Origin of the sequence: uncultured Caulobacter sp., from assembly GCF_937900395.1 — a bacterium.
Lineage (GTDB): Bacteria > Pseudomonadota > Alphaproteobacteria > Caulobacterales > Caulobacteraceae > Caulobacter.
Genome location: NZ_CALCDX010000194.1, coordinates 1 through 48,370 on the forward strand (window position 1 = coordinate 1; position 48,370 = coordinate 48,370).

The window sequence follows — 48,370 nt, forward strand, 5'->3', positions numbered from 1 at the left end:
CCTCGACGCCCGCGTTCAGGGCCAGGAGGTTGGTCTGGAAGGCGATCTCGTCGATCACGCCCAGGATCTGGTTCACCTGCTGCGACTGGGCCTCGATCTTGGTCATGGCCTGGGCGGCGCGGCTGACCACGTCGCCCGAGCGCTGGGCCTCGGCGCTGGCTTCTTCGACGCGCAACGTGACTTCGTGCGCGTTCTGAGCCGTCTTGCCGACGGCGGTGGTCAGCTCCTCGACCGCCGCGGCGGTCTGCTCAAGCGTCGCCGCCTGCTGCTCGGTGCGCAGAGACAGATCCTCGGCGCTGCGGGCGATCTGCTCGGCGCCCGCGAGGATGCCGCCCGCCGAGCGTTCGACTGCGTGCATCGCCTCATCCAGCGCGCTCACCGCCGTCTCGAAGTCGGCCTTCAGGCTCTGGAACTCCGGCGAGAGGTCGCCATCGACGCGCGTCGACAGATCCCCCTCCGCCAGGCGGGCCAGCGCCACGCCCAGGGCCTTGACCGCTTCGGCCTGGCGACGCTGGCCGGCTTCACGCTCGACCTCAAGCGCCCGGCGCTGCTCGTCCATGAAGGCGATGTAGCTGGAGATGGCCAGATCCATATCCAGGAAGATGGCCTTGACCATGGCCGACAGGCCGTCGGCCAGCGCCTGGTCGGACTTGCCGGCGCCGAACAGCCCCTTGGCCCGCTTGGAGATCACCGACCGGATCAGTTCCTCGGCGACCACGGCGTAACCGCCAATGTACCAGCGCGGCTCAAGCTCGACGCGGACGTGGGCGCGGCCGATCCGCTCGACGTCGCTGACATAGCTATCGCCGTAGTCGGCGCGGGCGATGCGACGCCAATGCGTCGCCTGGGCGCGCTCGGCGGCGGCGATATGGGCCTCGTCGCGGAACTTGCCGCGAGTCTCGGGGAAGGCGCGGACCTGGCCATAGAATTGACCGAGGGCCGCGCCGATCTCTGCGTCGATCAGGGGCTGGATAGCGCGCAGGGCCGAGCATGCATGCTCGTCGAAACGCATGAAGGCCATCCGCTGGTCAAGCTTCGCGTCCGCGCCCATACCGTTAGCTCCTAACTAAACGCCGTTCTGTTGGCTCGTCAGTGATCCCAATGTCTTAACCGACGTTAAATCGGAGGCCTGATTTCCGGGGGTTTTCAGCCCCTTTTTCGACTCCGCCGCGCTTGCTGACGGATCGCGTGGCAACAAGCTGCGCCTTGAGGCGTTTTGCACTTGTCAGGCCATGGCGGGGCTTGGATATATCGAGAAACCTCCAAGGACTTCATGGCCCTCCCTGCGGACTTCACCTTGAGCGAAGAGGACGGTCGGGCGACGGCTGTCCTGACGGGGGACTGGACCGCCCGCGGGCTGTTTGACGCTGGCATACGTCTGGCCGAAGCGCTGAAGAGCGCCTCGTCTCCCGCATTCGACCTGACCGGCCTCAACCGCTGCGACACCGCCGGCGCCTATGCGATCCTGCGCGCCGCGGGCGACGACCTTAAGCCCGAGAACATCAAGGCCCGCCACGGCGTCCTGCGGCTGCTGGAGCTGGTCTCGGCCGCCATCAAGGTCCAGACCGAGCCCGCGGTGCGGCCCGGCGGCTTCAAGGCCTTGCTCGAACGGATCGGACGCGGCGTCTTCGGCCTCTTCCACGACGCCTACAGCGCCACGGCCTTTCTGGGCCACTTGATCACCGCCCTGGGGCGCAGCCTGGTCAACCCCAGCCGCATTCGCTGGACGCCGATCGTCGCCCTGTGCGAACGCGCGGGCCTGGACGCCATGCCGATCGTGGCCACCACGACCTTCTTTATCGGCGCGGTTGTGGCCCTGCTGGGCGCCAACATGCTCACCGACTTCGGCGCCCAGGTCTATTCGGTCGAGCTGATCGGCATCTCGGTGATGCGGGAGTTCAACATTCTGATCACCGCCATCCTGCTGGCCGGACGATCGGCCTCCAGTTTCGCGGCCGAGATCGGCTCGATGAAGATGAACCAGGAGATCGACGCCATGCAGGTCATGGGGGTCGATCCTTACGAGGCGCTGGTGCTGCCCCGGTTCGCCGCCCTGCTGCTGACCATCCCCATCCTGACCTTTGTGGCCACCATCGCCGGGCTCGCGGGCGGCATGCTCGTTGTCTGGATCGTGCTGGACCTGTCGCCGACCTTCTTCCTGCAGCGGATCGTCGACTATGTCGGCGCCACCCACTTCTGGATCGGCATGTCCAAGGCCCCGGTCATGGCGGCCGTGATCGCCGCGATCGGTTGCCGGCAAGGCATGGAGGTCGGCCAGGACGTCGAGGCGCTGGGCCGGCGCGTCACCGCCGCTGTCGTGCACGCCATCTTCGCGATCATCCTGATCGATGCCGTGTTCGCCCTGCTTTACATGGAGCTGGACATATGACCGGCCCCGAGACCGAGGACCCCGTCGTCGATACCGCCGACAGCGAGAAATATCCGATCGAGGTGCGCGGCCTCGTCTCCCGCTTCGGCGAGCATGTCGTCCACGATGGCCTCGACCTCAAGGTCGAACGCGGCGAGGTGCTGGGCGTCGTCGGCGGCTCGGGCACCGGCAAGTCGGTGCTGCTGAACACCATCATCGGCCTCAAGGCGCCTGACGGCGGCCACGTGCGGCTGTTCGGCGGCGACATGCGCACGGCTTCGCGCCGCCGATGGTCGTCGATCGAGCGCCGTTGGGGCGTGCTGTTCCAGCAGGGTGCTCTGTTCTCGAACCTGACGGTTCGTGAGAACGTGGCCGCGCCGCTGCACGAGCACACGCGCCTGCCCCGTCGCGAAATCGATGAGATAGCCGACCTGAAGATCGCCATGGTCGGCCTTCCGGCCCACGCCGCCTTGCTGAAACCGGCCGAGCTGTCGGGCGGCATGCGCAAGCGCGCCGGCCTGGCCCGCGCCCTGGCCATGGATCCCGAGCTCCTGTTCCTGGACGAGCCGACCGCCGGGCTGGATCCGATCAGCGCCGGGGCTTTCGACGAATTGATCAACGACCTTTCGGAAAGCCTGGACCTGACGGTGTTCATGATCACCCACGATCTGGACACCCTCTACGCCATTACCGATCGCGTGGCGGTCCTGGCCGACAAGAAGGTCGTCGCCGTGGCGCCGGTTCACGAGCTCGAGCGTTCGGATCATCCCTGGATCAAGAAGTACTTCCTGGGCCCAAGAGGACGCGCCGCCGCGTCCGCCGAGGCCCTGGCCGAGGCGAGGACCGACTGATGGAAAGAAACGCCAACTACGCGGTGGTCGGCGCGATCACGCTGGCCCTTTTCATGGGGCTGATCGTCTTCGCCGTCTGGCTGGCCAAGATCAGCTTCAATCGCGACTACGACCTCTATGACGTGCTGTTCGTCGGTCCCGTCCGCGGCCTCTCGCAAGGCGGAGAAGCGCACTTCAACGGTATCAAGGTCGGCGAGGTCACGCGCATCGAGCTGGACAAGAGCGACCCCAACCGCGTCATCGCGCGCATCCGCGTCACCTCGGACGTGCCGATCAAGGTCGACAGCTACGCCACGCTGGAGCCGCAGGGCATCACCGGCGTGAACTACATCCAGATCACCGCCGGCTCGCCGAACAAGGAACTGCTGAAGGATACGGTGAAGGGCGGCCGCGTACCGGTCCTGCGCAGCCAGCGCAGCACCCTCTCCGACCTGCTGGAGGGCGGCGGCACGGTGCTGACCCGCACGATCGAGGCGCTGGACCGCGTCAACCGCGTGCTCTCCGACAAGAACATCAAGACCTTCAGCGCCGCGCTCAGCGACGTTCAGGCCGTCACGGCCGAGATGCGCGAGCGCAAGGAGGTGATCGCCGACGCTCAGAAGGCGCTGCAGAGCATCGACCAGACGGCCCAATCGATCACCCAGCTGGCCAATAGCGCCGACGGCGTCGTCAATGGCGACGCCAAGCGCACGCTGAAGGAGCTGGGCGACGCCGCCGCGGAGCTGAAGGCCGCCGCCAAGGACGCCCGCGGCATGGTCAGCAAGCTGGAAGGCCCGACCAGCGACTTCGCCAACACCGGCCTGCCCCAGCTGTCGGCGGCCATCGTCACCCTGCAATCGGCCGCCGAGTCCCTCGACCGTCTGGTCGGCGAGGTCGAACAGAACCCTCGCGGCGCGATCGGCAAGGCGCCCGCCAAGGAAGTGGAGGTCAAACCGTGAGCCCCATCCGCGCCATCGTCCGCTTCGCGGGCGTCACGGCCCTGGCCTTCAGCCTCTCGGCCTGCATCAGCGTCTTCCCCAAGACAAAGCCCGTGGGCCTCTACCGGTTCGGGGAAGCCGAGGTCAGCGCGCCCAAGGGGCCTCCCGGCGCCATGTTCGGCGTGCTGAAGGCGCCGACGGTCTTCACCCGCGCGGCCGCCGGCGACCGGATCCTGACCAGCAGCCAAGGCCAGGTCGCCTATATCGCCGACGCCCGCTGGGTGTCGGCGGCCTCCGTGTTGTTCGAGGAGGCCGTGGCCCGCGCGTTCGAGAACGACCCGGGCCGCGCCCGCCTGATCGGCCGCGGCGAGGTCGCCAAGGCCGATCTCGTCCTGCGGCTGGAAGTGCGGACCTTCGAGGCCGACTACGTCAATGGCCCCAAGGCGGCCCCCGAAGTCGTGGTGCGCGTGCGCGGCGTGCTGAACCGCAACACCGATCGCGCCCTCGTCGGCGATCAGGTCTTCGAGGCCCGCGTGAAGGCGGCCGATAACCGCGTGTCCGCGATCGTGCCGGCCTATGACAAGGCCGTCGCCCAAGTGCTGGCCCAGATCGTCGCCTGGGCCAATGCGGCCGGACCGGGGATCGCGGGCTAAAGCGCCGCTAGGGGCTCGGTCACCGCGCCGTAGCCCGCCTCGATCGGGATGCGGAGGACCTCCCCGTCCACCCAAGGCTCGACCGTGACGAGCTCGCGCGCCGCCGCGCGCCGCACGGCGTCCGCCGGGTCGGCGCTCTCCGCCAGCAGCTGCAGGTTCATGCGCGTGGGGAAGATCACCTTGCGCGCCCCTGAGGCGGCCATTTCGAGCGCCCTGCGCGGCGCGATCCATTCGGCGTCGACGGCCTCGTGGCCGTCACAGATTGCCTGCTGCGCCAGCGGCGCGTGGGCGACATAGAACCAGGTGTCGAACCGCTTGGGCATCAGCTTCGGCGTGATCCAGCGGGCGAAAACCGTCAGGGCCGAAAGGTCGAGACGCAGGCCCAGATCCGCCACCACGTCGAGAAATGGAACCTGATCCTCGGCCACGGCGGCGCGGATGTCCTTGGCCGCCTCGCCGGCATAGACGGCGTCGTCGCGGTCGCGAGCCAGCAAGACCCCGGCCTCCTCATAGGCTTCCCGCAAGGCGGCGATCCGCAAGGCCGCGTCGTCAGGGCCGATCGCCTCGAAGCCCAGCGCGTGGTCGCGCCAGCGCGGGTCGCTGTCGCCCTGATGGCTCTTGCCGCCCGGGAAGACCAGGGCGCCGGCGGCGAAGTCGATCTGATGATGCCGCTTGACCATCAGGACCTCGAAATCGGGAGCATCTCGAAGCAGCAGTATGGTCGCGGCCGGGCGAACAGCGCCCTGCGAAGAGTCGGACATGTCGACAGTCTGGCGCCGCGACGGCCTAGCCGCCAGTCTGGATTCGAACGATCGTTCGATCTTAGCCTGAGGCGGATCGCCGCTTTTCGGCGCTGCGGTCCATGCGCTCCAGCAGATAGTCGGTGTCGTCCCGCGTGGCGGCATGGGACGAGGTCAGGAAGCGCTGGATCATATGCTCCTGGAACCGCTCGCGGTCATGGTCGCCGCCGTCGAACTCCAGGCTGTGGAACGCATCCACGCCGGCGCGAAAGGCCGAGTAGAGACGCTCGGGCAGGCCGGCGTGCTCGCAGATGGCTTTCAAGCCCAGCTGGCCCGCGTCGTGGATCATGAGCCAGGCGCGGTGGTGCGGGACGCCAGCCAGTTCGGCCACGCCCCACTCGAAGAAGGTCATGTGCCCGTGGGCCAGGGCGCGCAGAAGCAGCGACGGCGAGAGACGTCCCACGCTGTTCAGGTGCGCGACGAAGGCCTTTGGGTCGGCGGTCCGGCCGGCCTGGTCCACCAGGTCGATCGTCGCCCGCTCCTTGGCGTCGACGATCAGCTCGAGCGTCAGCTCGGCCGAAAGAGCGTGGTGGGTCAAGATGTGGTCGCGCAGCTGATCGCCGACCATGTCGATCAAGCGCTCGGCCACGGCCATCGGCAGGGTGGCGCGGTAGGCGACGGCCTGCAGCACCTGCTCGGACTTGGAGAACCGGGACAGCGCCTTCTTCAGCGAGACCTCTGAGAAGCGCGCGTTGTCGTTGGCGCAGGCCGTGGCGACAGCCTCCTCCCCCGCCTCCTCGACCAGTTGGGCGGTGATCCGGCTGGAAAGTTTGGGGCGCTTGGCGACCGCCAGTTGCCGGGCGGGACCGCCGACGCGGATGATCTCGGCCAGATCCGCATCGGTGAAGACCGGCGAGAAGGCGATGATCGGCAGGCTCACCAACTCGATGTCGCGGGCCAACCGCATGGCGACGTCGTGCGGCAGGATCTTGGAGCTCTTCAGCGTCACCGCCATGGCGCGACGCACCAGCTCGGCGGCGTCGGCGGCCATCACCCGCAGGATGTCGTGGGCGACCTGGCGATCCTCTTCGCCAAGTTCGGCGCGGTCGATCTTGCGGCACAGCTTGTGCGCCGCCAGGGCGCGCTCGTCGGCGGTGGCGCCCTTCACGAGCATCCGGATGTCGGATTCGGTCAGTGCTGCGCGCGTCGTGGCCAAGGGCGTCCGTCCGGACCGAGGGTTGTGTCGAAACCTGTCGTGCGTCTGCGCAGAGCGCCCTCAAGAGCGTCGCGAGTCACGATCATCAGTTGTTAGGCTTAACGATTGTTTGCGCCACGAAGCCAGCGATTAACGATGTGACGTAACGCCGAGCAAAGGACGCCCGCCTAAGGTGCCCGGCCCATCATGAGGAACGCGCCTTTGCTCGCCGAGCGCCGCCAGACCGAAGACCCCGCGGGAAGCGCGCAGCTGGCCAAGGCTCTCGACGCCCAAGCCGCGCTGCTGCCTTACGCCCTGGGGGTTTTCGCCGTCAGCCTGCCGCTGTTCGTCTGGGTCGCGTCCTTCGCCGCCAACAGCATCTGGATGACCGCCAGCTTCGCGATCTTCGCGATCAACTGGGGAGCCTTCTATCTCGCCGTGAATTGGTTGCGCGACGACGCGTCGCGGGACCTGAGACGCCGCGCCCGCATCCATGTGGCCTGCGGGGCGCTGTGGGCGATGGCGGTCGCGCAAATCTCGGCCTTCGCGGCCGGCGCCGGTCCGGCCCGCGAGACCCTGCTGATGCTGGCGACGGCCGGGGCGGTGCTGTGCGCGTTCTTCTCCGCGCCCTACCTGCCCGCCTTGCTGATCGTCACGCCCCTGGCGGCCGCCGGCCCGCTGATCGCCCAATTCACCGGCCCCGCCCCGCGTTCGGGCCTGGAGCTGACCTGGGGCGCCACGGCGCTGGCCCTGGCGTTGGCCATGATCCACAACCGCGCCCTGCGACGGCAACACGGCCTCTCGGTCGAGCATGAGCGATTGGTCGACGAGCGCTTGCGCGTGCTCGAGACCGCCGAACGCACGGCGCGCTCGAAGTCCGACATCGTCGCGACGTTGAGCCACGAAATCCGCAACGGCCTGACGGGCGTCACGCACGTTCTGGCCGCCGCCGCCGGCCGCGGCGGGCGCGCCGCGCCGTCGCGCGAGCAGCTGAACGCCGCGCTGGACGCCGCCCAGGATCTGATCGCGGTGCTGAACGCCACGCTCGACTCCGAGACCGCGGAATCCGGCCGTCTCAGCGTCGACACGCAGCCCTTCGACCCCGTTCGCCTGATCCAGGATTTGGTGCTTCTGGAAAAGCCGCACGCCGGCGCCAAGGGCCTGGAGCTGTCGGTGCATATCGACCCGCTGCTGCTGAGCCTTGATCGCGGGGCGACCATCGCCGATCCCCTGCGCACGCGCCAGATCATGTCCAACCTGCTCAGCAACGCGGTGAAGTACACCGTGCGCGGCCGCATCGAGGTGCGCCTCGAGCTGCGGGACGACCACGTGGCCGTGGAAGTGGCCGATACGGGTCCCGGTTTGACGCCGGAGGAGCTGGCGCTGGCCTTCGAGCCGTTCCGCCGCGTGGAGCGCACCGGCGCGGGCGTCAACGGCGCGGGCCTGGGGCTCTCTCTGTCGCGCCAGCTGTCCCGACTGATGGGCGGGGCGCTGGAGGCCAGCAGCGCCATGGGCGTCGGCAGCTGCTTCACCCTGCGCCTGCCGTTCGATCCTACGGCCGAGCGCGGCGCTCATGAGGCTTCGTCGCCCGCCGATCCTCTGGGCGCGCCGCGCGCCATGCGCGTGCTGATCGCCGAGGATGACGCCCTGAACGCGGCCATGCTGCGCGCCATCCTTGAGCAGCTGGGCCATCAGGTCGTCCACGCCCAGAACGGCCGCCGCGCGGTGGACCTGGCTCGGATCGCCGAGTTCGATCTCCTGATGCTGGACGGCCGCATGCCCGTGATGGATGGCCCTGCCGCCGCCAAGGCCCTGCGCGAAACTGACGGTCCCAATCGACGCGCGCCGATCATCGCCATGATCGACGGCGACTCCGACGAAGCCCGCGAAAGCCTCGACGCCGGCGCCGACATCGTGCTGCGCAAGCCGGTCAGCGTGGCGGGCGTGGCGCGGGCCGTCGCCGACGCGGCGGCGCTGGATCGCAATCTCACGCGCTCGCAGGCGGCCTAAGGCCCGCGTCGGGTTTGACAAGCCGGGTCCTGGATGGAGAATGGCGTATGTTTTCGCGCCCGACCTTCCGGCGTTTTCGCCATCACGGCGGTAGCCTTCTCGCAGGCTCCTAGCCCCGAACCTTCCGCGCGTGCGTCGCGGGCGTTCGGGGCGAACATCATCGACAACACCCTCTGACGGCCCGCCCCCGCGCGCGCCGTCACGTCTTCATTTCCTGCCTGGAGCCTTCCATGCGCTCGCAAGCGGACGCCGTCGCGCGTCCTCCTATCATCATGGCCGAAACCGAGGTCGAACGCCTATCCACCCTGGCCCGGCAAATGGAGCTGGCCGCGCCTGTCGCGGCCGAAATGCTGCTGCGGGAGATCCAACGCGCGGACATCCGGGCCGACGATGACATACCCCGCCAAGTCGTGCGCATGCGCTCCACCGTCCGGTTCGAGGACGACGCCCACGGCGTGGCCCGCTCTGTCCTGTTGGTCTATCCGAAGGAAGCCGACATCGCCTCCGGCAAGATCTCCGTTCTTTCTCTGGTCGGAGCGGGCCTCATCGGCCTCTCGACAGGGCAGGCCATCCGCTGGCCTGACCGCGACGGCCATGAAAGATGGCTTAGAATCTTGAAGACCGAGCCTCCCGGCCGCCTTGTCTTCTAGCCCGCGACCACCTGCCCCTGGGTAAACCTTTCCAAGCTCCGACCAGGCCTGCATCCTCCCTCAAAAAAGGGAGGACGCGATGCTGGAAGGTCTGCGGGTCGTCGAACTGGCGACCTATATCGCCGCGCCGGGCGCCGCCGGGATCATGGCCGACTGGGGCGCGGACGTGATCAAGGTCGAGTCGCCGGATGGCGATCCGATGCGGCGCTTCTTCGACACCATCGGTTCGGACCAGGACGCCAATCCGGTCTTCGAGCTCGACAACCGCGGCAAGCGGGCCGTTGTGCTGGATATCCGCAGCGACCTGGGCCGAGAGGCTCTGAAGGCGCTGGTCGCCACCGCCGACGTCTTCCTGACCAATGTCCGCCCCGCCGCCCTGGCCCGCGCCGGGCTCGATCATGAGACCCTGCGGGCCGCCAATCCGCGTCTGATCTACGCCAGCCTGACGGGCTACGGCCTGACCGGTCCCGACGCCGACAAACCCGGCATGGACGTGGCCGCCTTCTGGTCGCGTGCGGGTGTTGGCGCGATCACCGCGCCGAAGGGCTCCGAACCCTTCCCGATCCGCACCGGCATGGGCGACCATGTCACGTCTCTGGCGACCGTTTCGGCGATCTTGGCAGCCATCTACGAGCGCGAGCGGACCGGCTCTGGACGCCTTGTCGAGACCTCGCTGCTGCGGACCGGCGTCTATGCGATCGGCTCGGACATGGCGATCCAGCTGCGCCTCGGAAAGCTGGCCTCCACGCGCGGCCGCCGCGAGGCGGTGCAGCCTCTGGCCAACTTCTACAAGACCGCCGACGGCCGCTGGATCTGCCTGCTGCCGCGCCAGGGCTCGGTCGATTGGCCGCGCATCGCCGCCGCCGCCGGACGACCCGAGCTGGTCGACGATCCGCGCTTTGCCTCGGCCAAGGCGCGGCGCGCGCACGGGGAAGCGTTGGTCGACATCCTGGACGCCGCCTTCGGGGCCATGACCTACGCCGAGGCGGCCGAAGCTCTGGACGCTGGCGACATCACCTGGGCGCCCTACCAGACGCCGCGCGAGCTGGCCGAGGACGCCCAGGCCGAGGCGGCGGGCTGCTTCGTTCAGACGCCGGACGGACGTGGCGGGACCTTCCGGGCCCCCGCCGCGCCGGCCCGCTTCCTGGGCGCGCTAGACGGACCGCGAGGCCCCGCGCCCGCGCTCGGCGCGGACACGGCGGCGGTGTTCCGGGAATTGGGATGGGACGAAGAGAGGGTGGAGGCTCTGACGAGCGTCAGCGCTGCTTGATCTTGTCGTTGGCGTCGGCCAGCACGCGCAGCATCTCGGCCGAGAACATTGAGCTGGCGAGGCGCTGGCCAGCGCCCATGCCGGACGAACCGCCCGCGCCGCCGAAGGGGTCGCCGACATCCTGCGAGCCGCGCAGGATCAGGTTCATCACCGCCTCCTGCTGCTGGATGTGCTCCAGGCGACGGCTGCTGGCGTACTGCATGAAGCCTTGGTCGCTATCGGCCGCGCGCGAAGGGGCCGGATCTGCGATCTGCTTGGCGCCGCCGGTCTTGGTCAGGTTGGCGTAGAGCTCGCCGACGGTGGTCGGACGGCCATCGCGATAGAAGATCGAGCGGTTGGCCTGGGCGGCCTCGGGGAACATCGCGGCGGCGCTGGCGCCGGGCGAGGCGTTCGCCGCCTGGATCAGCTTGGCCGAGCCTTGCGGCCCCAGGAAGTGAGCGGCGTAGAGCTCGCCGGCCGTGGGCGAGCGTCCCACCCGGCCGCGCAGGTACGAGGCGTGGTCCGAGGTCAGCTCGCCGGCCATCAGCGACGCGGCGTGCGGATCCATTTTCAGGCCCAACACCGCCTTGCGCGCCTCGTCGCCGTCGACACGATAACGGCCATCCGATCCCTGGCTGATCAGGTCCGCATAGCGGGCGTAGCCGTATTTGGAGCCGTGCTTCTTCAGCGTGGCCAGCCAAGTCTGGTCGACGAATTGGAACAGGCCCGAGGCCGAAGACGTCCGCGCCTTGGCGGCGGGGTTGAAACCGCTCTCGCGCTTGGCCGCGCCCATCAGGAACGAAAAATCGACTCCCGTCGCGCTGGAAGCGCGCTGGATCGCCGACTCGACGACGCTGCGAATGGAACCTACGGCGGGCATGGGCCTCAGGAGTCGGCGATCATGGTTAATTCGCAATTAACCACGTTCCGCACACTCCGTCAGAGAGACGAGATGCCGCAGGGCGATCGTACGCTTGTCAGAAAAATCGGCAGGAGATTACGATTGTCAATTTACAGGATCGCGCCCCCGTGCTGATCTCAGCCTACGAATGTAATTTTCGTTAGGGAGATCGATATGGCTCTCGCCCTGAATCCCAATGGCCCCGGCATTCCAGGCCTGGACGAGGCGCCCCGCAAACCGTCCCCGGTGCTGATCGTGGGGGTAGGCGTTTCGGCCGCCGCGCACCTGATGCTGATCGGCTACCTGGCCTATCAGAAGTGGAACCAGCCGCTGCCGACGGCCGAGCCCGAAAATCCGTTCGTGATCGAACAGGTCTACACGCCCAAGCCGCCGCCGCAACAGCCGACAACGCCAAGGCAGAATCAGATTCGCCTGCACACGCCGGTCCCGACGCCCCTGCCCACGCCGGAGCCGCTGCCGATCAAGCCGGTCGAGGTCGACACCCCGCCCGCGCCCGGTCCAGTGACCTTGCCGACGGTCCCCGCCGGCCCCACGACGCCGCCCGCGCCTCAGCCCAAGGTGATCACCCGGGCCAACTGGTTGCGCATTCCGTCCGGCGACGAGGTCGCGCGGTACTATCCCGAAAGGGCCCAGCAGCTGGGCGTGTCGGGCTCGGCGACGCTGAGCTGCACGGTCGCGGTGAACGGGACGGTGCGTGACTGCTCGGTGATCTCCGAGACGCCCGCCAGCCAGGGCTTCGGCGCGGCCGCGCTGAAGATCTCGCGCTTCTTCAGGATGAAGCCGCAGATGGAGAACGGCGAGCCGGTCGACGGCGCGACCGTCAGCATCCCCATCCGATTCAACGCGGGCTGACGGCCCTCCTCCGGCGTTGAAACGGCGGCCGGGTCGCGCCTTCCAGCGACCCGGCCATTCCCGTGCTTGTCTTTACGCGCGTCCGAGGGGCGAACCGCTCACACGTCGCCTGACGCGCTTGGCGCCTAGTAGCTCTTGGGCAGGCCGAGCACGCGCTCGGCGATGTAGTTCAGAATCATCTCGCGGCTGATCGGCGCGATGCGGGCGATCATCGCCTCGCGGAAGTAGCGCTCGACGTCGTATTCCTTGGCGTAGCCCATGCCGCCGTGGGCCAGCACCGAGGCCTCGCAGGCGCGGAAGCCCGCCTCCGCGCCCAGGTACTTGGCGGCGTTGGCCTCGGCCCCGCACTCCAGGCCCGCGTCGTAGAGGGCGGCGGCCTTGAAGGCTAAAAGGTTGGCGGCCTCCAGCTCGGCCCACGACTTGGCCAGCGGGTGGGCGACGCCCTGGTTCTGGCCGATCGGCCGGCCGAACACCACGCGCTCCTTGGCGTAGGTCGACGCCTTGGCCAGCGCCGCGCGGCCCAGGCCGATGGCTTCGGCGGCGAACAGCACGCGCTCGGGGTTCAGGCCGTGCAGCAGGTACTGGAAGCCCTTGCCCTCTTCGCCGACCAGATCCTCGGCCGGGACGAACAGGTCCTCGATGAAGAGCATGTTACACTCGACGGCCTTGCGGCCCATCTTCGGGATCGGCTTGGCCTCGATCTTCTCGCGGTCGGTGTAGAACAACGACAGGCCTTGGGTCGGCTTGGCGCACTGATCCTTGGGCGTGGTGCGGGCGATGATCAGGATCTTGTTGGCGCGCTGGGCGCCGGTGGTCCAGATCTTCCGACCGTTCAGGCGATAGCCGCCGTCGACCTTCTCGGCCCGCGTTTCGAGGCTGGAGGTGTCGAGGCCAGAGTTCGGCTCGGTCACCGCGAAGCACATCTTGTCCTCGCCCGAGATGATCCGGGGCAGCAGGCGCTCGCGCTGCTCGTCGGACCCGAACTTCACCAGCGGCATCGGGCCGAAGATGTTGAGGTGGATGGCCGAGGCGCCCGAGAAGCCCGCGCCAGACTGGGCCACGGTCTGCATCATGATCGCCGCCTCGGTCAGGCCAAGGCCGGCCCCGCCGACGCTCTCGGGCATGGCCACGCCCAGCCAGCCGCCCTCGGCGATGGCGGCGACGAATTCCTCGGGGAAGTTTCCGGTTTCGTCGGTGCGGCGCCAGTATTCGTCGTCGAAGGCCGCGCACACCTTGGCGACGCCCTCGCGAATGGCTTCCTGCTCTTCGGTCAACCAGAATCCGGACATTCGGCCCTACTCCCCTGCGCTGTGCGTCGTTCCTCTAAGCCTTCTCGAAGCGCCGCGCATCGAAGGCGGCGGCCTCGGGGCCCGGGTTATCGCCCGTCAGATAAGCCGCCACCATAGACGCCACAAGCGGCGCGAACAGCCATCCGTTACGTCGGGCGCCGACCGCCAGCATCACGCCGGGCGCGCGGCTCCAGCCGACCAGCGGCAGGCCGTCGGGCGTCGTGGCCCGGACGCCGACCTCCACGGCGGCCGCATCGAGATCCAGCGCCGGACGCAGAGCCCGAGCGGCTTGGCGTAGCGCCTGGGTCGCCGAGGCGTCGGGCGCGAGGTCGTCGCGGCCCGCCTCCATCGTCGCGCCGACGGCCAGCGCTTCTCCCGGCGCCAGATAGACCCCCTCGCCGCGCACCACCACCGCCTCGTCATCGAGGAGCGTCGCACGCAGGAGCTGGCCTTTGATCGGCGACAGGACGGCGGTCTCGGGCGCGATGCGGCCGTCACGGACTCCGGGCCCCGTCGCCAGCACCAGCACATCGAAGGCTTCGACGCGGCCATCGGCCAGGGTCAGGGCTCCAGGCTCGAAGGCCGCCACGGCGCCGGTCTCGAACGACACCCCGGCCTGTTCAGCCGCCGCGCGCAGCGCCGCCAGGGCGGGCCGCGAGTCCAGCCGCCAATCCTCCTCGATGACCTTCGTCGGCGCGACGCCCAGTTGCTCAAGCCGTTTGGCGACCTCGGCGCACCAACTGTCGGAGCCTTCGATCCGCACGCCGGCGCGAGACAGCGGGATCGCCAGGGCCTCCGCGAAATCGGGCCACAGGTCTCGCGCCCGGCGCATCAGAGCCAGGTGATCGCGCGAGATGGGGTCGAACAGCGCCTCGCTGATCGGAGCCAGCATGCCCGCCGCCACGCCGGACGCGTTGTCGCCCAGCGGAGCGGGATCCAACAGCGTGACGGATCGTCCGGCCCGCGCCAGACGTAACGCAACCGCCAAGCCGAAGGCCCCGGCGCCGGCCACCGCGATCTTTGCATCATTTGCAGAATACATTGGGGGCAAACACCTCCCCGTGCCGTCAACGTCAAGTCCGGGCGAGGCCATAATGTTGCAAAGAGACCGTTACGTGTACGCGCGGACGTGACGACTCCGCAAAGCTCGGTCTATATCGTTAATACTCGCGTTTAAGCCGCGTCGCGGCGTTGAGGGATTTTAGGCGGATGAACGATCGACCCGCGGCCGAACAAGCCCACCCTGTCGACCTGTACGTGGGCGCGCGGCTGAGAATTCGCCGAAAGATGATGGGCCTCAGCCAGACCCAGGTCGCCGACGCCCTCGGGATCACCTTCCAGCAGATCCAGAAGTACGAGCGCGGCGCCAATCGCATCAGCGCCAGCAAGCTGTATGACGCCGCCAAGCTGCTGCAGGCGCCGGTGTCGTACTTCTACGAAGGGCTGGAAGAGACCGACGGCGGCATGGACGATGGTTTCGCCCAGCGCATGACCGAATTCGTCTCGACGCCAGAAGGTCTCGAACTGGCTGGGCTGTTCCCACGCCTGGAAGACCGCCGCCTGCGCCGCCGGGTCGTGGACCTGGTCCGCGCGATGGTCGACGACGAAGCCCCTTAAGCGCGCGAGCTCGTAAACCAACGACCGGAACCCGCCGCTCTCGCGCCCCGTTGATCCGCCAACGGACCCGCGACGAGGGCTGGCGGCATGCCACGCGACACGATCGAGCTTCTGCCGGCTTCCACCGGCCTCTCCTACGTCAATGACGACGATCCTGGCATACGCCGCGTCGCCGCCGGCGAGGGCCTCGCGTATCGCGACCCGGACGGTCGCGCGGTCAGGGACGCCGAGACCCTCGACCGCATCCGAGCCCTGGCGATCCCGCCGGCCTGGACCGAGGTCTGGATCTGCCCCTCGCCGCGCGGCCACATCCAGGCCACCGGCCGCGACCAGAAGGGCCGCAAACAGTACCGCTATCACGACGATTGGCGACGCGACCGCGACGGTCTGAAGTTCAGCCGCATGATCGCCTTTGGCCGCGCCCTCCCCCGCCTGCGGGCGCGGGTCGAAGCGGACATGGCCAGGCGCGGCATCCCGCGCGAGAAGGTGATCGCCGCCGTCATCCGCCTCATGGAGCTGACCCTGATTAGGGTGGGCAACGAGGAATACGCCCAGGCCAACAAGAGCTTTGGCCTCACCACCCTGCGCGACCGACACGCCAAGCTGTCCAGCATGGGCGGCGTCTTCGAGTTTCGCGGCAAGAGCGGCAAGGTCCACAAGACGGGCTTCCGCGACCGACGCCTCGCCCGCATCGTCAAGGCCTGCCAGGACGTACCCGGCCAGCGCCTGTTCCAGTACCTCGACGAGGAGGGACAGCGTCGGTCAGTCGAGAGCGCCGACGTCAACGCCTATATCCGCGCCGTGATCGGCGAGGACTTCTCGGCCAAGGACTTCCGCACCTGGGCCGGCACCCTAGCCGCCGCTCGCGCCCTGTGCCTGGTTCCCAAGGCCGTCAGCGCTGCGGAGGCCAAGCGCAACGTCAACACCTGCGTGAAGGCCGTCGCCGGACTGCTGGGCAACACCGCCGCCGTCTGCCGGGGCTCGTACATCCATCCGCTGGTGCTGGAGGCCTATCAGCAGGGCGTCCTGCCGCTGAAGCCCGGCCGCTCCGAGCGCGCCTTCGAGTTGGCGGTGATCCGGTTCCTGGAAGCGGCTATGGCCTCATGCCAGGCGGACTAGGGAACGGCGGGGGTCAAGGTTCGTTGAGTCGGCGCTAACGGAGAACCGCCCATGGCCGCCGGCCGTCCCACCTGGCAGGGCCACCTGCGCCTGTCGCTCGTGACCTGCCCTGTCGCGATGTACACCGCCACCGACGCGCGCGGCGACGTGCACTTCAACATGCTGCACAAGAAGACCCACAACCGGATCCGGATGATCCCGACCGACCCGGACCTGGGACCGATCGAGCGTTCGGATATCGTCAAGGGCTACGAGTACGAGAAGGGCGAGTACATCGTCGTCACCCAGGACGAGATCGACAGCGTCCGGCTGGAAAGCACCCGAACCATCGACATCGAGCGCTTCGTCCCCGCCGCCGAGATCGACCGGCTCTATTGGGACAATCCGTACTTCCTGGTTCCCGACGGCAAGCTGGCGGCCGAAGCCTATGGCGTGATCCGCGAGGCCATGACCAAGGAGGGCCAGGTGGCGCTCGGCCGCGTGGTCATGCACCAGCGCGAGCGTCTGCTGGCCATCGAACCGCGCGACAATGGCATGGTCGCCTGGTCGCTGCGCTCGCGTCGCGAGGTCCGCGACGCCGCCAGCTATTTCGACGCCATTCCCGACAAGAAGCCCGACGCGGCGATGATCCAGATCGCCCAGAAGATCATCGAGCAGAAGGAAGGCCCCTTCGATCCCGAGCAGTTCAACGACCGCTACGAGGACGCCCTGCGCGCCCTGATCAAGGAAAAGCAGAAGGGCAAGGGCCGCAAGGTCACCGCGCCGGAAGAGCCGGAGGACACCAACGTGGTCGACCTGATGGAGGCGCTCCGGGCGAGCCTGGGCAAGGCGCCGGCCGGCAAGGCCGGAGCGAAGAAGCCTGTCGCCAAGACCGCGCACAAGGCCCCGGCGCGAAAAAAGGCGGGCTAGGTTCGCGCCGGCGGTCTCAGCCGGGCTTGCCGAGCAGTTCCTTCAGGCGCGGCCCCGCCTTGGCGGCCATGGCCTCGCCCACCGCCGCCGCGGCGTTGGCGGGGCGGATCATGACTTCGAACTCGCGGATCTTGCCGGCGGCGTCGAAGGAAATGATGTCGATCCCCTTCAGCTTCTTGTCGCCAACGCGGGCGCTGAACTCCAGCACGACCGCATCTTCGCCCTCCGACCAGAACTGTCGGTGGTAGGCAAAGTCCTCGAAGATCGTGCTGACCGTGGAGAGAATGTGGACCAGCGGCTCCACACCGGGATAGGGCGAGTAGAAGGCCGGCGAGCGAAAGACCACCGTCTCGGCGGCGAGGGGCCGAAGGCGATCGAACTCGCGCTTCTCCAGCAGGTCATGCCAGGTCTCCAGCGTTCGCAGCGCCTGCTCGCGGGCCATGTCGCCTCTCCCCTCGGCTGAACACGGCGTTCAAGCGCCGCTGGCGACACCTTAAAATTCGTGACGTCGCCGTCAACTTGAACGGCCTAAGCCTTACCCAGCTTCCTGATCGCCTCCGCGAGATCCCGCTCGCTCTCGGCATAGGCGTCCCAGGCGTCCAGGCTCTTCAGCAGACTAGGCGCGGTGCGGAGGTTGAAGCGCTTCGGATCGAGGCCCTTGCGCACCTGGGTCCAGGACACCGGCCAGGAGACCGGCGCGCCGGGGCGGCCGCGCGGCGACAGCGGAGCCACCGCCGTGCTCATGCGGTCGTTGCGCAGGTAGTCGAGGAAGATCTTCCCGCCGCGCTCCTTCTTGGCCATGTTCAGCAGGTACCGTTCGGGGCTGTCGGCGGCCATCCGGGCGCACACTTCCCGCGCGAACGCCTTGGCGGTGTCCCAGTCAACCTTTGTGGGCTTCAGCGGCGTGACGACATGCAGCCCCTTGCCGCCCGTGGTCTTGCAGAAAGGCGCCAGACCCAGGGCCTCAAGCCGGTCACGGATCTCCCGCGCCCCCTCGACCACAGCGTCGAACGAGACGTCCGGCGCGGGGTCAAGGTCGAAGACCAGGCGACCGGGGATATCCTGTTCGCCCGGCCGGCAATTCCAGGGATGCAGCTCCGTCGCTCCCCATTGGGCGGCGGCCACGAGGCTCTCGACCGTGTTGAACACGAGGTAGGGCTTGCGGTCGCCGCTGACGACGACCTCGTCGATCAGGGCCGAGACGCCCTTGCCCGAATGGCGCTGGAAGAACTTCTCGCCGTCGATGCCGTCGGGCATGCGGATCACCGAACAGGGCCGACCCTTGATATGCTCCAGCATCCAGTCGCCGACCGCTTCGAAATATTCGGCGAGCTCGAGCTTTGTCCCCGGCGTTCCGTCGCCCGCGTCCGGCCACAGGGGCTTGTCGGGGTTGGAGATCGCCACGCCGCGCACCGAGGCCTTGCCACCTGTCCGCCGCTTAGGCGCGGGGACGCCCGTGGGTTGGGCCAGCTCGACGTCCTCGGCCGGCGCGGGGGTCTCGGCCTCGACCGCCTGGGCCGGCTTGTCCTCGCGCAGTCCCTTGAACGACGCCTGGCGCACCGAGCCGTCTCCCGTGAAGCCGGCGAACTCTATCTCCGCCACCAGCACGGGGTCCACCCAGTGGATGTTGGCGCCGCCGCGCGGCGCGCCCTTGCCGGTGAACGGCGAGGTCTTGCGTTCGGCCGCCTTCAGCTTTGGGAGCAGGCGCGCGACCTTGTCGCGGCCAAAGCCCGTACCGACGCGACCGACGTGAACGAGATCGCCGTCGCGATAGACCCCGACGATCAACGAGCGGAAGGCGTCTCCGGTCGTCGTCCAACCGCCGATCACCACCTCGTGGCCGGCCCGGCACTTCGCCTTGGTCCAGGTCCCCGGCTTGCCGGAGCGGTACGGCGCGTCGAGCTTCTTGGAGACCACGCCTTCCAGCGACATCCGGCAGGCCGACTGCAGCACCGCCTCGCCGCCGCTCTTGAAGTGCTCGACATAGCGGATGCGGTCGCTGTCCGCGGGCAGCAGCGCCTTGAGACGCGCCTTGCGCTCGCTCAGCGGCAACTCGGTTAGGTCCTCGCCGCCCTCGTACAGCAGGTCGAAAACGAAGAAGATCAGGTCGTCGGTCTTTTCCTCGGCCAGGGCCGCCTGCAGTCCGGCGAAGGAGGGCGAGCCGTCGGCGTCCAGGGCCACGACCTCCCCGTCGATCAAGGCGTCCGGCAAGACCGCGCCATCCTTGATCAGGCGCGGAAACTTGGCGCTCCAGTCGAGGCCCGCGCGGGTGCGCAAAGTCGCCTTGCCGCCCTCGATACGCATCTGCATCCGATAGCCGTCGAACTTGATCTCGTGCGCCCAATCGCCTCCGGTCGGCGGGCGGTCGACCAGCTTGCAGAGCTGCGGCGGCGTGAAGTCCGGCATGGCCGCCGTCTTCACGATCTTTCGCGAGGGGCTGGCCTTGGCGGAGGGTTTGACCGTCCGTCCCTTCGGCGCGCCGGTCTCCTGGGCGGCCTTCTCGGCGCTGGCCTCGGGCGAGCCCTTGCTGTTCCAGACGGCGTCCGAGGCGGTGGTCTTCTTCGTCATGAACGGCGTGGGAGACTTTCCCTTCCCAGCCGCGATCTCCTCCATCGTCCGCCCCGAGGCGATCGAGAAAGACGTGTCCTCAAGGAAGTCCGTGTCGCCCTCGATCGCGAACTCGTCGCGGTGCTTGATCAGCAGCCAGTTCTCGCGCTTGCCGCTCGATCCCGCTTTGGCGAACTTGTCGTTGTTGATCCGGACCAGGACATAGCCGCCCTTCATCCGCTCGCCGGCGAAGACCATCTTGATCTCACCTTTCTCGAGGCCCTTGGCGAGGTCAAAGCCAGGTTCGGGCGCCCACCAGCCGCGGTCCCACAGCATCACCGTGCCGCCGCCATACTGGCCCTTGGGGATGGCGCCTTCGAAGTCGCCATAGGCCAGCGGGTGGTCCTCGACATGGACCGCCAGGCGCCGATCGTGCGGATCGCGCGAGGGCCCCTTCGTCACGGCCCAAGACAGGAACACGCCGTCGTGCTCCAGGCGCAGGTCATAGTGCAGGCGCGTGGCGTCGTGCTTCTGGATGACGAAACGCGCCCGCTCTGACGCGGCGACGGCGACCTTGCCCGAGGGCTCGGCCGTCTTTTCGAAGTCGCGTTTGGCCTCGTAGGCCGCGAGCTTGCGCGCCGCCATCGCCGTCCCGCCTATTCGCCGTCGAAGACTTCGGGTCGTTCGTCGTCGACATCGCGACCATCGCCTGGATCGTCGTCCTGCTCCAGTTCGATGATCTCGTCATCGTCGAGCTCCTCGGCGATCAGGGCGTCATCGTCGTCGGCGTCGCCCTCGGCCTGGGTCACGTCCAGCACGTCGGGCAGCTCCTCGAAGGTGCGGAACTCGCCGTCGCGACCAACGACATCGTCGTCCATCGCCTCGGCGCCGTCCTGCTCGTCCCACCCATTATCGACGTCGGTCATGGCTGTTCTCCTGTGCTCGCAGGAGGAATGGCTGGCGGCGCTTGGTGTTCCGGTCTTGGCGATCCACGCCCCATCACACAGGCGCCGCAGCGCGATTCGTTCGCAGAATCACCCATGGCGCGAGCGAGCCTTCAGTCCACTTTTGGAACCAAAATTAACGCCTTTGCCCCTGATGCGGCGGTTCAGGGGGCGACGATTTCATGAAAAACCCAGCCCCACAGGCGTTTTGCCCCCATAAATCGGCTTTTTAACCTTCCCTAACGGGTGACAAACGCGATCGGGCTCGTCAGGCTCGAAATTCCCTGATTCACAGGAATGAGCTTAAGAAGATGAACGTTTCCGATCTGGTCGACGCCGCCGTGGCCGCCGACGACAAGCTGACCAAGACGCAAGCCAAGGCCATCATCGACGGCGTCTTCAAGTCGATCTCCGACGCCGCCGTGAAGGGCGAAGAAGTCTCGATCCCGGGCTTCGGCAAGTTCAAGGTCCAGGCCAAGCCGGCCCGCACCGGCCGCAACCCGGCCACGGGCGCGACCATCGAGATCGCCGCCAGCAAGAAGGTCGCCTTCACGCCGGCCAAGCAACTGAAGGACGCCGTCAACGGCTAAGCCCTTTGGCGGGAAGCGGACGCCGCGAGTGTCCGCTTCCCAACGCTTCCCTTCACGCGCGACGATCCGCTTCATGCCCTCGTCGCGCGTGAAGACTTTCCAGAACAAAGCAAGAACGATAACGTGCCGCGCATGGCCGTTCTCGATCTTCGGCGCAAGCTCGCCATCCTCTCCGACGCCGCCAAGTACGACGCCTCCTGCGCCTCGTCGGGCGCTCAGAAACGCGACTCGCTAGGCGGCAAGGGCGTCGGCTCGACCGAGGGCATGGGCATCTGCCACGCCTACGCGCCCGACGGGCGCTGCATCAGCCTGCTGAAGATTCTGCTGACCAACTTCTGCATCTACGACTGCGCCTACTGCATCAACCGCGTGTCGTCGAACACGCCCCGGGCGCGGTTCTCGGTGAAGGAGGTCGTCGACCTCACCCTGAACTTCTACAAGCGCAACTATATCGAGGGGCTGTTCCTGTCGTCGGGCGTCATCCGCACCGGCGACTACACGATGGAGGAGATGGTCCGGGTGGCGAAGTCCCTGCGGCTGGACCACGACTTCCGCGGCTACATCCACCTGAAGCTGATCCCCGAGGCCTCGCCCGAGCTGGCGGCCGAGGCGGGGCTCTATGCCGACCGGGTGTCGATCAATATCGAGCTGCCGCGCGACGACAGCCTCAAGACCCTGGCGCCGGAAAAGGACGTCACCGACATCAAGCGCGCCATGGGCCGGATGAGACTGGCGATCGAGGACAAAGCCGAGCCAGCGCGGAAAGCTGGCCGCCGAACCTTCGCCCGCAGCCAGTCGACCCAGCTGATCGTCGGCGCCGACGAAGCCAGGGACGGCGACATCCTGGCCCGCAGCGCCAACCTCTATGGGTCCTATCGGCTGAGCCGGGTCTACTACTCCGCGTTCAGCCCGATCCCCGACGCCAGCCATCGCCTGCCCCTGGCCCGACCGCCCCTGCTGCGCGAGCACCGCCTCTACCAGGCCGACTGGCTGATGCGCTTCTATGGCTTCGAGCGCCCCGAAATCGTGGAGGAAGGCGAGGACCTGGATCTCTCCGTCGATCCCAAGACCGCCTGGGCCTTGAAGAACCGCGCCAAGTTCCCGGTCCATATCCAAACCGCCGACCGGGAGACCTTGCTGCGCGTGCCTGGCTTGGGCGCCAAGGCCGTGGAGAGGGTCCTGACGGCTCGAAAGGTGACCCGCCTGACCCTCGACGACCTGAAGCGCGTCGGGGCCGTCCTGAAGCGCGCCAAGGCCTTCGTGGTCACCGCCGACTGGACGCCCGGCGCCCTGACCGACCAGGAGAGCCTGAAGGCGGCGCTGATCCAGCCCCAACAGCTGAGCCTGTTCTGATGCGCGTGGTGCGGCTGGCGTCCGAGATCGACTTCACCGGCTGGCGATCCGCCGCCCGAGCGCTGCGGGCCGAGGGCGCGCCGCCCGAGGCGGTGGTATGGACGGTGGAGCGGGAGCTGTTCGATCTGACGCCATCTCCGCCCACAGCCGCACCAGCCAACTTCACCGTCCCCGCGGCCTTTCTCGAACTCGCCGAGCAGGTGATCCTGCATCGCGGTCCCGACCGCCTCGCCCTGCTCTACCGCATCCTTTGGCGATTGGAGCGCGAGCCGCGCCTGATCGAGAACCCCGCCGATCCCGACATCGCGCGCGCCCGCGACATGGCCAAGGCCGTCAGCCGCGCCGCCCACAAAATGAAAGCCTTCGTCCGGTTCCGTCTGGTCGAGGGCGCGGCGACTGAAACCTATGCCGCCTGGTTCGAGCCCGCGCATCGCGTCACCGAGGCGGTCGCGCCCTTCTTCGTCCGTCGCTTCACCAGCATGGACTGGACGATCCTGACGCCCGACGCCTGCGTGGCCTGGGACGGCGAGCGGCTGCTGGTGTCCGAAGGCGCCGATCCGGCAGACGCCCCCTCCGAGGACGCCCAGGAGGAGCTCTGGCGCACCTATTACGCCTCGATCTTCAATCCGGCGCGGCTGAACCCCAAGCAGATGCGGCAGGAGATGCCCAAACGCTATTGGCGGAACCTGCCGGAGGCGGCGCTCATTCCGGAACTGATCGCCTCAGCCCAGGACCGCGCCGCCGCAATGGTCGCCGCCCCGCCTCGCCCACCGTCCGATCGCGTGCTGAAGGCCGCCCTGCGCCACAGCCGCGACGCCTCATTCGGTCAGGGCGCGCCGACGACGCTGGAGGAACTCGAGGCGGGCGTGCAGGTCTGCCGCCGCTGCGGCCTGTGGCGCGACGCCACCCAGGGCGTGCCCGGCGAAGGCGCGCATCCCGCGCCGCTGATGTTCGTGGGCGAGCAACCCGGCGACCAGGAGGACCTCGCCGGCCGTCCGTTCGTCGGACCGGCCGGCCAGATGTTCAACAGGGCGTTGGCGGAAGCGGGCGTGCCGCGCGACCGCGCCTTCGTCACCAACGCCGTGAAGCACTTCAAGCACGAGGCGCGCGGCAAGCGGCGCATCCACAATACGCCCGATCGCGGCGAGGTCACAGCCTGCCGCTGGTGGCTGGACGCCGAGCGGCGGATCGTCCGACCTCGGGTGATCGTAATGCTGGGCGCGACGGCGGCGCTGGGCGTGATCGGCAAGCCGACGCCGATCGGCGCCAATCGCGGCCAGGCGCTTCAATTGCCCGACCAGGCTCAGGGCGTGGTGACCTATCACCCGTCCTTCCTGCTGCGCGTCCCCGACGCGGAGGCCAAGGCCAAGGCCTATGCGGAGTTCGTCGAGGACCTGCGGATGGCGGGGAAGCTGGCGGGGTTAGTCTAACAAGATGCTCCCTCGCGATGCGGGGGAGCTGTCGCGGAGCGACTGAGGGGGCAAACACAGCACAAGCCCCGCTTGCCCCCTCCGGCCCTCTGGGCCACCTCCCCCGCGCGCGGGGGAGGAACATCCGCCCGACCTCAGTTCACCTTGGCGCCGCCCATCTTGGCCATCAGCTCTTCCTTGCGCGCCTTCATGCGCTCGCCGATGGCCTCGAGGTCTTCGTCGCCCTTCTTGGCCTGGGCGAAGAAGCCGCCGGGCTGCTCCTCTTCCTTGACGTGGTGCTTGATGTACTCGCCCAGCACCTTGACCTTCGCGTCGTAGAATTCCTGGCCCGGCTTCATCGCCTCGATCTCGGCGATCAGCTTCTTGGCGCCGTCGTGCTCGACATAGGCCTCGTCGATCAGGTCGTCCTCGACCTCGCCACGGCTCTCCGGATAGAGAATCTCTTCCTCGATCTGGGTGTGGACCTTCAGGGCCAGGGCGATCTGGTTGAACAGCGCCAGCTTCTCGCTGTCGCTCTCAAGCTGTTCGTACTCATCGAACATCTTCTCCACCTCGCGGTGGTCCTGCTTCAGCAGGCGAATGGCCAGCGGATCGCGGCGGCCGGTGCGACGGGTCGCCTTGCGGGGCTTGGCGGTCTTGGCTTTGGTGGACGAGCTCTTGGTGGCGGCAGCCATGGAATTCTCCCTCGATATCCCCGACCGCCAACCAACACTCAGGCGCCGTTTGTCGTTCCGAAGAGACGAGCGGACGGTGGCCTAGCCGCCCGGCGCGCGGGCGAGCACGGCGTCCAGCTCCGCGGCCAGCGCCTCGATGCGGTACGGCTTGACCAGCACCCGCCGCCCCTCCTTGCTGGCGGCGGCCGCGGCGGCGCTGTAGCCGGTCGTCAGCAGGACCGGCAGATCGGGCCGCAGCCGGGAAATGTCGCGCGCCAGATCGAGTCCGCCGATGTCGCCGGGCATGACCATGTCGCTGAAGACCAGCTGGAAGCGCGGATCGACGCGCAACGCGTCCAGGGCGCTGCTTCCATCCGCCACCCGCTTCACCTCATAGCCCAGCTCGCGGAGCATCTCCTCGACCAGGTGCGCCACGCTGTCGTCGTCCTCGACCAGGAGCACGCGTTGGCGGTCGCTGTCGGCGGGCGGCGGGCGGATCGCCAACAGCTCGGGCGTCAGCAGCGCCTTCGTCGAGCGCGGGATGCGCAGCCAGATCGTCGTGCCTTCGCCCAGCACGCTGTCCACGCCCACCTCGCCGCCCGAGGCGCGGGCGAAGCCGTAGACCTGTGACAGGCCCAGCCCCGTACCCTTGCCGACCGCCTTGGTGGTGAAGAAGGGCTCGAACAGACGGCTGATCATGTCTGGCGCGACGCCGACGCCGGTGTCGCGGATCGACAGGCGGACCATGTCGCCCGCGCCGTCCGGACGCCCCGAAGGCTCGTTGCGGGCCTCGATGGTGATCGTGCCCCCGTCGGGCATGGCGTCGCGCGCGTTGATGGCGATGTTCAGCACCGCCACCTCCATCTGCGAGGCGTCGACCTCAACCCGCCACAGGTCTGGCGGCAGCTGCATCCGCACCGTGACGTCCTCGCGCAGCGAGCGGTCCAGGATCGCCAGCATGCCGGAGAGCCGTTGGCCGATGTCGATGACCTCGGGCTTCAAAGGCGAGCGACGCGAGAAGGCCAACAACTGCTGGGTCAGGCTGGCCCCGCGATCGATCGCCTGGCGAATGCCGTCGCGCAGCCGCTCCCGGCGCGCCGGATCGGACGTCCGCTCCAGCAGATCCAGACCGCTGGAGGCGACCATCAAAAGATTGTTGAAGTCATGCGCCACGCCGCCGGTCAGCTGGCCCATGGCCTCCATCTTCTGCGACTGGCGCAGCGCGTCCTCGGCTTTCTCGCGCTCGCGGATCTCGGCCTTGAGCTTGCGATAGGCCTCGGCCTCGCGAGCACCGGCGGCGCCCAGGACGGCGACCAGCAGCGCGGCCATGATGATCAGCAGGGCGAAGCCGGCGTAGCGCATCAGCCGGCGCGTGGGCGATTCCAGCACCGTGCGCAGGTAGACCGATCCCAGCACGGTGTCGCCCTCGGTCACCGGCGCCGTCAGCACAAGCCTCGCCCCCTCGATCCGCGGCGCCCCCAGCACGTTGCGCGCCGGCGGCGGCGCGCCGGCGCGTGTGTAACCGGCCGCGAGCGCGCCTTGCATGTCATAGGCGCCCACGGCCTCGACGTCGGGATTGGAACTCTGGGCGCCGACATATTCGCGGGCGGCCGAGCGATCGTCGAAGGCCAAGGGCGCGGCCATGCTGCCGGCCAGAATGCGCAGCTGCACCTCGGCCTGGCGGAGCTTCTCCTGTTGGCCCAAGCGCTCATTGTAGACGGCCATGGCGAAGGCGGCGACGACGATGGCCACGGCCAGGGTCACCGCCATCCACACGGTCAGCGCCGGCCGCCATCGCCGGCGCGGAGCGTTCGCTTCCTCGCTCATCGCTCGCCGATCCCGCGCGTGACGGACAGAGAGAGCAGTTTGGAGCTCACCACCAGCCCTTCCGTCTGGGCGGCCTCGCCACGAATCTCAAAGCGCACCCGGCTCTCCAGCGTGACGAACTGGATCATAGCGCCCGGCGCGTCGATGCCTTCGTCGGCGACGGTCAGCACGGGGCGCCCAGTCACGGCCGCGATCATCTCACGAGGCGTCTGGCCTCGTGATGGCGACACGAACAGCACATGGCAGTCCGCGCCCTTGGCCACCGAGGGCAGACGCGTCACCGTCATTTCGTGGTCGCCCACGCGCGCATTGTGGGCGAAGCGGTCGATAAGCGGGCCAAACGGATCCACGCCCCCGATACATAGCCGAAAGGGACTGGAGGGCGTCTCGAACGCCGAATCGGGCCAAGCCACGAAGGCCGGAAACTTCACCAGGTGACTGGCTTTCACCATATAGCCGCCACGATGAGGCGCGTGGCGCCAGCCATGCGCCTCGCGCGGGACCTCCTGAGCCAGCGCCACGCCCCCCTGCAGGCAAAGGAGAAGCGCCGCCGCGGCGAAGAGCCGGCGCGGCTTCGAAGCCCCTCCCCGCATCGCCTGCGGGCCTCTGGGCGGAACGCCCAAAACCATGCGCCAGTCCCCTCCGCGCTTCGCCGATCGACTTGATAGCCCGAAGCCTGAACGGCTTCACCGTCGATCCCGTTCGGGCCGAGCCAAGACCGACCGCGAATGATCGGCCTGAACCTGCCAAGCTCCAAGCCTAGCTGTTCGATCTCATTCCCGTGACATTTTGGAGGCCAAGCCGCGCCATGGGCCGAAAAAGCAAAAAGCCCGGGCGAACCCGGGCTTTTCAAAGGCTTGCGATGGTACCAGCTCTCGGGCTCGAACCGAGGACCTCTAGATCCACAATCTAGCGCTCTAACCAACTGAGCTAAGCCGGCTCATCGCGAGGCGTCGTCTTTAGTCGGATCGGCCCCGGGGATCAAGCGCCGATCCGGCCAATTTTAACAGGAAAACGCCCCGGAGTGGAAACTCCGGGGCGTTTCTTGGTCGTCGTCTGGATCCAGGCCCTATTGCGGGACTTGGAACACCAGCGGGACGGTCACCTGACCACCATCGACGGGCGCGCCGTCGAGGGTCTTCGGCTTCATCCGGAACAGGCGCGACAGACGCAGAGCCGCGTCGCCGAAGCCCATGTCCGCCGGGGTCTCTGAGACCACCGAGCAGCCTTCCAGCGTGCCCTTCGCCGTGACGGTGCACGAGATTGTCGCCTTACCGCTGACTTCCATCCGCTGAGCGCGGTCCGGGAAGTAGCGGGCCATGTCGTCCGCGCTGGGCTTACGGGCCCAATCCGGACGGGTCACGACCGAGGCGCGAGCCGGCGGGTTCGTCGGAACCGGCGGAGCCTGCGAGATGACCGGCGGAGCGGTCGTCTCGACCCGCTTTTCAACGGGCGGGATCGGCAGCGGCGGCGGCGGCGTCACGTCCGGGGGCGGAGCCACCGGGGGACGCGGCTGGACCACGGCCGGAGGCGGCGGCGGTTCGTTGGTCGGCGGCGGCGGCGGCGGAGGCGGCGGAGGCGGCGGCGGAGGCGGAGGCAGCTCCACAACCGTCGCGTCGTCCGAATACTCCTGGAACACCGCTTCGAACTTCTGCTTCGCGAGGTACGCGAAGAGCAGTCCGTGCAGACCGAGCACCACAATCAGGGCGACGCCGAACGGCCCCATACCCTTCTTGCGACGCGGACCTTCCGAGGTGAGCGGATCGTAGTGGCGATGCTCGGGCGTTTGTTGTTCAGCCATGCAGCACCCCTACTGGCTATCATCCCGTCCAACGAGCGCCACGCTGTAGAAGCCATTATCCTGGAGGGTGTTCATCACCTCCATGAAAGCCCCGTAGCGAACCTTTTCGTCGGCCCGGATGAAGATGCGCTCCTTGGTCGGATCGCGACGGCCCATGCTCTTGGTGATGTCGAAGCCCAGCTCATCGATGCTGGTCTCGTTATCGCCAAGGTAGAGCTGACCCGACTCCTTGATCGTGACGTAAACCGGCTTGGATGGAGGCGGCGACGACTTCGCCACCGCCGACGGCAGGTTCACCTCGATCGACACGGAGGCTAGCGGAGCAGCCACCATGAAGATGATCAGAAGGACCAGCATAACGTCCACGAAGGGCGTAACGTTGATCTCACTGTTCTGTTCGACGTTGAACCTGTCGCCCCCACCGCCTGAAAGTTTGGCGGCCATGGGTGTTACGCCCCCTTGTCGAGCTGACGCGAGATGGCGTTCATCAGTTCAGCAACGAAACCTTCCGAGCGGGTGCCGTAACCCGAGATGCGGGTCTGGAAGTAGTTGTAGAAGATAACGGCCGGGATAGCGGCGAAGAGGCCGATACCGGTGGCGAGCAGGGCTTCAGCGATACCCGGCGCCACGACGGCGAGGTTGGTCGTGTTGGTGTTCGCGATGCCGATGAACGACGTCATGATGCCGTAAACCGTACCGAACAGACCGATGAACGGACCGGCCGAACCGACCGAGGCCAGGAACACCATGCCGCCCGACAGACGCTTGGCCAGCGAGGACTGGACGGCGTTGATGGCGTAGGTGGCGCGGGCCAGCGTCGAGTCACGGTGCTCGCCGGCGACTTGCAGGCCAGCTTGACGCGACAGTTCGACTTCCTGCGAGGCGGCGGCGGCCATGTCGGCCATCGGGTTGCCTTCGAATTCTTCCGACGAGCTGATGCGCGCGATGTCGGCGATCGAGCGAGCGCCGCGGAAGGCTTCCAGGAACTTGTCCGATTGCTTGTTCAGACCGGCGAACTCGAAAATCTTGGTGAGCAGCAGCACCCACGAGAAGACCGAGGCCAGCAGCAGGCCGATCATGACGACCTTAACGACGGCGCCGGCGGCGAGGAACATGCCGACGGGCGTCAGCGAGTGCGCCTTCTTTTCGCCTTCCGCGGCGGCTTCCGGAGCCGGAGCAGCTTCCGGAGCCGGAGCAGCGGCGGCGTCGGCCGGAGCAGCGGCGGCGTCGGCCGGAGCCGAGGCGGCGGCCGGATCGGCGGGCTTGGCGTCTTGAGCGAACGCCGGGGCGCTCGCCATCAGCGCAACGGCGCCGACGAGAGCGATGAGGGGGGTCTTCCGTTTAATGTCGAGCATCTGTCGCCAGTTCCTGATTGGTCTAGCACGTTTGGACCGAGGGTCGTCGCGCGAGAGCGTCTCCACCCTAACTCTGAATAGCCCGTTCCTAGGGTTGATTTCTCTCCCCTCGGGACGGACCCGCTTCGCTGCGCTCGACCCGTTACGCCCCCCACGAGGACCAGGCCTCCAGAAGGATCGTTTCGAAGCGCGTGCGACCGAGGCCCTGTGAAGGGGCTCCGGTCTTACCGCAATGTTAGAATTGCGGCTGTGGTCCTTTGGCAACCCCTTTTCGCACCGTCAAGGGGCTCATTTGGGCACAAAATCGTCGTAGAGGCCGGCGCGCCCCGCCATTTACCGCGACGCACAAAGGGCTTTTCGGGAAAACGGGGCGTTTTTCCCCTGGCAAGAAGATTGGCGATGCTGCACCGCAGCAAGGCAACAAAACAATGATCGATGAAGAAAGGCGCCTGCCGACTTGGCAAATGAAGGCTCGCGCCCCGGAGCCCACGCCCCGTTATGAAGGAAAAGTGACGCTTAGCACAGGCGCGAGAGCGACCTGGCGGCGGATCATGCTGGAATGAAGGGGAGTGGTGCCTGGGGCCGGAATCGAACCAGCGACACGCGGATTTTCAATCCGCTGCTCTACCAACTGAGCTACCCAGGCATCGGACCTTGGCGGGTCGAAACCGCTTCGGCGACCTCGCCGCGAAGCGAGGAGCCGGGTCTATAGAGAAGGCGCGCGGCGAAGTCCAGCGCCCTTTTGTCATTCCCTGTTGATGACTTCCGAGGACGGATTTTCGTCAGAGTCCTCGCCGCCGGGAACGACGTATCGATCGCTCAGCCAACGCTGCAGGTCGACGTCCGCGCAGCGCTTGGAGCAAAAGGGACGGAAAGCCTTTTCGACAGGCTTGCCGCAAATCGGGCATCCCGTGCTCATGTGGCGAACACCTCCATGCGGTCGTCGGGCCAACTGGTTCTGGATTCGACGGTGAAACGCCGCCCCAGACGTTCGGCGACTCCGGCGTCGAGCTCGGCTTGGAAGGCTTCGGCGACGGCGGGGGAACAATGAGCCGCCAGGCGAGCGCCGCCCTGCGCCCTGCCCTCGCGCTCCAGGGCGCGCGCCAGACGGCGGGCCTGGTGGCGGGGACTGGATGCGCCGGCCGCCGTGAGCAGGCGATCCAGGACCGGCGGCGCGCGGCGCGGCACGATCATTTCCAACGTGCCGAACTTGCTGATCGCCCCGACGCCGACTCCGGGATTGTCCGCCGCGAAGGCGTTGCGCGCCGCCGTGGTCAGGGCCTGGCCGTCGTGGCCGCGACCGACGAGGTCGAAGACGATGATTCCGCCCAGCCCCTTCAGACGCAGAACCCGCGCCGCCACGCTGAGAGCGGCCATGTTAGCCTGCCGCGCCGCTCGCTTCGAATCGGAGGCCTCGCGGGCGCCGAGATCCACGTCCACGGCGGTCAGGGCTCGAGTCGGCTCGACGGCGATGTCGCCGCCGCCCGGAAGGGCGAAGACCGTCGCCAAGGCGTCGGTCTCGGCCTCCTCGACGGCTTGCAGGGCCTTGTCGCCCGTCGTTGGCGATCCAGCCTTCACATAGTGCCTGAGACGCTCCTCGACGGACGGGGCGGCGGCCAGCACGCGCGGCTCGCCCTGCCCTTCCGCCACGAAGCGGGCCACGGCCGCCTTGCCTTGGCGCGAAGCCGTCTTGATCTCGATCTCAACCAGGCCGCCCTCGACCAGCTTGGGCATGTCGGGCCGCAGCGGCAGAATCACGTCCTGGCCGCCCGGCAGGGCGACGAAGGCCGAAGCGAAGGTCTTCTCGATCGTCTTGACCCGGGCGACGCCGCGCACGCCCTCGGCGTCCAGCGGATCATCGGTGGGCCAAGAGACGAACAGGCGCTCGGGACGACCGTCCAGGGTGACGACCCCGACCGTTTCGCCGACGCCCTTGTAAAGATAAGCCCGGCGCTCACTCATGGACGGTAGCCCAGACCGGAAAGCAGGTTCAGCGTCTCGTACAGCGGCAAGCCGACGACGCTGGGATAGGAGCCTTGCAGGTCGGTGATGAAGCCGCCGGCCAGGCCTTGGACGCCATAGCCGCCCGCCTTGCCCTTCCATTGGCCGCTGGCGACGTAGCCGTCGCGCTCGGCGTCGGACAGGCGCTTGAAACCGACCTTGGTCTCGACCAGACGCGAGGCCTGCCGTCCGTCCGGCGCGACCAGGGCCACGCCGGTGAACACCTTGTGGTTTCGTCCCGACAGCAGCTTCAGGCAGTAGAGCACGTCCGCCTCGGTCTCGGCCTTGGGCAGGATGCGGCGCCCCACGGCCACGACCGTATCGGCGGCCAGGACAAAGTCGTCCGGCGCGCGGGCGGCGACGGCGCGCGCCTTCTCGATCGCCAGGCGCAGAGCGTGGCGGCGCGGGGTCTCGTCGCGCAGCGGGGTCTCGTCGATGTCGGCGGGATCGACCCGGTCGGGCGTGACGCCGACCTGGGCCAGCAGGTCGAGGCGCCGGGGGCTCGCGCTGGCCAGCACCAGCGCCGGCCCGGCGGCCGCTTGGGCTGCCGTCGTCGGAGCCATCGGCGTCTTACTTGAAGCGGTAGGTGATACGGCCCTTGGTCAGGTCGTAGGGGGTCATCTCGACCAGGACCTTGTCGCCGGCCAGGACGCGGATGCGGTTCTTGCGCATCTTGCCGGCGGTGTGGGCGATGATCTCGTGATCGTTTTCCAGCTTCACGCGGAACGTGGCGTTGGGCAGCAATTCGCTGACCGTGCCGGGAAACTCGAGCAGTTCTTCCTTAGCCATCAGGCCTCTCAAAGGGACGAATCGGATTGCCGCGAAGACGAGGGTCCTCGCGGCGAGGCGCCTCTATAACGCAATTACCCCCCAAACGTCGATGGCGCCCCGAAACGTTGCTTGATGGCGTCGGCGAGCGCGTCGCGAACCTCGCGATAGGCCTCCAGCCGCGCCTCTCGCGAGCCGTCCACAAGGGTGGGATCGTGGGTCGGCCAGTATTCGATATCCACGGCGCGGTCGCGCGACAGCTCCACCGCCCGGTGCTGCGCCTCGGGCGTCAGCGAGACCACGACGTCGAAGCTGCCATCCTCCAGCTCGGCGAAGGTCTTGGGCTTGTGATCCGAAACATCGAGGCCCAGTTCGTCCATGACCGCCACGACGAACGGGTCGATCCCCTCGCCGGTCGGATCGCCCTTCAGCCCGCAAGAATCGACGAAAGCCCGCTTGCCATAGAACCGCTTGAACAGCCCCTCGGCCATCGGCGAGCGCACGCGGTTATAGTTGCAGGCGAACAGCACCGCGTCGGGGAGCGAACCTGGCACCCGCCCTACCCCCGCCAGTGCAGGGCGCAGATCAGGGTGAAAAGCCGCCGGGCGGTGTCGAGGTCGGTCTTGACCTTGCCGTCCAGACGCTCGCGAAGAAGGTTCGAGCCTTCGTTGTGCAGGCCGCGCCGGCCCATGTCCAAGGCCTCGATCTGCTGTGGCGTCGAATTGCGGATCGCGGCGTAATAGCTGTCGCAGATCAGGAAGTAGTCCTTGATCACGCCCCGGAACGGCGACAGCGACAGCAGGTGCCGGCGCGCGTAGCCGGGACCCGCGATGTCGAACGCCAGGCGATTCTCGACCAGCGAAAGCTTGACATCGTAGGGACCGCCAGCCGCGTCGGCGGGCTCGAAATAGTTGCCGTCCAGAAGATCGAAGATCGCGACCTGGCGCTCCTGCTCCTGGTCGCGCGAGCCAGCCGCGAGGCTCTGCTCGTCGATCTCGATCGACTGGATCCGTTGGCGGGCGTGGTCGTCTTCGGTGCTCATCTGACGCGGGAGGTTCGCGCGTCGGCCGGCCGAAGGCAACCTCTCCTAAAGGCGGATTTCCGCGGACAAGGCGTGGGCGGGCAGTCCTTCGGCCTTGGCGAGAGCCACGGTGTGCGGCCCCAGGATCCCAAACGAAGCGGCGTCGCACTTCACGATCGAGGTGCGCTTGATGAAATCGTAGATCGACAGACCCGACTGGAAGCGCGCCGCGCGGCTGGTGGGCAGCACGTGGTTGGAGCCCGCCACGTAGTCGCCGATCGCCTCCGGCGTCACCCGGCCCAGGAAGATCGCGCCGGCGTGGCGGACGCGGTCGGAAAGGCGCTCCGGGTTGTCCAGCGCGAACTCGACGTGCTCGGGGGCGATGGCGTCGACCAGGGCCGGGCTCTCGTCCAGCGGCGCGATGATGACCGCGCCGTGGTCGCGCCACGAGGCGGCGGCGTCCTCGCCGGTGGCCAAGGTCTTGAGACGCTCGGCGACCGCCTGCTCCACGGCGGCGGCGAAGGCCTCGTCGTCGGTGATCAGGATCGACTGGGCGGCCGGGTCGTGCTCGGCCTGGCTCAGCAGGTCGGCGGCGATCCAGTCGGGATTGTTCTTGTTGTCGGCGACCACGACGATCTCCGACGGGCCCGCCAGGGCGTCGATGCCGACGACCCCGTACAGGCGGCGCTTGGCGGCGGTGACGAAGGCGTTGCCCGGGCCGACGATCTTGTCGACTGGCTGGATCGGACCCGCGCCATAGGCCAGGGCGGCGACGGCCTGGGCCCCGCCGACGCGCCAGATCTCGGTGACGCCGGCTTCCTTGGCGGCGGCCAGCACGGCCGGCTGCAGCTTGCCGGGCGGCGTGACCATGGCGATGCGGTCGACGCCGGCCACCTGGGCCGGCACGGCGTTCATCAGCACGGTGGAAGGATAGGCCGCGCGGCCGCCGGGCACATAGACGCCCACGGCCTCCAGCGGCGTCCAGCGCCAGCCGAGCTCGACGCCAGCCTCGTCGGTCCAAGCCTGGTCGGCCGGGCGCTGGCGGCTGTGATAGGCGCGAATGCGGGCGGCGGCGAAGGCGATGGCCTCGCGCACCTCGGCGGGCGTGTCGGCCCAGCCCTGCTCGATCTCATCGGCCGTGACGCGGATCGTCTCGGCGGTCAGCTCGACCTTGTCGAACTTCCGGCTGAACTCGAGGACGGCCTCGATCCCATGCGCCTTGACCGCCTCCAGTACGTCACGCGCGGCGGCGTCGACATCGGCCGGCGAACCGCGGCGTTCATCGAGGAAGGCCTTGAAGGCGGCCTGGAAATCGGGAGCGGAGAAAGAGAAGCGGCGCATGCGCTGCTAGATGCGGCTTTTGCGCCCGTATGCAAGTCGGAATTCGCCGTATGGGGTCGCGACGGACTAGTCGGCGTGCCCCGGCGTCCGCGGCGTGGTCCAGGGATCCGAGACGTCCGCGAGCGCCACGTCCAGGCAGTCGACAACCACCCGCATGTCGCCGCCCCCGGCGAAGGTCAGGGTGACGACACCCGCCGGCGCCTCCTCGGCCGCCTCGAAGGCGATGGACAGCAGCTCGACCACCGCGCCCTTGGCGTCGCGGCGCAGGTTGCGCGCCTGGACGCCGGCGACGTCGCCGAACTGCAGGGCCGAGCGCACCCGCTCGCCCGCTTTGGCGCGCTTGCCCAGCGTCTCCCAACGAAAGCGGTTGCAGGCGATCGTCAGGGTGCGGCCCTGGGCGTCCCAGCGGATGTCGCCGATCTTGGCGACGGCGTCCTGCAGAGTGGCCGACAGGACAGACAGATCCTCGGCGTCTTGGGCGAGAAGGCGAAGCGGCTTGGCGTTGTCGGCCATCGGCTAGAGCTCCGGCTCGCCGTCGCCCTTGATACGACGGACCTGCGCCCCGCAGGCGCCCAGCTTCTCCTCGAGGCGCTCGAAGCCGCGATCGAGGTGGTAGATGCGCGACACGGTCGTCTCGCCGCGGGCCACCAGGCCGGCGATCACCAGGCTGACCGAAGCACGCAGGTCGGTGGCCATCACCTCGGCGCCTTCCAGACGCTCGACGCCGCGCACGCGAGCCTCGCCGCCCGACACCGAGATGTCGGCGCCCAGACGCATCAGCTCGGGAGCGTGCATGAAGCGGTTCTCGAAGATCGTCTCGCGGATCCGGCTCTCGCCCTTGGCCGTGGTCATCAGCGCCATGAACTGGGCTTGCAGGTCGGTCGCGAAGCCCGGGAACGGCGCGGTCTCGATATCGACCGAGTCCAGGCGATGACCATTGCGACGGATGATCACGCCGTCGGCGGTGGGCTCGACGCCGGCGCCGGCTTCCTTAAGCTTGTCCAGCAGGGCGTCGATCAAGCCCGGACGGGCGTTGGTCAGTCGGACTTCCCCGCCCGCCATGGCGGCGGCGACGGCGTAGGTGCCCATTTCGATGCGGTCGGGGATCACCGCGTGGGTCGCGCCCTTCAGGCGGGCGACGCCGGTGATCGTGATGGTCGGCGTGCCGGCGCCCTCGACTTTGGCGCCCATGGCGTTCAGGCAGTCCTGCAGGTCGCCCAGTTCCGGCTCGCAGGCGGCGTTGTGGATCACGGTGACGCCATCGGCCAGGACGGCCGCCAGCATCGCGTGCTCGGTCGCGCCGACCGAGACGATCGGGAAGGTGATCTCGGCCCCCTTCAGGCCGCGCGGGGCCTGGGCGTAGACGTAGCCTTCGTGCAGGTCGATCTTGGCGCCCAGGGCTTCCAGCGCCTGTAGGTGCAGATCGACGGGACGCGCGCCGATGGTGCAGCCGCCCGGCAGCGAGACCTTCGCCTGGCCCGAGCGGGCGACCAGCGGGCCCAGCACGTTGAACGAGGCGCGCATCTGGCGGACCAGATCGTAGGGCGCGAAGCCGCTGGTGATCTCCGGCGCATGCAGAAGGGTCTGCTGGCCGTCAGGACCGTCGCTCTCGGTGACCTGGACGCCCAGGCGCGTCAGCAGCTTGCCCAGGAAGCGCGTGTCCGCCAGGCGCGGCATGTTGGTCAGGCGCAGCGGCTCGTCGGTGAGCAGGCTGGCCGCCATCAGCTTGATGGCGGAATTCTTGGCGCCGCTGACCGGGATCGTCCCGTGCAGCTGCGCGCCGCCGGTGATGGCGATGCGATCCATTAGGTCCCTCGAACGCGCCAAAGCGGGGGTGGCCCGGCGCGGCTCACATGTGAGGGGCGGGTTCTATCCGTTGCAAGAGGGGTTGCAAGGGCTCCCCGGCTAAATTTGAACCCCTAGATCGGCGCGGAGAGGTCGTAGGGGCGCTCGTCTTCGATCCAGCGCAGGTCGTGGGTGACGCTGGCGAGGTCCAGCGCGACCTGGGCAAGGTCGATCGCCTTGCGGGTCGCCGCCAGGCCGTCGCGACCGAACGCGGCCTTGCCAAAGTCGGTGTCGAACTGGCCGCCGTCGCCCGTCAGCCGCACCGCCACGGCCCATCCCTCCCCGTCCGGATTCGGGAAGGGCGCTGAAAGCTCGACGACCAGCTCGACGCGGGAGCCGTCGCGGTGATTTATCCCCAGCAACTTCCGAACGGCGTTATACGGCTGCGGCGCGGCGCGCGCGGCTTCGATCGCGGGATCGAAATCGCCGGAAACCCCGCGCGACGCGGCTTTTCGCTTGCGCAGATTGGTCCGGAGCGCTTCGGCGAGCTTGGCCTCGCGGGTCGTCTTGTCGTCGCTGATCGGCATATCGTCGGGGTGCGGCGACAAAGTTGTTCGGTCAAGACGATTTTGGGCTTGGCGTTCGCGATTCTCCTCGCTATACGCCCCCTCCTCGTCGCCGCCGTAGCTCAGTGGTAGAGCGCATCCTTGGTAAGGCTGAGGTCGGCAGTTCAATCCTGCCCGGCGGCACCATGGGGACCCAAGTGACGAACTTGGGTCCCCGCCACTTCCCAGACAGTCTTGATATTGCAGCGCCTTAGGCGCGAACGCGCGTCTTCCCGTGCGGATGCTGTCCAGCGGGTCGATCGGCCATGAGGGCGCTTCCGGCGACCGCAGGATGGCGGCCGCCGGCGCATAGGCGTTTGTCAGTGGTTCTCGTGCGTCGGAACGTCCTCGGGCGCGGCCAGGCGTAGCTGATCGAGCGCCACACGGCCCGTCCGGGCGACCACCTGGACCGTGTGCGGACCCGGCGAAAGTTCGCCCCCCACCGAAGCCTTCAGCAGGTTGTCGAGGACGCCCTGCGCCCAGGCCGGCGAGCCCACGGCGCGGGGCCAGGACACGCGCTGGACCGGGCCGCCGTCGATGCTGACATCCAACGCGATGTCGCCGCCCTGCCCGTCGGGAAAGATCGGCAGCACGCCCAGCTGAAGGCTGAGGCCTGAGGCGGGAACGTCGACCTTGAACGACAGCGAGGCGCCCGCTGCGTCGGCGATCATGACCCCCTTCCCCCGCCCGACGCCTTCGATCAGACGCCAGCCGGTGTTGGCGGCGAAGGCCTCGGCCTCGGTCGTCAGGGCGCCGACCGGACCGGCGTTGTCGACGACGCTCAGGAACTTGCCCGGATCCGCTGTCAGCCCCGCGCCCGGCAGCGGGATCGAGCGGGCGCGATAGATGCGCCACTGGCTGTCGGCCGGCTCTTCCGGCATCAGCCAGCGCCACTTGCCGCCGGCGATCTGGTTGTTGAAGCGATCCGTCAGGGCGGTGATCTCGGCCTGGGCCTCAACCGCCGCGCCGCCCGCCGAACGCGCCATGGCCTGTTGGCCGTCGACCAGCTCGTTATACCGCTCGGCCGCGAAGAACCGCATGTTGGCGGCCGCCGAGACGCGGATCGGGAACTCCACCAGCTCGAACCAGGCGTCGCCCAGTTCGGGCGGGACCTGTTGGCCGGTCGTCTTGGTCTCCTCGACCAGGACGCGGAAGGCCTTCAGGCGGGCGTTGACCTCTTCGGGCGTATAGCTCGACAGGTGACGGCTCTCCGCCTTGGGCTGCCATTCCAGATGCTCGGGACGGCGCTCGAAGTTCAGGCGGTAGTAGCGGTCCATCAGGTCGGCGGTCTTGGCCGCGAGGTTCGGGCCCAGGTTGCGGGCCGTCCAGTCCTGCAGGAACTGCTTCTGGCTCTTGCCGCGCCAGCGGTCGATGTCCCAGGCCATCTCCAGGAAGTGGCTAGTCCCGATCTCGGCCGGCTTGATGTCGCCGACATTGGCGATCCAGACGTTGCGCGCGCCCTTGTCCCAGGCGTGGATCATCTCTTCCTGCACCAGGGCCGGCGGCGTCGTGGAGAGCCACAGATAGGCCAGCGGATAGCCGAGGTACGAGAGGTGATAATAGACCCCCGCCCCGCCCTTGCGCGCGGCCTCCTCGGGGCTGGCGAACTGGCGGATGTAGCCGAAGTTGTCGTCCGGCCAGACGATGGTCACGTCATCGGGGACCTTCAGGCCCGCGCGGTAGATCCCCAGCACTTCCTTATAGGGTACGAAGATCTGCGGGATCTTCGCCACGTCCGCATTGACGTTCTTGGAGAGGATTTCGCGCTGGTCGGCGATGATCTTGTCCAGCAGGGCTACCTTTTCCTCGATGGTCTTGGGACCGACCATGCCGGTGTCGTGGATGCCGCGCATGCCGACGGTCCACAGGCTCTCGAAGCCCGCATTGGCCTTGGCGCGCTCTTCCCAATAGGCCTTCACACCGTCGGGATTGGTCGCGTAGTTGAACTTGGCCGGGTCGTTCTTCCACTCGCCGACATTATTGCGCAGCATCGCCTCGGCGTGGGACGAGCCCATGACGATGCCGTACTCCTCGGCCAGCTTGGCGTTGGCGGGGTCGGAATTGAACGGCGCGGTGGTGTGGTGCATCGCTGGCCACAGGGTGTTGGCCTTCAGGCGCAACAGCAGGGTGAAGACCTTGCGATAGGTCTTGGGCCCGATGTCGGCGCGCTCGGGATCGAAGGTCTTCAACGCCCACGGATAGAGGCCCCAGTCCTCGTCATTGACGAACACCCCGCGATAGCGGACCGAGGGCGGACCAAAGCGATGGACGCCGGCGCGCACGTACAAGGCCTCGCGACGCTTGGGCGTGACATCGGCCCACCAGGCCCAGGGCGAGACGCCCATGGCCTGGGCCACTTCATAGACGCCGAACGCGGTCCCCCGCCGGTCGCTGCCGATCACGACCAGGGCCTTGTCGACGCCGGGGGCCGGACGGTCGACGGTCGCGATGACGAAGCTCTCCCAGGCGCCCTTGAGCCGCGAGACGTCGACGCGCTTGGCCGCGACCAGCTGGTCGATCAGCTTGCTCTGGCCCAACGTGCCGACCAGGATCGCGGTCCTGCCGGCGGGCGCGGCGGCGACCGTGGCGCGCTGGCCCGTGACGGTCAGGATGTCGTCGGAGAGGTCATCGGCGGCGTGGCGAACCACGGCGGCGTCGGCGGGATCGACCACGATGGTCGGGACTCGGCCCGCCCCCACCAACTGGAAGCCGCCACGCACGGCGGTGTCGGCGAAGATCGGCGCGGTCTCGGCGATGGCGCGGCTGGAGGCGCTGGCCGCGAGGGCTTGACGGGTTGGAACGGCCGACGAGGCCAGGGCCAGAGCGCAGACCGCCGCGACGTGCATCCACTTCATCATCGAACTCCCTACTCGCGACTCGTAGGCGCCGCCTGCGCGCCCATTCGCTGGGCGACGTTCCTTAAGCCGCCTTGGCGGTGTCTCTAGCCGTCCGCGCGCGTCGCGCTTCGCACGACCGCCTCGAAATCCTCCAGCCGGCAGTCGAAGGCCGGGGTCGCCGTGCCGCAGCCCTGGACGAAGACCGGCGCCGAAAGCGGCGGCGTCTTGGCGTCCAGCGGCGTCATGTTCCGCAGCTGCGACAGGCTCTGGCCCGTGAAGCGCACGCGCACCACCCGCACGCCGTCGTCGCGCTTCCAGCGCTCGAACACCAGCGCGGCGCCCGGCTGGATCTGGTTGGGCTGATAGCCCGGCAGGGTCCACTCCATCCGCAGCAGCCCCCCCAGCGAGGCCAGGGTGCCGTCGTGACCGGAAATGACCACCAGCTTGGCGTCGGCGGGGCCGATCGAGCCGGAACCACCCTCGACGGTGGCCAGCAGACGATCGGCCAGGTGACCGGCCAGAATCCGCGCCACATAGGGTGTGCGTAGGCGAAGATCGAATTCGGCCTGGTGCAGGAAGAACGAGCGGGTCAGGGCCTCCTCGTCCAAGCCCTTCCAGCCCAGGCCGGCGAAGTCGCGGCCGTCGGCCCAGGCCATCAGCAGGCTCTCGGTGACGCCCGACGCGAGGGCCTCGGGACCGGAGACCCCCGCCAGCTCCTCGCCGTCGACGAAGCCCGGCTTGGCGTCGAGTACGCGGCGTTTGCCCGGCGCGGCGGGACACGGGCCCTTGGCGCATTGCATCAGGAGCGCGTCGAGTTGCTCGGCCTCCTGGCGATGGCTGGCGCTCCAGGCGGTCAGGTCGCCGCCGACACGGCCGGCGACAGCCGCGCGGGCCAGGGCCGGATCGGGCTTGGCGACGCCCGCCTTCACCGGCTCGAACATCGGATCGATATTGCCTTCGCCCACCGTGTTCACGACGACCGGACAGCCGGGCGCCAGCGCGGCGGCGTAGGCCTTTCCCGTGGCGATGGTGCGCTGGGTGACGTTGGCCCAGGCGTAGACCGCCGAGCAGTCGCCGGCCTTCAACAGACCCTGGGCGCTGTAATACTGGCGATAGTAGTCGCCCATGCGCGCGACCAGGGTCTCGCCCCGCGCGGTCAGGTGGCCGGCCGGAACCTCGAAGCGCGGCCAGGGACGCGCCGAGGCCTCTTCCAGCTTCTCTGGCGACGACATCGCCGCCCGCACGCCATGGCGGCTAAGGATCACCACCTTCTCGAGCGTGTCGGCCGACGCGGAGGTCGCCGAGGCCATGGCGATGGCGACGGCGGCGATACGAAGGGACAGGCGCATGACGGCTCCTACAGCTTCACGACGATGCCGCGACGATCCATGACATAGCCCAGCAGCCAGCAGACCAGCATGTAGGCCATGGCGCACAGCAGCGAGCCGAACGCGCCCGGGACCATGGCCTGGAAGATGTTGACGCCGATCCACTTGTAGACCCCGACGCCCGGCGCGACCTCGATCATGCCCAGCACGGTCACGAAGATCTCCGAGAACAGGTAGATCACCAGCGGGTTGAGGCCGAAGACCTGAAAGAAGTAGGTCGCGCGGTTGGGCGCCTTGCCCTCGAGCAGCTTGGTCAGGGCGGCCAGCAGCACGAGGTCGATGCCGACGGTCAGCAGCACGAAGCTGCCGGTCCAGAGCTTCTTGGCGATCGGGAACAGCGGGCTCCAGGCCAGGCCCGCCAGAATCAGGACGGCGCCCGCGACGGCCATCCGCGTCAGGGCCGAGCTCAAGCCCGGGTTCTCCTTCAGGAACCGCGCGGCGAGATAGCCGGCCAGCGCGTTGACGGTCGAAGGCAGCGTACCCAGCAGGCCTTCGGGGTCGAAGCCGCCGTCCTTGCGGTAGAGGTGGTTCTGGCCGATCAGGAAGAGATCGAGATGCGTGCCGGCGTTGCCGAGCTTCGACAGCGGCGCGGCCGGATCGCCGAGCGTCATCAGGATCGCCCAATAGCCCAGCAGCAGCACGGCCGACAGCGCCACGATCAGGCGCGGCGACAGCCAGCGCACGGCCAGGGCCGCCAGCAGATAGGCCAGGCCGATCCGCTGAAGCACACCCATGATCCGCGTGTCGGAGAACGGGATCAGCGCCCAGTGCCCGTCGACCTTCTTCACGAACGGGAACCAGTACATCAGGAAGCCGAGCAGGAAGATCAGCGCCGCGCGCCGCAGCACCTTGGCCATGAACGCCTGGGTCGGGATCGGTCGCGAAAAGGCGAAGGCCATCGAACAGCCGACCGCGAACAGGAACGACGGGAACACCGCGTCCGCCGCCGTGAAGCCGAACCAAGGCGCATGCACCAGCTGGGTGTAGGCCTTGGCGCCGGGACCCGCGGTGTTGACGACGATCATCAGGCAGACCGTCAGGCCCCGGAACACGTCCAGGGACAGGAAACGGGCGGCGGGCTTGCTCATGCGGTCTTCTCCCCGCCCTGGCCGATCCGTGCGACCAGGGTCCTTATCTCGCCGATCGGATCGGCGGGTTTTTCGCGGCGATAGGCGACCTCGGCGTTCACCCAGGCGCGCTCCCAGGCGATGCTGGCGCGCACGGCGGCGGGCTCGTCGAAGGTCCCCGTCCCGGCGGCCTTCAGCGCGTCGAGGAACATCGACCAGCGCGGCAGGTAGAAGCCGCGATAAAGGCCTTGCCACGCCTTCGAAGCGTAGTCGTTGAGGTTCCCCTCCCCGCCCCAGACGGTGACCTGGGCCTTGGCGTTGGCGACATAGGCGGCCGCGTCGGCAGGCGTGTCGCCATAGGCGCGGGCGTCGTCGATCCAGGTGGCGAGCGTTTCGGGCTGAACGCCCAGCAGCTTGTCGATTGACAGCGCCAGCGCCTCGATCTCGGCCCGCGCCTGATCGCCGGCGGCGCCGTCGCCCCGGCGATAGGCGTCGACGGCGGCTTGCAGCAGGTCGTCGATCTTCATCGTCGCCAGGTGCCGGGTGGCGTCGGTCAGGTCGAGCACGAACAGCGGTTCGTTGGCATAGGCCGGGGCCAGCGCCGTCAGGGCCTTCACCGCCGCCTCCAGCTTGGCGCGGTCGCCCGGATGCGGCGGGAACTCGCCGATCGTCGCCGTGGGGCGCTTGAAGAAGAGATAGGCGCCGGCCTTGCTCTTCCACCAGCGCGGCGTCCAGTAGCGCGTCGAATAGGCCGCCTCGACCAGCTGGCCCAGGGCCGCGTCGAGCTCGGGCGAGGTCTTGCCGTAGCGCGCGCGGGCATAGGTCGAGAGCCACGCCGACAGCGACGCCTGCCCCGCGTTCCAGGCCAGATCGTAGGTCGCCGCATAGACGATCGAGTTGTTGTGCAGGCCTTCGGGGAACATGCCAAAACCGGCCAGCTTGCCCGCCTCGGGATTGGCCGCGATCGCCGGAATGTCCCGCCGGTAGTAGTCGAGGTCGCCATAGACCGGATTGCTGCCGCCATAATTGTGGACGTAGCCGTAGATCCACGGCTTGCCGCCAAACGCCTTGGCGTTTTTCCAGACGGCGGGATAACGGTCGTTGCCGATGTCCAGGATCATCAGCTTGTCGTCGGGCACCAGGCTCAGATAGGCCGAGATCGCCGCCGGGTCCCAGAAGTGGCTGTCGGCGCCGAACAGCCAGCCTTGCATCACCCAGACCGCGTCGGGCCGCGCCTGGCGGATCGAGTCGTAGATGGCCTTGCCGTAGGCGGCCAGGCGCTTGGCCTTCAGCGCCGGATCGACCTCGACCTTGGTCTTGGTCGCGGCGGTGTTGGCCGTCCCGTCGCCATAGGCCGCGTCGCGGGCGTCCGCGCCGTCGGCGTTGATCGGCGGCAGCATCTCGTTGAACGAGTCCGCCAGATAGTAGGTCCCCGCCCCGTAGGTCTCCGTATAGAGCGCCAGGAACCGGCCGGCGATCTTGGCGAACAGCGGGTCGGCCGGATCCAGCCAGTAGGTCTCGTGGAAGCCCTCCCACGGCCGCATGCGATAGATGCGCGCCTTGGGGTTCTTCTGGGCGAAGGCCTTGGGCACATAGCCGCCGAAGGCCGGCAGGATCGGGGTCATGCCCATCGACCGCATGCGGGAGAGGATCTTGACCTGCAGGTCCTTCTTCTTGTCGATCCAGTTGGTGGGCAGCGGGGCGCGATAGCCCTCGATATTGCCCATGCGCTGCCAGGGCGTGAAAGCCGGGCCGGAGAAGTAATCGGCCAGTTCCGCCTCGGTCAGGCCGAACTCGCGCCACAGGGCGCGCCAGACATATTCCTGGCCCTCCATGGCCAGCGGCATGTCGACGCCATGCGCCGCCATCCAGTCGATCTCGCGGGTCCAGCGGGTCCAGCCCCACCAGGGGGTCGTGTAGCCGTAGGTGCAGGTGTTCAGATAGGCGCGGTGGCGGAACGGCGTCTCGACGCGCGCGCCGGAGGCGGCGGGCAAGGCGCCGCCCTGGGCGATCCGATCGCCCTCCCAGCTGACATGGGCTAGGCCGGCCTGGTTCAGATAGGCGTAGGCGCCGCGGACGAGCGACACGGGCGTGTCGCCGGAAATGGTGAGGTGGCCGGCCTTGCCGCTGACCGAATACCAGGAGCGCCCGGCGCTCGGCTTCAAGGCCAGGTTCACGCCGGCGAGCCTGGGGCCAAACAGTCGCTTGAGGCTCGCGCGCGCGGCGGCGGCGCCCTGGTCGGCGCGGGCCGCCAAGGCGGGTTTGGCGGAGGCGGATTGGGCGAAGGCGGCGGCGGCCGCGAGGGTCAGCGCCTGACGTCGGTTCAGAGAGGCTTTCATCGGCATCAGGATCTACGAAAAGGACGCCCGCCGCCTAGGAGAAGGAAAACGGCGGGCGCCAGGAGGAAGGCCCTATCCGGACGCGGACAGGGCCAGGAAGGACACGGCGCTCAGGGGAGGAAGAGAGCGCCGCGCCGAACGCGTTACATCTTGTACTGGAACGACAGGTAGTAGCTGGGGCCCGTCACAGCGGTCTCCTGCCAACGGCTGGCGTTGCCCAGGTAGGACTGCTCCTTCGCGTTGGTAATGTTCATCGCCGCGAAGGCGAAGCTCAGATGTTCGTTGAAGTTGTAGCCCAGGTTCAGGTCGAACTGGGTTTTCGACTTGACCGTGTGGCCCAGAGGACCGGCGAAGAAGCTCTCGACCGAGGTCTGGTCATAGGCGCTGCGGTAGTTGGCCGACACGCGGGCGCTGAAGGTCTGGTTTTCCCAGTACAGCGTGCCGTTGGCGGTGTGCTCCGACAGGTTGGCCAGACGGAAGCCGGTGACCGATTGGGCCGGATTCACGTGGGTGTAGTTGGTGATCAGGCCAAAGCCCTTGATCGGCAGCCAGGCGTCGAACGACTGTTGCCAGTTCACTTCGTAGCCGTGGATGTCGACCGTGCGGTCGTCGTTGAAGCTCTGGGTGATCGAGTAGGTGTCGCCAGCGCCCGAAACGCAGACGCCGGTGGCGTCCTTCGACAGCGTGACGCCTTCATACGACGTCGGGCAGACGACCGAGGTGTAGACGCCGTTCTTGACCTTCTTCGAGAAGTAGCCCGCCGACAGACCGTTGCCCTGACCGTAGTACCACTCCAGCGTCAGGTCGATCTGGTTGGCGGTCATCGGGTCGAGGTCGCCCTGACCGATCGAGATCGTGTTGACCTTCTTGCCCGTCGTGTCCGTGGTGGTCGTGCGGGTGGTGGCCAGCTGGTTGTTGGAGTCGATGATCGGACGCACCAGCACCTTGGCGGCGGCGAAGCGCAGCAGCAGGTTGTCGGTCAGGTCCAGGCTGAAGTTCGCCGACGGCAGGATGTTGTCGTACGACTTCTTGGTCGTGTAGGTGCCGGCCACCAGCTTCACTTCGGTGTTCAGCGGGTTGGCCGCGCCGCCGACATAGCCCTTCACCGTCTGGTCGGTGCTCTCGCTGCGAACGCCCACGTTGCCGCGGAAGGTCTTCGACAGCACTTCGCCCTTCAGGTTGGCCATGGCGTAGAACGAGGTCAGGTCACGCTCGACGCGGAAGCTGCCCGAGGGGTCGAACGCGGCGTACACCGAGACGCCCTGGGCCTTCAGCGCGTCGCGATAGGCTTGCAGGTTCGGCGACACCCAGGCGGCCGGCAGGGTGGCTTCGCCGTCCAGGAAGTTGGTGATCGACAGGCCGGTGGCGGCCATCGTCGGCGAGTAGGACGCCGGGATGGTGTTCTGGCCGTCCCGACGGATGACGTTGCGCTTCAGCACCTCGTGGCGGATCTTGGCGCCGGCCTGGATCGACTCCAAGAAGCCCCAGTCGAGGAAGCGCTTGGCGTCGAACTGGCCAGCGTCCTCATAGGAGTCGATCGAGCGGTAGGCGCCGTTCGGATAGGTGTTTCGGATCAGCGTCGCGGTGTTGTACTGAGCCGTGTCGGTCAGCGGCGTCGACGTCGTGAAGACGACGTTCTTCGGGTTGCTGATGTCGATGGTCGCGCTCGGGATGTTGATGCCGAGGATCGCGGCCTCTTCGTTATGCTTGGCGCTTCCGCGCGAGTAGTGGCCGGTCGCCTTGAAGTCCCAGTTCTCGATGCCCGTGTAGTGGATGTTGGTCGTCAGGGCGCCCGTCGACTGCGGACGGTTCTCGAACTGGTGGTTGTTCTCGAGGCGGAAATTGTTGACCTGGACCTTGGTGGCGGTGCCGTTGGTCACCGTGACCGGCACGACGTTCGAGGCCGAAGGAGTCGTCAGCAGGAACACCTGCTGGTGCAGGTCCTGCGTGGTCTTGTCCTTGGCGTAGGTCGCGATCACGTCGACCTGCAGGTCGCTGGTCGGCTTGAACTGCACGGCGCCGTTCAGCATCGAGCGCTTGGTCTCGCGGTCGATGCGGCGATAGCGCAGGCGGGCCGGCGTATAGGTGCCGTTGCTGACGGTCCAGCGGTCCATCCACAGATAGTCGCCGCGGTCCTTCAACTCCTGATAGCCGCCGCCCAGGAACACGCCCAGCTTGCCGTCCAGGAAGTGGTCGACATAGGTCAGGCCGTACTTGCCGGTCGGGTTGCCGCCGATCAGGTCCTGTTTCTGGGCCTTGCCGGCGATGATGATCTGACGGCCCTTCACGTCGAACGGATGAACCGTGTCGATGTTGACGGTGCCGGCCAGGCCGCCCGCGTCCATGTCGGCCGTCGGCGACTTATAGACCTGGATGCCCGAGGCCAGTTCCGTCTGGATGACATCGTAGCGGAAGCCGTCGGTGAAGTTCGAGCTCTTGAACGCCTGGCCGTTGACGGTGGTCAGGGCGTACTGCGGGCCCAGGCCCCGGATGCTGATCGTCGAGCCGCGGCCGTTGATGTTCGAGATCTGGACGCCCGGAATGCGCTGGATGGCTTCGGCGATGTTTTCCGACGGGAACTTGCCGATGTCTTCCGACGAGATGCCGTCCGAGACGCGGACGTCCTTGCGCTTCACTTCCAGGGCGGTGGCGAGGCTCTTGCGGAACGCGGTGACGATGACTTCGTCGACCGCTTCAGGCTCGGCGGCGGGCGCCGTCTGGGCCATGGCCATGTCGGCGAAGCAGGCGCCGCCCAGCAGGGCCAGCATGAAAGCCTTGCGGCGCGCGGCCGCGTTCTTCGATTTCGGATCGATCATTTTTGTATCCCCCGTTTGACTGCCGGCGCTGATACGGCTGCAAGACCGCGCGCCTTGATGGTTAAGCAGACCATTGAAGTACCTTTTTTGGCCCGCATGGATAGACACTAGAGCTGACGGCCAACACGCCGCAAAGTCTAAGCTGTTTATTTTACTCACTTTTGCAGGACGACCGTTCGTTGGGCGCCGCAAGAGCCTGGGCTAAAAGACATTCATCCGCGCATTTCCTCCGTTTTTCTTTTTTATCAACTACTTACTGAAACCAAGGACCTAAAGAGAACACGGTTTGGCAATACCATTATAATGCCTCTTAAAAGGCCATGTGGCAGTTGTGTTCAATCCTTGGCAGCCACAGGTCGAGAGGCCGTTCGGCCACTCCCGCCCCGCGTGCGGCCTGCTAAAGCCTCGCTCGCAGCGCCTCCCCTATGGCTTGCGCCTGGCCGCCGATGACGACGTGGAGGAGGTTGTCGGCGAGCTGGACGCATCCTCGGGCGCCGGCGTTGGCAAGGGCGGGTTGGTCGAGCTTGGCGGGGTTGTCGAGGACGAGGCGCAGGCGGCTGG

43 protein-coding genes, 3 tRNA genes and 1 pseudogene are annotated in these 48,370 nt (G+C 67.7%); 15 read left to right on the forward strand and 32 right to left on the reverse strand.

Annotated features, from left to right (window positions below):
* Window positions 1-1,051: protoglobin domain-containing protein (locus Q0379_RS16925; protein ID WP_299014110.1), on the reverse strand; the 1,051-nt coding region annotated here is incomplete at its 3' end.
* A 222-nt stretch (window positions 1,052-1,273) separates the two neighbouring features.
* Here Q0379_RS16925 and Q0379_RS16930 point away from each other — a divergent pair.
* Genes Q0379_RS16930 through Q0379_RS16945 form a run of 4 tightly spaced genes read left to right on the forward strand, consistent with a single transcriptional unit; the run spans window position 1,274 to window position 4,789 of the window.
* A complete protein-coding gene (locus Q0379_RS16930; protein ID WP_299014113.1) occupies window positions 1,274-2,389 on the forward strand; it encodes an ABC transporter permease in 1,116 nt (371 codons plus the stop codon).
* Complete coding sequence (locus Q0379_RS16935; RefSeq protein ID WP_299014115.1) at window positions 2,386-3,219, forward strand: ABC transporter ATP-binding protein; 834 nt, start codon at window positions 2,386-2,388, stop codon at window positions 3,217-3,219. Before Q0379_RS16930 ends, Q0379_RS16935 begins: the two co-directional genes overlap by 4 nt.
* Window positions 3,219-4,157 carry an MlaD family protein gene (locus Q0379_RS16940; RefSeq protein WP_299014117.1) on the forward strand — a complete coding sequence of 313 codons (939 nt, stop codon included), beginning with the start codon at window positions 3,219-3,221 and terminating at the stop codon, window positions 4,155-4,157. Before Q0379_RS16935 ends, Q0379_RS16940 begins: the two co-directional genes overlap by 1 nt.
* Window positions 4,154-4,789, forward strand: a complete 636-nt coding sequence (locus Q0379_RS16945; protein WP_299014119.1) for an ABC-type transport auxiliary lipoprotein family protein — start codon at window positions 4,154-4,156, stop codon at window positions 4,787-4,789. The genes Q0379_RS16940 and Q0379_RS16945 overlap by 4 nt, the downstream gene beginning before the upstream one ends.
* On the opposite strand, the gene Q0379_RS16950 is transcribed toward Q0379_RS16945, so the two are convergent.
* On the reverse strand, window positions 4,786-5,550 hold the full coding sequence (locus Q0379_RS16950) for an NUDIX domain-containing protein (protein WP_299014121.1): 765 nt from the start codon (window positions 5,548-5,550) through the stop codon (window positions 4,786-4,788). The two genes, Q0379_RS16945 and Q0379_RS16950, sit on opposite strands and share 4 nt — an antisense overlap.
* Window positions 5,551-5,611: 61 nt before the next feature.
* Window positions 5,612-6,745, reverse strand: a complete 1,134-nt coding sequence (gene spbR / locus Q0379_RS16955; RefSeq protein WP_299014122.1) for a pole-localized protein SpbR — start codon at window positions 6,743-6,745, stop codon at window positions 5,612-5,614.
* 186 nt (window positions 6,746-6,931) lie between these two features.
* Here spbR and Q0379_RS16960 point away from each other — a divergent pair, with 186 nt between their 5' ends.
* The 3 genes from Q0379_RS16960 (at window position 6,932) to Q0379_RS16970 (ending at window position 10,654) form a co-directional block, all read left to right on the forward strand.
* Complete coding sequence (locus Q0379_RS16960) at window positions 6,932-8,734, forward strand: ATP-binding protein (protein WP_299014124.1); 1,803 nt, start codon at window positions 6,932-6,934, stop codon at window positions 8,732-8,734.
* A 230-nt stretch (window positions 8,735-8,964) separates the two neighbouring features.
* A complete protein-coding gene (gene rnk / locus Q0379_RS16965; RefSeq protein WP_299014126.1) occupies window positions 8,965-9,384 on the forward strand; it encodes a nucleoside diphosphate kinase regulator in 420 nt (139 codons plus the stop codon).
* Window positions 9,385-9,463: 79 nt separating this feature from the next.
* Window positions 9,464-10,654 carry a CaiB/BaiF CoA-transferase family protein gene (locus Q0379_RS16970; RefSeq protein ID WP_299014128.1) on the forward strand — a complete coding sequence of 397 codons (1,191 nt, stop codon included), beginning with the start codon at window positions 9,464-9,466 and terminating at the stop codon, window positions 10,652-10,654.
* Here Q0379_RS16970 and Q0379_RS16975 read toward each other — a convergent pair.
* On the reverse strand, window positions 10,641-11,513 hold the full coding sequence (locus tag Q0379_RS16975; RefSeq protein ID WP_299014130.1) for a transglycosylase SLT domain-containing protein: 873 nt from the start codon (window positions 11,511-11,513) through the stop codon (window positions 10,641-10,643). The genes Q0379_RS16970 and Q0379_RS16975 overlap by 14 nt on opposite strands.
* Before the next feature lie 195 nt (window positions 11,514-11,708).
* Here Q0379_RS16975 and Q0379_RS16980 point away from each other — a divergent pair, with 195 nt between their 5' ends.
* Complete coding sequence (locus tag Q0379_RS16980; RefSeq protein WP_299014133.1) at window positions 11,709-12,407, forward strand: energy transducer TonB; 699 nt, start codon at window positions 11,709-11,711, stop codon at window positions 12,405-12,407.
* A gap of 125 nt (window positions 12,408-12,532) precedes the next feature.
* Here Q0379_RS16980 and Q0379_RS16985 read toward each other — a convergent pair whose 3' ends face one another.
* Window positions 12,533-13,696 (reverse strand): acyl-CoA dehydrogenase family protein, encoded by a 1,164-nt coding sequence (locus tag Q0379_RS16985; RefSeq protein ID WP_299014136.1) that lies wholly within the window; start codon window positions 13,694-13,696, stop codon window positions 12,533-12,535.
* 34 nt (window positions 13,697-13,730) lie between these two features.
* Window positions 13,731-14,738: an FAD-dependent oxidoreductase gene (locus Q0379_RS16990; RefSeq protein WP_299014139.1), complete on the reverse strand. Its 1,008-nt coding sequence runs from the start codon at window positions 14,736-14,738 to the stop codon at window positions 13,731-13,733.
* A gap of 167 nt (window positions 14,739-14,905) precedes the next feature.
* Here Q0379_RS16990 and Q0379_RS16995 point away from each other — a divergent pair, with 167 nt between their 5' ends.
* The 3 genes from Q0379_RS16995 (at window position 14,906) to Q0379_RS17005 (ending at window position 17,341) form a co-directional block, all read left to right on the forward strand.
* Window positions 14,906-15,313 carry a helix-turn-helix transcriptional regulator gene (locus Q0379_RS16995; RefSeq protein WP_299014142.1) on the forward strand — a complete coding sequence of 136 codons (408 nt, stop codon included), beginning with the start codon at window positions 14,906-14,908 and terminating at the stop codon, window positions 15,311-15,313.
* A gap of 87 nt (window positions 15,314-15,400) precedes the next feature.
* On the forward strand, window positions 15,401-16,432 hold the full coding sequence (locus tag Q0379_RS17000; protein ID WP_299014145.1) for a DNA topoisomerase IB: 1,032 nt from the start codon (window positions 15,401-15,403) through the stop codon (window positions 16,430-16,432).
* A gap of 51 nt (window positions 16,433-16,483) precedes the next feature.
* Window positions 16,484-17,341 carry a Ku protein gene (locus Q0379_RS17005; protein ID WP_299014147.1) on the forward strand — a complete coding sequence of 286 codons (858 nt, stop codon included), beginning with the start codon at window positions 16,484-16,486 and terminating at the stop codon, window positions 17,339-17,341.
* Window positions 17,342-17,357: 16 nt separating this feature from the next.
* Here the strand turns inward: Q0379_RS17005 and Q0379_RS17010 are convergent, their stop codons facing one another.
* The 3 genes from Q0379_RS17010 to Q0379_RS17020 form a co-directional block, all read right to left on the reverse strand.
* Window positions 17,358-17,783 (reverse strand): nuclear transport factor 2 family protein, encoded by a 426-nt coding sequence (locus Q0379_RS17010; protein ID WP_299014150.1) that lies wholly within the window; start codon window positions 17,781-17,783, stop codon window positions 17,358-17,360.
* Between the two features lie 86 nt (window positions 17,784-17,869).
* On the reverse strand, window positions 17,870-20,533 hold the full coding sequence (gene ligD / locus Q0379_RS17015; protein ID WP_299014153.1) for a DNA ligase D: 2,664 nt from the start codon (window positions 20,531-20,533) through the stop codon (window positions 17,870-17,872).
* An 11-nt stretch (window positions 20,534-20,544) separates the two neighbouring features.
* Entirely contained in the window at window positions 20,545-20,814 is a 270-nt protein-coding gene (locus tag Q0379_RS17020; RefSeq protein WP_299014156.1) for a hypothetical protein, read from the reverse strand.
* A gap of 329 nt (window positions 20,815-21,143) precedes the next feature.
* On the opposite strand from Q0379_RS17020, the gene Q0379_RS17025 reads away from it, so the two are divergent.
* From Q0379_RS17025 to Q0379_RS17035, 3 genes are all read left to right on the forward strand, one after another.
* Window positions 21,144-21,422 carry an HU family DNA-binding protein gene (locus Q0379_RS17025; RefSeq protein ID WP_099536235.1) on the forward strand — a complete coding sequence of 93 codons (279 nt, stop codon included), beginning with the start codon at window positions 21,144-21,146 and terminating at the stop codon, window positions 21,420-21,422.
* Window positions 21,423-21,545: 123 nt separating this feature from the next.
* Entirely contained in the window at window positions 21,546-22,775 is a 1,230-nt protein-coding gene (locus tag Q0379_RS17030) for a putative DNA modification/repair radical SAM protein (RefSeq protein ID WP_299014163.1), read from the forward strand.
* Entirely contained in the window at window positions 22,775-24,205 is a 1,431-nt protein-coding gene (locus Q0379_RS17035; RefSeq protein ID WP_299014165.1) for a UdgX family uracil-DNA binding protein, read from the forward strand. The genes Q0379_RS17030 and Q0379_RS17035 overlap by 1 nt, the downstream gene beginning before the upstream one ends.
* Before the next feature lie 134 nt (window positions 24,206-24,339).
* On the opposite strand, the gene Q0379_RS17040 is transcribed toward Q0379_RS17035, so the two are convergent.
* The 18 genes from Q0379_RS17040 to Q0379_RS17125 all read right to left on the reverse strand — a co-directional run bounded on the left by Q0379_RS17040 (window position 24,340) and on the right by Q0379_RS17125 (window position 37,344).
* Window positions 24,340-24,879 (reverse strand): hemerythrin domain-containing protein, encoded by a 540-nt coding sequence (locus Q0379_RS17040; protein ID WP_299014167.1) that lies wholly within the window; start codon window positions 24,877-24,879, stop codon window positions 24,340-24,342.
* An 81-nt stretch (window positions 24,880-24,960) separates the two neighbouring features.
* Complete coding sequence (locus tag Q0379_RS17045) at window positions 24,961-26,685, reverse strand: ATP-binding protein (RefSeq protein WP_299014170.1); 1,725 nt, start codon at window positions 26,683-26,685, stop codon at window positions 24,961-24,963.
* Window positions 26,682-27,314: a YfiR family protein gene (locus Q0379_RS17050; protein ID WP_299014173.1), complete on the reverse strand. Its 633-nt coding sequence runs from the start codon at window positions 27,312-27,314 to the stop codon at window positions 26,682-26,684. Before Q0379_RS17050 ends, Q0379_RS17045 begins: the two co-directional genes overlap by 4 nt.
* A gap of 234 nt (window positions 27,315-27,548) precedes the next feature.
* Window positions 27,549-27,625: transfer RNA gene (locus tag Q0379_RS17055), tRNA-His, on the reverse strand.
* A gap of 129 nt (window positions 27,626-27,754) precedes the next feature.
* Window positions 27,755-28,486 (reverse strand): energy transducer TonB, encoded by a 732-nt coding sequence (locus Q0379_RS17060; protein ID WP_299014176.1) that lies wholly within the window; start codon window positions 28,484-28,486, stop codon window positions 27,755-27,757.
* A 9-nt stretch (window positions 28,487-28,495) separates the two neighbouring features.
* Window positions 28,496-28,930: a biopolymer transporter ExbD gene (locus Q0379_RS17065; RefSeq protein ID WP_299014179.1), complete on the reverse strand. Its 435-nt coding sequence runs from the start codon at window positions 28,928-28,930 to the stop codon at window positions 28,496-28,498.
* A gap of 5 nt (window positions 28,931-28,935) precedes the next feature.
* Entirely contained in the window at window positions 28,936-29,841 is a 906-nt protein-coding gene (locus tag Q0379_RS17070) for a MotA/TolQ/ExbB proton channel family protein (RefSeq protein ID WP_299014182.1), read from the reverse strand.
* Between the two features lie 570 nt (window positions 29,842-30,411).
* Window positions 30,412-30,487 (reverse strand) — tRNA-Phe (locus tag Q0379_RS17075).
* A 99-nt stretch (window positions 30,488-30,586) separates the two neighbouring features.
* Window positions 30,587-30,760: a DNA gyrase inhibitor YacG gene (gene yacG, locus Q0379_RS17080; protein ID WP_299014184.1), complete on the reverse strand. Its 174-nt coding sequence runs from the start codon at window positions 30,758-30,760 to the stop codon at window positions 30,587-30,589.
* Window positions 30,757-31,803, reverse strand: coding sequence for a ribonuclease E/G (locus Q0379_RS17085; protein ID WP_299014190.1), 1,047 nt, complete (start codon window positions 31,801-31,803; stop codon window positions 30,757-30,759). Before Q0379_RS17085 ends, yacG begins: the two co-directional genes overlap by 4 nt.
* A complete protein-coding gene (locus Q0379_RS17090; RefSeq protein WP_299014192.1) occupies window positions 31,800-32,405 on the reverse strand; it encodes a Maf family nucleotide pyrophosphatase in 606 nt (201 codons plus the stop codon). The genes Q0379_RS17085 and Q0379_RS17090 overlap by 4 nt, the downstream gene beginning before the upstream one ends.
* A gap of 7 nt (window positions 32,406-32,412) precedes the next feature.
* Window positions 32,413-32,631 carry a translation initiation factor IF-1 gene (infA, locus tag Q0379_RS17095; RefSeq protein WP_004617696.1) on the reverse strand — a complete coding sequence of 73 codons (219 nt, stop codon included), beginning with the start codon at window positions 32,629-32,631 and terminating at the stop codon, window positions 32,413-32,415.
* 74 nt (window positions 32,632-32,705) lie between these two features.
* Complete coding sequence (locus Q0379_RS17100; RefSeq protein WP_299014199.1) at window positions 32,706-33,164, reverse strand: low molecular weight phosphatase family protein; 459 nt, start codon at window positions 33,162-33,164, stop codon at window positions 32,706-32,708.
* A gap of 5 nt (window positions 33,165-33,169) precedes the next feature.
* On the reverse strand, window positions 33,170-33,652 hold the full coding sequence (locus tag Q0379_RS17105; protein WP_299014202.1) for a UPF0262 family protein: 483 nt from the start codon (window positions 33,650-33,652) through the stop codon (window positions 33,170-33,172).
* A gap of 45 nt (window positions 33,653-33,697) precedes the next feature.
* Window positions 33,698-34,972: a histidinol dehydrogenase gene (gene hisD, locus Q0379_RS17110; RefSeq protein WP_299014205.1), complete on the reverse strand. Its 1,275-nt coding sequence runs from the start codon at window positions 34,970-34,972 to the stop codon at window positions 33,698-33,700.
* A gap of 66 nt (window positions 34,973-35,038) precedes the next feature.
* Complete coding sequence (locus Q0379_RS17115) at window positions 35,039-35,485, reverse strand: DUF2948 family protein (RefSeq protein WP_299014208.1); 447 nt, start codon at window positions 35,483-35,485, stop codon at window positions 35,039-35,041.
* A 3-nt stretch (window positions 35,486-35,488) separates the two neighbouring features.
* The gene (gene murA / locus Q0379_RS17120; RefSeq protein WP_299014211.1) at window positions 35,489-36,778 is read right to left on the reverse strand and encodes a UDP-N-acetylglucosamine 1-carboxyvinyltransferase; all 1,290 of its coding nucleotides are present in this window, start codon (window positions 36,776-36,778) and stop codon (window positions 35,489-35,491) included.
* 113 nt (window positions 36,779-36,891) lie between these two features.
* Complete coding sequence (locus Q0379_RS17125; RefSeq protein WP_299014222.1) at window positions 36,892-37,344, reverse strand: hypothetical protein; 453 nt, start codon at window positions 37,342-37,344, stop codon at window positions 36,892-36,894.
* A 90-nt stretch (window positions 37,345-37,434) separates the two neighbouring features.
* Here Q0379_RS17125 and Q0379_RS17130 point away from each other — a divergent pair.
* Window positions 37,435-37,509: transfer RNA gene (locus Q0379_RS17130), tRNA-Thr, on the forward strand.
* A gap of 173 nt (window positions 37,510-37,682) precedes the next feature.
* Here Q0379_RS17130 and Q0379_RS17135 read toward each other — a convergent pair.
* The 5 genes and pseudogenes from Q0379_RS17135 to Q0379_RS17155 all read right to left on the reverse strand — a co-directional run bounded on the left by Q0379_RS17135 (window position 37,683) and on the right by Q0379_RS17155 (window position 47,933).
* A complete protein-coding gene (locus Q0379_RS17135) occupies window positions 37,683-40,208 on the reverse strand; it encodes a glycosyl hydrolase 115 family protein (protein ID WP_299014224.1) in 2,526 nt (841 codons plus the stop codon).
* Between the two features lie 95 nt (window positions 40,209-40,303).
* A complete protein-coding gene (locus Q0379_RS17140) occupies window positions 40,304-41,548 on the reverse strand; it encodes a histidine-type phosphatase (RefSeq protein WP_299014214.1) in 1,245 nt (414 codons plus the stop codon).
* A gap of 8 nt (window positions 41,549-41,556) precedes the next feature.
* Window positions 41,557-42,675, reverse strand: a complete 1,119-nt coding sequence (locus Q0379_RS17145) for an acyltransferase family protein (protein ID WP_299014216.1) — start codon at window positions 42,673-42,675, stop codon at window positions 41,557-41,559.
* Window positions 42,672-44,999, reverse strand: a complete 2,328-nt coding sequence (locus Q0379_RS17150; RefSeq protein ID WP_299014219.1) for an alpha-N-acetylglucosaminidase — start codon at window positions 44,997-44,999, stop codon at window positions 42,672-42,674. Before Q0379_RS17150 ends, Q0379_RS17145 begins: the two co-directional genes overlap by 4 nt.
* Window positions 45,000-45,136: 137 nt before the next feature.
* A pseudogene (locus Q0379_RS17155) lies at window positions 45,137-47,933 on the reverse strand (TonB-dependent receptor).
* Between the last annotated feature and the right edge of the window lie 437 nt (window positions 47,934-48,370).

Coding starts and splice junctions, on each gene's coding strand:
- Q0379_RS17050 (WP_299014173.1), bottom strand. CDS start 27,314: ATGGTTTTGGGCGTTCCGCCCAGAGGCCCGCAGGCGATGCGGGGAGGG.
- Q0379_RS16995 (WP_299014142.1), top strand. CDS start 14,906: ATGAACGATCGACCCGCGGCCGAACAAGCCCACCCTGTCGACCTGTAC.
- hisD (WP_299014205.1), bottom strand. CDS start 34,972: ATGCGCCGCTTCTCTTTCTCCGCTCCCGATTTCCAGGCCGCCTTCAAG.
- Q0379_RS16975 (WP_299014130.1), bottom strand. CDS start 11,513: ATGCCCGCCGTAGGTTCCATTCGCAGCGTCGTCGAGTCGGCGATCCAG.
- yacG (WP_299014184.1), bottom strand. CDS start 30,760: ATGAGCACGGGATGCCCGATTTGCGGCAAGCCTGTCGAAAAGGCTTTC.
- Q0379_RS16985 (WP_299014136.1), bottom strand. CDS start 13,696: ATGTCCGGATTCTGGTTGACCGAAGAGCAGGAAGCCATTCGCGAGGGC.
- Q0379_RS17070 (WP_299014182.1), bottom strand. CDS start 29,841: ATGCTCGACATTAAACGGAAGACCCCCCTCATCGCTCTCGTCGGCGCC.
- Q0379_RS16950 (WP_299014121.1), bottom strand. CDS start 5,550: ATGTCCGACTCTTCGCAGGGCGCTGTTCGCCCGGCCGCGACCATACTG.
- Q0379_RS17065 (WP_299014179.1), bottom strand. CDS start 28,930: ATGGCCGCCAAACTTTCAGGCGGTGGGGGCGACAGGTTCAACGTCGAA.
- Q0379_RS17060 (WP_299014176.1), bottom strand. CDS start 28,486: ATGGCTGAACAACAAACGCCCGAGCATCGCCACTACGATCCGCTCACC.
- Q0379_RS16935 (WP_299014115.1), top strand. CDS start 2,386: ATGACCGGCCCCGAGACCGAGGACCCCGTCGTCGATACCGCCGACAGC.
- Q0379_RS17035 (WP_299014165.1), top strand. CDS start 22,775: ATGCGCGTGGTGCGGCTGGCGTCCGAGATCGACTTCACCGGCTGGCGA.
- Q0379_RS17135 (WP_299014224.1), bottom strand. CDS start 40,208: ATGCACGTCGCGGCGGTCTGCGCTCTGGCCCTGGCCTCGTCGGCCGTT.
- Q0379_RS17090 (WP_299014192.1), bottom strand. CDS start 32,405: ATGGCTCCGACGACGGCAGCCCAAGCGGCCGCCGGGCCGGCGCTGGTG.
- murA (WP_299014211.1), bottom strand. CDS start 36,778: ATGGATCGCATCGCCATCACCGGCGGCGCGCAGCTGCACGGGACGATC.
- Q0379_RS17010 (WP_299014150.1), bottom strand. CDS start 17,783: ATGGCCCGCGAGCAGGCGCTGCGAACGCTGGAGACCTGGCATGACCTG.
- Q0379_RS16970 (WP_299014128.1), top strand. CDS start 9,464: ATGCTGGAAGGTCTGCGGGTCGTCGAACTGGCGACCTATATCGCCGCG.
- Q0379_RS17000 (WP_299014145.1), top strand. CDS start 15,401: ATGCCACGCGACACGATCGAGCTTCTGCCGGCTTCCACCGGCCTCTCC.
- Q0379_RS16960 (WP_299014124.1), top strand. CDS start 6,932: ATGAGGAACGCGCCTTTGCTCGCCGAGCGCCGCCAGACCGAAGACCCC.
- Q0379_RS17005 (WP_299014147.1), top strand. CDS start 16,484: ATGGCCGCCGGCCGTCCCACCTGGCAGGGCCACCTGCGCCTGTCGCTC.
- rnk (WP_299014126.1), top strand. CDS start 8,965: ATGCGCTCGCAAGCGGACGCCGTCGCGCGTCCTCCTATCATCATGGCC.
- Q0379_RS16930 (WP_299014113.1), top strand. CDS start 1,274: ATGGCCCTCCCTGCGGACTTCACCTTGAGCGAAGAGGACGGTCGGGCG.
- Q0379_RS16940 (WP_299014117.1), top strand. CDS start 3,219: ATGGAAAGAAACGCCAACTACGCGGTGGTCGGCGCGATCACGCTGGCC.
- Q0379_RS17115 (WP_299014208.1), bottom strand. CDS start 35,485: ATGGCCGACAACGCCAAGCCGCTTCGCCTTCTCGCCCAAGACGCCGAG.
- Q0379_RS17150 (WP_299014219.1), bottom strand. CDS start 44,999: ATGCCGATGAAAGCCTCTCTGAACCGACGTCAGGCGCTGACCCTCGCG.
- Q0379_RS17045 (WP_299014170.1), bottom strand. CDS start 26,685: ATGAGCGAGGAAGCGAACGCTCCGCGCCGGCGATGGCGGCCGGCGCTG.
- Q0379_RS17105 (WP_299014202.1), bottom strand. CDS start 33,652: ATGAGCACCGAAGACGACCACGCCCGCCAACGGATCCAGTCGATCGAG.
- Q0379_RS16990 (WP_299014139.1), bottom strand. CDS start 14,738: ATGTATTCTGCAAATGATGCAAAGATCGCGGTGGCCGGCGCCGGGGCC.
- Q0379_RS16980 (WP_299014133.1), top strand. CDS start 11,709: ATGGCTCTCGCCCTGAATCCCAATGGCCCCGGCATTCCAGGCCTGGAC.
- Q0379_RS17140 (WP_299014214.1), bottom strand. CDS start 41,548: ATGCGCCTGTCCCTTCGTATCGCCGCCGTCGCCATCGCCATGGCCTCG.
- Q0379_RS17085 (WP_299014190.1), bottom strand. CDS start 31,803: ATGAGTGAGCGCCGGGCTTATCTTTACAAGGGCGTCGGCGAAACGGTC.
- ligD (WP_299014153.1), bottom strand. CDS start 20,533: ATGGCGGCGCGCAAGCTCGCGGCCTACGAGGCCAAACGCGACTTCGAA.
- Q0379_RS17145 (WP_299014216.1), bottom strand. CDS start 42,675: ATGAGCAAGCCCGCCGCCCGTTTCCTGTCCCTGGACGTGTTCCGGGGC.
- Q0379_RS17125 (WP_299014222.1), bottom strand. CDS start 37,344: ATGCCGATCAGCGACGACAAGACGACCCGCGAGGCCAAGCTCGCCGAA.
- infA (WP_004617696.1), bottom strand. CDS start 32,631: ATGGCTAAGGAAGAACTGCTCGAGTTTCCCGGCACGGTCAGCGAATTG.
- Q0379_RS17020 (WP_299014156.1), bottom strand. CDS start 20,814: ATGACCGACGTCGATAATGGGTGGGACGAGCAGGACGGCGCCGAGGCG.
- Q0379_RS17040 (WP_299014167.1), bottom strand. CDS start 24,879: ATGGCTGCCGCCACCAAGAGCTCGTCCACCAAAGCCAAGACCGCCAAG.
- Q0379_RS17025 (WP_099536235.1), top strand. CDS start 21,144: ATGAACGTTTCCGATCTGGTCGACGCCGCCGTGGCCGCCGACGACAAG.